Source organism: Rhizobium sp. P28RR-XV (genome assembly GCF_012641385.1).
GTDB lineage: Bacteria > Pseudomonadota > Alphaproteobacteria > Rhizobiales > Rhizobiaceae > Rhizobium.
Genome location: NZ_JABAIG010000008.1, coordinates 286240 through 341957 on the forward strand (window position 1 = coordinate 286240; position 55718 = coordinate 341957).

Consider the following 55718-nt stretch of genomic DNA (forward strand, 5'->3'; position numbering starts at 1 on the left):
ATTCCCGAACAGCGGGCAGTGCGTGTTCCGAGCGCCCTCAGGCGATGGAGTCGGACATAAAAACCGAATAAAGCTCGTCGGCGTTTTTGGCCTGCCGCATCGCCGTCAACACGCCTTCCGTCCGCAGCCGCCTGGCGACGGCGGCGAGTACGTTCAGATAGTCGCTCCGGCCACCCTCGCCGAAAAGCAGCACGAATGCCCATTCCGTTGGAACGTCGTCTATAGCCTCGAAATCGACGGCATGGGCAAAGCGCACCATCAATCCGCGCGGCCTGGTCATGCCGGCAACGGCGGCATGCGGGACGGCAACGCCATTGCCGATGCCGGTCGTGCCCAGCTTCTCGCGAGCCTCCAGTACCCGCAGAACCATTGCCTCATCCAGGCCAAAGCAACTGCCCGCCTTCGATGACAGCATCTGCAGCGCTCGCCATTTGGTCGGAGCCGGCAGGCCGACGAAGACGTGTTCGGGAAGAATGATCGTGGAAAGGTCCATGGTCGCACTCAGGATCGAGCAATCGGTCGTTATGAAATGATTTTCATTGCTGCGAGATCGAGATGAGAACATCTCGATACCGGATTCGGGATCCTGACAACATCAATCCGGCTCGCGCAGCCGATAGCCGACGCCCGTCTCGGTGGTGATATAGTGCGGCTGATCGGGAATCTCCTCGATCTTCTGCCGGAGCTGGCGAACATAGACGCGCAGATACTGCACATCGGCCGCCGGACCCCAGATCTGCTTCAACAGGAACTGATGTGTCAGCACCTTGCCGGCATGCTGGGCAAGGACGCGCAGGATGTCGTATTCCTTCGGCGAGAGCTTGATCTCCTTGCCATCGACCTTGACGATGCGCTTGACGAGATCAATGGAAAGGCCCCCGGTCTGAAAGATCGCCTTCTCACCCTGCTGCTGCAGGCGATGGCGCAGTGCTACGCGAATGCGGGCCGCAAGTTCGTTGACGCCGAAAGGCTTGGTCACGTAGTCGTCGGCCCCGCTTTCGAGCGCCTTGACGATGCCCGCCTCGTCCGTGCGGCTCGATAGAATGACGACGGGGATCTGCACCCCGTCCTCGCGCCATTCCAAGAGCAGATCCTGGCCCGATTTGTCGGGGAGACCGAGGTCGAGGACGATGAGGTCTGGCTGGTCCTCGTTCACCGATGCTTGGGCGGATGCGGCGTTCTGCGCCTCGTTGACGACGTAGCCCTGGGCACCGAGGCCGACGCGCAGCAATTTGCGGATCGGGGGCTCGTCGTCGACGACGAGAATCTTGACGGCAGTGGTGTTCATTTCAGTTCATCCAGCTTCGGGATATCTGTTGGTTTCGGCAGGCGGATGGTGAAGACAGTCCCTTGCCGATCCGTTCTATTGCCGGCGGCGATCGTGCCGCCCATCGCCTCGATGAAACCGCGGCAGATGGAAAGGCCAAGGCCGGTGCCGGCGCGCACCTGATCGCCCTTGCGCACGCGGTAGAACGTATCGAAAACGCGTTCGAGGTCGGCAGGCGGAATGCCCTGCCCTTCATCCATGACCCTGAAAACGATATTGTCGATATCGGCCCAGGCTTCGAGGCGGATGGCCGACCCCTCCGGTGCGTATTTGGCGGCGTTGTCGAGCAGGTTGAACAGTACCTGTTCGAACAGCACCGGATCGACCTTCACCATCGGCAGATCGACAGGTATCTGCACATCGACGCGGTGATGAGCCAGGATTTTTTCCGCCCGCCGCAATGCACTGCCGACGACATCGCCGGCATAATGCAGCGCATAGTTCGGCTCCATAGCGCCCGACTCGATCTTGGTCATGTCGAGCAGATTGGCGATGAAACGGTTGAGGCGTTCGGATTCGTCGATAACGGTCGAAAGGAGATCGACCCGGTCCTCGTTCGGCAACGTCTCCAGATAATCGCGCAAGGTTCCAGCCGCACCGAGGATGGCCGCAAGCGGCGTCTTCAGGTCATGGGAAATGGACGTCAGCAGCGCGGAGCGCAGCCGATCCGCCTCCACAGCCAACTTCGCGCGGTCGACATCGGCCACCAGTTGCACGCGCTCGATGGCAAGCGCTGCCTGATCGGCAAGGGCATCGAGCAACCGCTGCTGCTCCGGCGTCAGAAGCGGCCCGTGGCGACGGTCGCTGTCGAGGCCGATGACGCCGACAGCGGTTCTGCCTGTGCGCAGGGGAACATAGAGACGTTTGGCGCCGGGCAGGGTGTCGGCGCCGCGGCCGGCCGCATGATTATGCTCCCAAGCCCAGCGCGCCGCCGCAATATCGGCATCATCGAGCGTATCGTCGGGTGGATAGCCGGCCTTGACGGCGATCGTGCCATGCTCCGGTAAAAGCAGCACGACGCGCAGCTTCAGCATCGAGGCCAGCTGAAAGGCGGTAGCCCAAAGAACATCGTCGAGCGTGCCGGTGCCGGCGAGCTTTTTGGAAAAGAGATAGAGATCTTCGGTCGTCCGAGCGCGCTGCCGCGCCGCCGCCGCCTGCCGTTGCACCGTCGCCGTCAGGTTGCTGGCGATCACCGCGACGCCGAGGAAAAAGAAGAAGGCGAGCACGCTTTCCGGATCGCTGATCGTCAGCGTATAGCGCGGCGGCAGGAAGAAGAAGTTGAAGGCAAGCGCGCCGAGAATACAGGAATAAAGTGCCGGCCGGAGGCCCTGCGTGACCGCGCTGGCCAGGACCGCCATCAGGAAGACGAGCGCCAGATTTCGCACATCCAGCACCTGATCGAGGATGACGCAAAAGCCCAGCGCGATGGCGACATAAAGCGTTGCCAGAATATAGCCACGCAGCTGGAAGGGAGAAGGCGAAGGCGCGACCTTGACGCCGCGGCTCGCGGCCTGACCATCCACATCGCTGCCGGAAATGACATGGACGCTGATATCTCCGGCCTTGCGGATGAGATCATAGGAAACCGAACGACGGGACCAATCGCGCCAGGAGCCGATTTTCGGCGAACCGATGACGATATGGGTCACATTGTTGCTGGCCGAATGGCGAAGCAGCTCCTCCGCCACCTCGCGGCCCGGAAGGGTAATCGCCTCACCGCCGAGCTGTTCGGCAAGCCTGAGCGTTGCGGCGATCGTGTCGCGCTGCGCTTCCGTCAGGCCGATCGAGCGGTTGGTTTCAACATAAACGGCAGCCCAAGGCGCGCGCAGGCGCGATGCCATGCGCGCGGCGTAGCGCACCAAGGATGCCGAGCGCGGATGATGATCGATGGAAACGAGCACGCGCTCGCTGGCCGCCCAAGGCCCCGGGATTGCATGCGCCTGCATATGTGTCAGGAGCTGGTCGTCGACACGCTGCGCGGTCCGGCGCAGCGCCAGCTCGCGCAGCGCCGTTAGGTTGCCGGGCGTGAAATAGTTGGTCAGCGCGCGCTCGGCAGTCTTCGACACATAGACCTTGCCGTCATGCAGCCGCTTGATGAGATCGTCCGGCGTCAGGTCGATGATCTCGACATCGTCGGCGAGATCGATGATGGAATCCGGCACCGTCTCGCGCACGCGAATGCGGGTGATCTGCGAGACGACGTCGTTCAAGCTTTCGACATGCTGGATATTCAGCGTCGTGTAGACATCGATGCCGCGATCGAGAAGCTCCTTGACGTCGAGATAGCGTTTCGGATGCCGGCTGCCATGCGCATTGGTATGGGCGAGCTCATCGACGAGCACCAGTTCAGGACGGCGTTTCAGGATGGCATCGAGATCCATCTCTTCGAGCGCGCGTCCCTTGTAATCGACATTGACGCGCGGAACGATTTCGAACCCGTCAAGCAGGGCCTGCGTCTCGCGGCGGCCGTGGGTCTCGACGACGCCGACGACGACATCGACGCCGTCCGCGATCTTCGCCCTGCCGGACATCAGCATCTCATAGGTCTTGCCGACGCCTGGGGCCGCACCCAGGAAAACCTTCAATCGCCCGCGTGTCTCGGCCCGCGCCTTTTCGAGAAGCGCATCGGGGGAAGGCCTGCTCAACATGTCGCGGCGTTCATCTGCCATTCGCGGGTCGTCTTTCCTGATAAGGTTGAGACGGCGTTAACCGTCTCAACCTCTTCAACTTATTGAGTCATAGAAGCATCGAGCGCCTGGTTCAATGCCAGCACATTGACCACAGGCTCGCCGAAAACGCCGAGTTCTCGCGGCTCGATGGCTGCGTCGACGAACGACTTGACCTTGGCCTCATCCATGTTGCGGGCTTTGGCGACGCGCGGGATCTGGAAATAGGCATCTTCAGGCGAGATGTCCGGGTCAAGTCCGCTGCCCGATGTGGTGAGCAGATCGATTGGAACCGGCGCATTCGGGTTCTGCGCCTGCAAGGCCGCCGCATCCCCCTTGATGCGGGTGATCAGGGTCGCATTGGTCGGGCCGAGATTGGAGGCCCCGGAGTTGGCGGCATTATAGGGTGCGGAAACCGATTTGGTTGGATCGTTCGGGTCGGCGCCGGTCGTAGCCGATGGCCGGCCATGGAAGTACCGGTCGGTGGTGAAATTCTGGCCGATAAGGCTGGAGCCGATCACCTTGCCGTCCTTCTCCACCAGGCTGCCATTGGCCTGATGGGGAAAGAGCGCCTGGGCGACACCGGTCATGGCAAGCGGATAGGCAAGGCCGGTCAGGACGGTCGTGGCGACGATCATGACGATGGCGGGTCTGATTTGTTTCAACATGAGAGAAACTCCTTAGGCAAGGCCAATGGCGGTGATCGCCATATCGATGGCCTTGATGCCGATGAAGGGAACGATGATGCCGCCGAGGCCATAGATCAGCAGGTTGCGGCTGAGCAGCGCGCCGGCGCCGATCGGCCGGTAGCGGACACCCTTCAATGACAGCGGGATCAGCGCAACGATGATCAGCGCATTGAAGATGATCGCCGAGAGAATGGCGCTTTGCGGCGTGGCCAGCCCCATGATGTTCAGCATCTTCAGCTGCGGATAAAAGGCGATGAACATTGCCGGGATGATGGCGAAATACTTCGCGATATCGTTGGCGATGGAGAAGGTCGTCAGAGCGCCGCGTGTCATCAGCAGCTGCTTGCCGATCTCGACGATCTCGATGAGCTTCGTCGGGTCGCTGTCGAGGTCGACCATGTTGCCGGCTTCGCGGGCAGCGACCGTGCCGGTGTTCATGGCAACGCCGACATCGGCCTGGGCGAGCGCCGGCGCATCATTCGTGCCGTCGCCGCACATGGCGACGAGCTTGCCCTGCGCCTGCTCCTGACGCATCAGCGCCAGCTTCATCTCGGGTGTTGCCTGGGCGAGGAAGTCGTCGACGCCGGCTTCGGCGGCAATCGCGGCCGCCGTCAGCGGGTTGTCGCCCGTGATCATCACGGTGCGGATGCCCATGCGGCGCAGCTCCGCAAAGCGTTCGCGGATACCGCCCTTGACGATGTCCTTGAGATGGATAACGCCCAGCAGGCGGCCGTCGCGGGCAACGGCGAGCGGCGTGCCGCCGGCCTTGGCGATCTCGTCGGCAATCACCTGCAGCTCGCGCAGCGTTTCGCTCGTCGTGCGCGACATGACTGCGGTGCCTTCCGTCGCGCCGTTGGCCGCGCCTTCGACATAAGAAATCACGGCATCGACGGCACCCTTGCGGATCGAAGATCCCTCGAGGTCGACACCGCTCATGCGCGTCTGGGCGGTGAAGGGAACAAAGGTTGCCTTCAGGCTCGTCATGTCGCGGCCACGGATCGCATATTTCTCCTTGGCAAGCACGACGATCGAGCGCCCCTCCGGCGTCTCGTCGGCAAGGGAGGCAAGCTGTGCGGCATCGGCGAGATCCTGCTCGCTGATACCCCTGACCGGACGGAACGCAGTCGCCTGACGGTTACCGAGCGTGATCGTGCCCGTCTTGTCGAGAAGCAGCGTATCGACGTCGCCAGCGGCTTCGACGGCGCGGCCCGACATGGCGAGCACGTTGAAGCGCACCAGGCGGTCCATGCCGGCGATACCGATCGCCGAAAGCAGCGCGCCGATGGTGGTCGGGATCAAGGTTACGAACAGAGCAACAAGCACGACCGTCTGGATCGAACCGCCGGCATAGGCGGCAAAGCTCGGGATGGTGACGGTGGCGAGCACGAAGATCAGCGTCATGCCGGCCAGCAGGATGTTGAGCGCGATTTCGTTCGGCGTCTTCTGCCGTTCCGCACCTTCGACCAGCGCAATCATGCGATCGATGAAGGTCGAACCGGCAGCAGCGGTGATGCACACGCGGATCTCATCCGACAGGACCTGCGTGCCGCCGGTGACCGCCGAGCGGTCGCCGCCCGATTCACGAATGACTGGGGCGGATTCGCCGGTGATTGCGGCTTCGTTGACAGAGGCGACGCCTTCGATGACTTCGCCATCCGAGGGAATGATATCGCCGGCTTCGACCAGAACGACGTCACCGACCTTGAGGCTGGTGCCGGGCACCATCTTGTAGTCGGTGCGGCTATTGCCAGCCAGAAGCTTTGCCTGGGTTTCGGTGCGCGACTTGCGCAGCGAATCCGCCTGTGCCTTGCCGCGGCCTTCGGCAACGGCCTCGGCGAAATTGGCAAACAGCACCGTGAACCACAGCCAGATATTGATCTGCAGCGAGAAGGCGAGATTGCCGCCGCCGGTGAGGAGGTCGCGCAGGAAGAGGACGGTCGTCAGCATCGAAACGACGGCGACCACGAACATGACGGGGTTCTTGGCGAGCGTGCGCGGGTTCAACTTTTTGAACGAAGCGCCGATCGCCGGAACGAGAATGCGAGAATCCAGAATACTCGCTGATTTTAACTGGCTCATAAGAGGCTCCAGCGTGAAGGGGAAAACGTCAGATCGGAACGCTGCCGATCAGCCGATTAGAAATCCGAAGACGACAAGGCCGAGGAACAAGGCAACCATCGCCAGCAAAATGGCGTCGGAAGCGCAGGTTATTCCGGCCGGGCCACGCCCCCTGTCAAAGGGGCGTGGATCGATGACTTTTCTAAGCTTGCCTAGAAGCGGTTGGCTCATGGCCGTCATTCCTTAGAAGGTCTGGCCTGAGATCATCGCCAGATGTTCGACGATCGGTCCAAGCGCCAGCGCCGGGAAGAAGGTCAGGCCGCCAACGATGAGGATCGTGCCGACCAGCAGGCCGACGAAGAGCGGGCCATCGGTCGGGAAGGTGCCGGCCGAAGCGGGAACCGTCTTCTTGCTGATCAGGGAACCGGCAATCGCAAGGGCCGGAACGATGACCAGGAAGCGACCGATCAGCATGACGATACCGAGCGTGATATTGTACCAGGGCGTGTTGCCGGTCAGGCCGCCGAAGGCCGAGCCGTTGTTTGCCGCGGCCGAGCTGTAGGCATAGAGGATTTCCGAGAAGCCGTGCGGGCCGGCATTGGCGATCGACGCAACGGCAGAGGGCAATACCACGGAGATCGCCGTGAAGATCAGCATGCCGGCGGGCAGGCAAAGCACGGCAAGCATTGCCATCTTCACTTCCTTGGCCTCGATCTTCTTGCCAAGATATTCCGGCGTACGCCCGACCATCAGGCCGGCAACGAAGATGGCGATGACGACAAACATCAGGATGCCGTAGAAACCGGCGCCGACGCCGCCGACGATAACTTCGCCAAGCTGCAGATTGATGAGCGGGATCAGACCGCCGATCGCGGTGAAGCTGTCGAGCATGCCGTTGACTGCGCCGCAGGATGCGGCGGTGGTGATGACGGCGAAGAGCGAGGAGGCAACAATCCCAAAACGGACTTCCTTGCCTTCCATATTGCCGCCCTGGATGCCGAGCGCATGAACAAGCGGATTGCCGGCCGCTTCAGCCCAATAGGTGACGATCACGCCAGCGATGAACAGCGTACCCATCGCAGCCAGGATCGCCCAGCCCTGCCGCTGACTGCCGACCATGCGGCCGAAGACGTTGGTCAGCGCCGCGCCGATGGCGAAGATCGACAGCATCTGCAGAAGGTTGGAGATTGCATCGGGGTTTTCGAACGGATGCGCCGAGTTGGCATTGAAGAAGCCGCCGCCATTCGTGCCGAGCATCTTGATGGCAAGCTGCGAGGCGACGGGACCGACGGCGATCGTCTGCTGTGCGCCTTCGAGCGTCGTTGCGTTGACGTAAGGACCGAGCGTCTGCGGGACGCCGAGATAGACGAAGGCCAGTGTCAGAATAATGCAGATCGGCAGCAGCACATAGAGCGTCGCACGGATCATATCGACCCAGAAGTTACCGATTGCCTTGCCGGAAGCGCGCGCAAATGCGCGGATCAGCGCAATGGCGATGGCAATGCCGGTTGCCGCGGAAACGAAGTTCTGCACGGTGAGACCAGCCATCTGCACGAGATAGGACATCGTGCTTTCGCCGCCGTAGTTCTGCCAATTGGTATTGGTGACGAAGCTGGTTGCCGTGTTGAAGGACAATTCCGGCCCGACCGCGGTCATGCCGGCCGGATTGTACGGCAGGCCGCCCTGCAGTCGCTGCAGCGCATAGAGAACGATAAAGCCGGCAAGGCTGAACAGCAGCAAGGAGACCGAATAGGTCGCCCAGTGCTGCTCTTCGCGCTCGTCCGTGCCAGCCAAACGATAAAGCCCCCGTTCCACAGGACGGAGGACGAAGGAGAGGAAGGTGCGCTCGCCGGTAAAGACACGCGTCATGTAACCGCCGAGCGGTTTGACGAGCAGAAGAAGGATCCCGATATAAATGAGGATCTGAAGCCATCCGTTGAAGGTCATGGAGGTAACTTTCCCTATCCAGCGCTGTCAGAAGCGCTCGGGGCGAATAAGAGCATAGACCAGGTAGACGGTGAGAAAGATCGTCACGCTGCCACCGAGAATGTAATCGAGAAGCATTGTCGTCTCTCCGATTAGAGGCTGTCGCAGGCCTTGGTATAAGCGACGCAAAGGAGGAAGAATAAAACGCCGATCCCGACAAGAATAATGTCCATCATCGATCGCGAGTCCTTGATTGTTATTGTTGATGGCAGAAAGCGATGGAGAGCACTTCACACGAAAACGCCCTTTTCATTCTACCGGGGAGAAGAGCACTTCAGGTGTATCTTCGTCACGCAATATGCGACCGAACCGCATTAAGGTTCGAGACGGGCGGATAGAAGAAGATATAAAAATCTTATAAATGCCCTCGGGATTGCCGAGATGAGCGGAGACGCTTCTATGCCGCGCCTGGACCGCACGCCCGAGATAGCCGACAAGGATATAGCGAGATATAAAAGCAGGCCTGCATCACGCTTGATGCCATCTCCGACCAGTGATTTAGTCCGCGACCTAGCGACAGAGTTTTTGCAACCAGCCCCATGACTATTCGACCGCCAGACAAAGAAATGCGAGCCAGTGACCACCAGCATCAGACATATCGCCAAGCTCGCAGGAACATCGGTCTCGTCTGTCTCGCGCGTGCTGAACAACAGCGGCTATGCCTCTCCGGAACTCCGGGAGCGTGTGGAGGCTGCAATTCGCACGCTCAACTACACGCCGAGCAAGGGCGCGCGCATGCTGCGCGGTGCACGGAGCCGGATGATCGGGTTGATGCTGCCGTCGATCGACGTGCCCTTCTTCGGCATCCTCGCCCATGCCATCGAACAGGAGCTGTTCCGGCGCGGCTATCAGACACTGATCTGCAGCACGGCGGAAAGCATGGATCACGAGGCACGCTACATTTCCATGCTGCTGTCCCAGCGCGTCGACGGCGTCATCGTGGCAAGCGCCTTCGGCAACACCGAACATTTCGAAACGCTGCGCGACGCGCATGTCCCGATCGTCGCCATCGACCGTGAGCTCACTGGAATTGCCGATGATGCTGTCATGGCCGATCACGAGGAGGGCGGGCGCCTGATGGCCCGCCATCTGATCGGCCTCGGCCATCGGCTGATCGGCATTGTCGGCGCGCCTGCCCATAGCCAGCCGGTCCAGCTTCGCCTTCGCGGCATCACGGTGGAAATGGCCGAGAACGGCATAGCACCAGCGGTCGTGACCATGGCCGAGGAGCACAGCTTCGCGGCGACCTATCCTCTCGCAAGGGAATTGGTGGCCTCCCGGCCCGAGGTGACTGGTATCATCGGCACAACAGATATTTCGGCGATCGCCGCAATCCATGCCGTTCAGGATCACGGCTTTTCCGTACCACGCGACTATTCGGTCATCGGCTTCGACGATCTGCCGGAGGCGGCGTATGTCTTTCCACGCCTGACGACCGTCGCCCAGCCGATCCGCGATGTCGGCGAGCTGGCGGCCCGGCGATTGGAGGCCCTGATCGAAGAACAGCAAGCGGATGGCGAGCCCCGAAAAGACACGATCGTCAAAGTGCCTGTCACCTTGATCGAGCGCGACTCCACCGGCCCCGTCCGCAAATGAAAGCACATCGCCTTCAGGCGGCATTCACGGCCGGACGATGACCTTGATCTCGCCGGCCAATGGCGCACTGCCGACCGCTTCAGCAACATCTTCGAGCCCTATGGTCTTGGTCACCAGCGAATCCAGCTCCAGAATACCGCTCGCCACCATGGTCGCAGCCCGGGAATGGGTGAACGGATTGAGATAGGCCGGCCTGATCTCAACTTCGTTGACGAGCAGATCGAACGGCAGAACGGGCACTTCGAGGCCCGCCGGCGTCACCCCGAAGAGGACGAAGACACCGCCGCGCCGCGCCATCCGCACGCCGGTCTGCAGCGTTTCTGGGACTCCGGCGCATTCTATGACGACATCCACACCGCCATGGGTCGCGTCTTTGACAGCAGCAACCACATCGGTCGCCGTCGGGTCGAGGGCCAGCGTCGCTCCCAGCCGCAACGCCGCCTCGCGTCTCGACAGTTGTCTCGTGATCAGGATGATCTGGTCAGCACCGGCAAGACGAGCCAGCTGCACCATGAGCAGGCCGATCACACCGCCGCCCAATATGGCGACGCTATCGCCGGGACGGATCCGTGCCTTGTCAATGGCATGGATGCAACAGGCCAGCGGCTCGCAGAAGGCGCCGTGGACGGGATCAAGATCGGGAGGCAGCGTAAACGCCTGGCCGCAGGGAACCGCGACATATTCGGCAAAGCCGCCGTCCCGCGTCACCCCGATAGCCTTCAGATTGGCGCATAGGTTCGGTCGCCCGCGCCGGCAGGCAGGACAGGTGCCGCAGGCAATGTTCGGGTCGACCGTCACGAGCTCTCCACCCACGAAGGACGAAACGCCCTCGCCCACCTCCTCCACGAGGCCACAGAATTCATGGCCCAACGCTACCGGCATAGCCGTCGGATACTCGCCCTTGTACATATGCCGGTCGGATCCGCAGATGCCGGCGGCCAGAACCCGGACGATGATATCTCCCGGTCCGGCGTTCGGCTTTTCCACATTGCGCATGGCCATGGATCCGATCGATTCCAAACGGACTGCCCTCATTCTCCTCCTCCGAGCATAAGGTTCAATTTCCTGATCCTATCGCGCCGCTCCCATCGACACCATAGCATCCAATGATGGACGTTGCCGCTCCGCAGCCGACACATCAGCCGCATGCATGCTGCATCGCCTTCACATCCTCCAGAAGCGTTGCCATATCGGGGATACCGTCCGTCGCGGTTACGCCTCCAAGGCAACGGGCGGCGGCGGCGTGGGCAGCGGCGCAGATGCGTTCGACGGGCCAATCCTCATGCAGGCCGTAAAGTACCGCGGCGCAGAAGGCATCGCCGGCACCGACAGTACTGACGATTTCGGCTGGATCGACCGGGCGGGAGCGACAAACAATTGGCGGGCGGCCCGGCGCAAACCAGAAGCAGATTTCCGGAGCATGGATGATCGCACCCCTGGCGACGCCTGCCGCCAGCAGCCGCTCGCCGGCCGTCAGAAGTGCGGATTCGATCAACTCTCCCTTCCCGTCACGCAAGCTCAGGCCGGTTGCCCGTCCCGCCTCGATTTCATTAATGACAAGGAAATCGCAATAGGGCAGAGCCGCACCGACCTTCGCCGCAAACTCCGGATCTTCGCTGGAGACGAAATCGACGCAGGTGACAAGACCGGCGTTGCGCGCAGCCTCCAGCAGGCGCGATGCTCCGGATCGGCCATCCGCATCGATCGTGTCGAGTCCCGGCAACAGCATCAAATAGCCAAGATAGAAAAGGCGATAGCCGGCGTTCGCAAAGGCGGCGGGCGAGATGAGCGCATCCGTCACCGCATCATTGGCACCACCATGATAGAAGAAGGTGCGGTTTTGTCCCGGCACATTCATGACATGCGTGTGCGCCGTCGCGCGGTCGGGAAGCTCCCGCAGGCCGCTTGCATCGACGCCGGCGCTCTGAAGCCGCGTCTTGACGATCTCTCCGTCGGTATCCGCACCGATACATCCGGCCGCGGCGAGTTTTCCGGGAAAGCCGAGCGAGGCCAGGTCGGTGACGACATTGGCGGCCCCTCCCCCAACGCCCACATCCTGATTGATGATGTGAGCGAGATTACCCTGCTCGGGCCAGTAGGTCAGCGTGTGCACGCGGTCGACAATAAAATTGCCAGCGCAAACAATGCCTCCCTTGTCCTGCTTCTCGCTGCCGTGAACCTCCTCCCCGGTTCGCATCAGCCACCTGCCTCATTCCATAGGGGTCTGAGAGGCGGCTCATCCTCCTCGATCGCCGCGAAGCGGCCGATCGGCTCCAGAAAGTAATTATCGCTATTGTCGTCATTGACCTGGCTGACCTCGCCGACGAACACAGGCCCGCCGCCCTTTCGGCCATAGAAGCGATGATAGAGCCCGGTATGGATCGTCACGCTCTGGCCGGGAGAGAGAATAAGCGGCTCCCATGCGGCAAGCGTCCTCGGCAAGCCATCCACCGGAACGACCAAATCGTCCTTCAGCACATTGCCTTCGGCATCGGTCGCGGCGAATTCGATCACGAGATCGCCGCCGGCCCTGTTGATAATATCCTCCATCTTGGCTTGATGGCGATGGGTCGGCGTTACCTGCCCTTCCTCGACGAAAAGCAGCTTTTCGGCATAGGTGCGCTCGCCCTCGACACCGACGATGCCGTTGCGCAGGCAAAACAGCACGAGGCCGCATTCGGCAAACCGGCCGGAGCCGAAATCCGTGACGTCCCATCCCAATTGATGGGCATGCAGATAGCGCGCCGCTTCCGAATTGGCGGCGAAATCCGCCGCTGTCCAGTAGCCCCATTCCGGCAGGGACCATCGCCAATGGTCTAGGGTTTTACTTGCGCGCCGCAGCGCCTCGTTGATTTCGGAGCGCTTCATCGGGCGACCGCTCCCTCATAGTCGACCGACGCGACGATATTCTCGCGGCCGGATTTGAGTGCCGCCGTCAGCACCGCGTGGTGCGCCTGGGTTTCTTCCGGCGTGGCGCAGGTAAAGCCGTTGGCGTTTCCGCCTGCCAGTTCATCAACGAAGGCGGCCCACATCTGCTGGATGGCATCGGCAAAGCCGAACTCGAAGATCTTGCCGGTAATTGCCGGGAAGAGCGAGCCGTATCCCAGATCCTCGGTGCTCCAGGCCTGCGCGCCGCCATTGTAATCCATCCACTGCCATTGCCGTGGCGACTTTGTGCTGAAGAAAGCGCTCTTCTTCATGCCGAGTATGCGAATGTACCAGGTATTGGCTTCGCCCGGCGCGATACGCCAGGTCTTCAACACCATTGGAAAATCCTGGCCGCCCGCGCTGACGCGCGTGCTGATCGTCGCATTGTCCCAGGTCGTGCACGGCACCATGCCGCCCTTGCCGTCCGGGCGCTCGGTGATCGTCTTGACGAGCTGCGCATGCAGGGTTTGCGGGCGCCAGCCGAGCCGCAAGGGCACATGCAGCACATGCATGCCGAGATCGCCCATGCAGCCATATTCGCCGTTTATATCGGCCATGCGCTTCCAGTTGATCGGCTTCTGCCTGTCTATGTCGGAGGAGTGCAGGAAGCCAGCTTCGACCTCGAGAATATCGCCCATCTCGCCGCTCTCGGCGAGCGCGATGACCTTCTGCGCACCAGGAAAGAACGGCATTTCCGACGAGCAGCGAACGAGAAGTTCCGGGTTTTCGGCAAGAACCGCCATGATCTCGCGATTCTGGGCCGCATCCATGCCGAACGGCTTTTCGCCGAGCAGATGCTTTCCGGCTTTCAGAATATCGATGTAGAACTGCTGGTGAAGCACATGCGGCACGGCGCAATAGACCGCGTCGACATCCGGATTGGCGAGCAACTCCTTGTAGTCTCCGGTGAATTGCCGGACCGACGGCACGTTGTCCTTGAACCAATCGAGAAGCGCTGCATTTGTGTCGCAGACGGCAACGATTTCCGGCCGCGCCCTGGTATCGGCAAGGTGCAGCCAGCGTGCGGCGGCACTTGCGAATTCGCGTCCCATCAGGCCGCAACCGATGACGCCGAAGCGGAATACTCTTTTCATGTTTCCTCCTCCCCAGGATATATCAGGCGAGATGCCGCGAGGCGTCTTCGGCCGAAGCCCTCTCATGGACGATCGCCATCAGGGCGCGTGTCATGCCGGCGGGATTGTGGTGCTGGATGACATTGCGGCCATAGACGATGCCGCGGGCGCCCTGCTCCATCAGTTGCCTGGTGCGTGAAAGGATTTCCAGATCCGACACGCGGCCGCCGCCGCGCACAAGCACGGGCAAGCCTTGGGCGATCTCGATGACGCGATGATAGTCCTGAACATTGTCGCAAGGATCCGCTTTGATGATATCGGCGCCGAGTTCGGCGGCCTGGCGTACCAGCGGCAGGATCTTGTCGATTGCGCCATCGACCATATAGGCGCCTTTGGAATTGTCCTGCATGACCAGCGGCTCCACCATCAGCGGCATGCCATAGATCTCACATTCGCGCTTCAGGCTGTTCACGTTGCGCACGCAGGCGCGGTAAACCTCAGGCTGGTCCGGCAGCATCAGGAGATTGACGACCACGCAGGCGGCATCAAGCGCCACGGCCTGCTCCACGCCACGATCGATCATCTCGGAAAACAGCGCCGAGGGCAGCGGATTGCCGTAGATGTTGGCGATATCGGTCCGTAGCACCAGAGCCGGGCGATGTTTGCCGGGGATCGCCTGTAGAATGGGGGCAGTCCCCGGTGGAAGCTGAATGGCATCGGGCGCGGCATCGGCAATCACTTTGATCGCAGTTCTCATATCCTCGATGCCGGCCAGAAAGGTCCGTTCATTGAACATGCCATGATCGATAGCAACATCGAAGCAATTTCCGGACACGCCGAACAGGCGGTTGAGCCGCGCGGATTTCATCTATTTCCTCCCAATGTGGTAACGTTTCCACATCAGTACATTAGAGGACGCCTTCGGCGAGTCAAGGCGGATGCCGCATCGCTTTCGCACCCGCTCGACTTGTTCAGACCTTAGAGAATGAAGGCTATCAGTTTCTGGATATGACTAGCCGCCCCCGATCCCTCGCGAGGCGGCCTCTATTGAAGCAAGGTAGATTAGTGGGTTTTCGTGCCCTGGATCGCGGAAAGCGTCCAGTCCGCGCCCGGCTTGCGCACGAAGGTCCAGAGTTCGGTCGTCTCGGAGGGATTGTGATCGTCGCCGTCGACGAGCTTTCCTGTTGCGCGGTCGACCAGAGCGTCGATGCTCGAATAGTGCATCGCAAGCGTTGCATATTCGGCATTGTCCTCGCGCCAGGCCTCGGCAATATCGCCCTGCAGCAGACGAACGTCGGAAACGCTGTTGCGCACGCCATTCGTGGCGTTTTCCCCGAGCTCTTCGGCAAGATAGGACATCGCCTCCGGCGTGGTCAGCCGGCGTAGGGTGGCATAATCTTCCTTGCCGTAGGCCGACTGGATTTCGGTGAGGAGATGCTCGAAGCGATCGAGATCGGCCTGCTGCAGCCCGATCTCGTCGTTGGCTTGGCGTGTTTTCTGCGCGGCGGCCGCTCCACCGCCCATGGACGGGATGGAGAAGGAAGGACGCGGCGACGCGCTCGCATTGTTCATCGGATTCCCGTTGTAAGGCGCGCCCGATCCCGGCGCCGCATATTGCGTACGCTGGCGGTTTGCGAAGAACCGCATGGCAAAGCTGATCAGCAGCACAATCAGGCCGATCTGCAGCAGCATGCCGAGGAAGCCGATGCCGCCGCCGAAACCATGGCCGAGCAGCATGCCGAGAAGACCGCCTGCGATCAGGCCGCCGATCATCGATCCGCCAAAGCCACCGAAAAAGCCTGGACGCTGTGGCGCGCCAAGCGGCGGCTGGATCGTCGTCTGCTGCTGCGGCCGCTGCGTCATCGTCCGATCGATCGGCGCCGCCTGCGTGGGGGCTGTCCTCGTGATCGCCGGCGTATCGAAGGTACGCGTCCCGCGGCTTCCGAATCCGCTTGATCCAGCCCGACGCGCATCGGCAGCGTCAAAGGTCGCTACGGACGAAGCGGCGGCAAGGACGACGATGGCTGCGATCTTGGCAAACCGCGGTACTGCACTGAACATTGGCTCTCCTGTCATAGGGCAGAAAGACTAATTCGCCCCTATATGGGGATGCCGGTTTGCGATTTTAAGGCTGCGATTTTAAGTTGGTGCAACTTTCAAATTTCAATCCTGAACATGCCACCCGCGCGAGCATGCGGATGACCGGCCGCAACCTGCGGAGATGACCCTAGTCTTCATCGGCCCTTTCGATCAGACCGTCATAAACTTCCATCAGCGCATTGGTGATCGCTTGGCCAAGCGCATTGCCGGCTGCGCGCACATCATCGTCCGTCCCGTCCCGTCCCGCTCTTGCCAGTTCAAAGCCCTCATCGCTGATGATCTGCTTTGCGAGCTCGATGGCCCAGAGCCCGAAATCGCCGCGATTGCCTATCTTGATCTCATGTTCCATTGCTTGTCCCATTCAAACATCGTGAGCGAGGCTCTATAGACCCGTCCGGAGAAAGACCAGCCTCGATTGCGCCGCCATGGCCCGCATCCGATTGGCGAAAACGCGCTGGAGCCGCCGATTCCGGCATTTTCAGCAGATTCGCAAGGCGTCTGCGGATGCCCCCAACCGTCCTCCCGCAGGCTATCCGACTTGTGCTTGGACTGGGAAAACACCCACGTAAAGCGCCTAAAATGGCTTCAATACGTCGGAAATTGTGGAAATACCGGCTTTCTCGGCCTTTCCGTGCAGAACTCCAGGTGACAACTGTCACCGGCAATGGAAATGATTCCGGCGTCATCAATGCGGGGGAAGCCTCATGACCACTACCAATGAAATCGCAGATCAAATTGCAGCGGAGCATAAGCTCACCAAAGTTCAGAGCAAGGCAATCGTAGAAGCCGTCTTTGGAGCCATCACCGGAGCCGCGACCTCCGGCGCCGAAACCTCGATTCCTGGCTTTGGCAAGTTCAAGGTCAAGGACACGCCGGAACGTGAAGCACGCAATCCGGGAACGGGCGCCACCATCAAGGTTGCCGCCTCGAAGAAGCTTGCCTTCACGCCAGCCAAGGCGCTGAAGGATGCACTCAACAAGTAATCGCGACCCTGGCCGTAAAGGCTGGATGGGTTAAATGGCTGGCTCTATCCGCTAGGGCCGGCCATTTGCGTTTTCATATCAAGGCGAACGCTGCTGCGCGACCGTGAGCTATCGCAGCGCGATCAGTTCAGGATGATTACATCGAAAAGCTGACTAACGAGCCTTGAGGTAGGTCCTCAGCGCCTCAGCCTCATCCGTCTGGATGGCGGAGACGCCTGCATCGATCAGGCGGCCCCAAATTGCCGCGGGGTCCTGCAGCGCGGCGGTATCCGTAAAGCCTGCGCAGGAAACGGAATCGAGTGTATTGACCCACAGGCGCACGCCCGCGTCAGCAAAAAGCGCCTTGCGAGCAGAAAGCTGGTCCAAGCTGTCGAAGTAGATTTCGCACAGCAGCGGGTTGAGCTGAAATAGAAGATCGAGCTGGCTCTCCGCATCCTGGGAACCGAGGCGTGTTTTCGCCATGAAGAGAACCATCTCCGGCAATACCTTGTGCTGGATCCAGGCAAGATCGTCCGGGGTCCTCAGATCGCCCCAGAAATCGACTTGCCGATCGACGCCCATGGCACGAGCACAGGCGATCACACCGGGGATCATGTCTCTGCGCTTGACATCGAGATGCAGGAAAACACGGCCGCGCGTGAGATCGAAGACATCCTTCAGGCTCGGCAGCTTTTCTCCGGTCATCCGGTTCGTCTCGCCGCCATTGCGGTCACGCAGGTGCAGGCTCGACAGTTGCTGCAGCGTCAGCCCCTCTGCCTCCTGGATGAGGCCGGCCGTCCGCTCAAGCGTATCGTCATGCAGGAGAAAGAACTCGCCGTCGCTGCTGCATCGCACGTCGATCTCGACGGCATCATAGCCGGCAGACATGGCTCGCTCGATTGCCAGCAAGCTGTTTTCCGGCGCGGCGCGCCAGATGCCGCGATGAACGACGATCGCGCAGTCGCGCGAGGGATCGGCGATATAATCGGCATAGTCCATGATACGTCCTCGTCTCGCGGGATGCGCGCGATTCGCCCGAAACCGGACATCTCCGCCGGGGTATCATGGGATTTTGACAGATCTGCAAAGCGCAATGCCGGCCGTTGCGAGCGGCGTTTAAGAACGGTGATCGTTATTGCTCAAGGCAGGTCTCCTGGCTCGCGGGTCGACGCATTCGTTTCGCCTTCCCAAGGCACATGGCCTCAGTGACTTCGTCAAACGAATGCTCGCCGCTCACAGTTGCGGGTGCAGCTCCGGCTTGGCAATCATCATGTTTGCCGACCGGATTCCCATCTTAGCCTCCAATTCTTGCGAATCAGGGGAACCTCGAACACTATATATAGTAGCCTGAGTTAAAATTACGTCAACCGCTTCGAAGTCCCCCAATCGATTTCCATGCTGATATGGATGCTCATTTCGCTTGATGCGTGCATGCAAGGGCTGGACAAGCACAGCGTTATTTTATTACGCTGCATATGTAATGTTATTACATAAAGGATTTTCCATGCTACGCACAGGTTCCGGTATCTTCCTTGCAGCCTCGTCGCTCGCCTGCACATTGCTGTTTCCGTTTCCCTCTTTTGCCGACAGCGAAAACGAGACGGAAAGCTGGCGGCTGTTCGTTGCCGATCACAGCCTGCCGATCGTCCGCGCGATTGACGCGACAAGCGGTAAGGAGATCGGTCGGTTCGATCTTGACGGCTATGCCGCGCTGTCGCTCAGCCAGTCCGGCCGAACAGTCTTTGCCGTGCAGGGCGAAAAGAATGTCGTCCACGCCATCGCGACCGGCATCTCGCTCTCCGATCACGGAGAACATCGCGACATCGAGCTTTCCGAACCGAAACTGCTTCCAGCTGCGATCAGGGGTGAAAAGCCGAGGCACGTGGTAACGCACGGCAATGATATCGCGATCTTCTACGATCGCGACGACAAGTTCGACCTCCTGTCCGAGAGCGGTCTTGCAGAAGGTAAACCTGACATCCGTGCATTCGAGACGATGGCCGCCCACCACGGCGTTGCCGTTCCGATGGGCAATCATCTTCTCGTATCGGCGCCGAACATGGAGGCACCGGTCAAGGAGGGTGAGCTGCCACCACGTCTCGGCTTGCGCGTCCTCAACCGAAAGGGCGAGCAGGTCGGCGATATCAAGCCTTGCACTGGCCTTCACGGGGAGGCAACCTCCCCCGGCTGGTTGCCTTCGGTTGCGAGGAAGGCGTCCTCATCGCGCGCCCTGGCGGTGTCAACGGCCCGAAGCTCGATACGCTCGCCTATGACGCGCCTCTCCCGAAAGGCAAGGTATCGACATTGCTCGGCGGCACCTCCATGCAATTTTTCCTCGGCAATTACGGTGAGCAAAATGTCGTGCTGATCGACCCAGACAACGCAGTCGAGCCCTACAAGCTGATCGAACTGCCGACACGACGCGTCGACTTCGTGCTCGATCCGGCAAAGCCGCAGCATGCCTATATCCTCACCGAGGATGGTAGTCTGCATCTTCTCGATGTGGTGAAAGGCGCAATCGTGAAATCCGAGGCGGTCACCGAACCCTACAGCAAGGACGGCCATTGGCGCGATCCCCGGCCGCGCCTAGCCATTGCCGGCGACCTTCTCGCCATTATGGATCCACGTCACGGCCTTATTCGCTTGGTGGACGGCCAGTCGCTCAAGGAAATCCGCAGCATTGCTGTCGAGGGGCAGCCCTTTGCGATCGTTGCGGCTGGCGGATCGGGAGCGGTTCACTAAAAGCGGAAACGCAAAACCCTCTTCGTTCCTAATGAGCAAAGGGAGTCGGTCTTGTTGACCGGCTCCCTTACGCTGGGCGTTGAGAGACCAGGTCATGCCGAAACCGCCTCGTCGCTTCAACTGACCTTGCTTTCGCGGATGCGATCGGCAAGATCGAGAAAATTCTGACGCATGCGGCGCAAGGTGAAATCGAGACCAAACAGGCGGCCTGTTTCGCTAAAATCCATCGATTGAGCAGCTTCGGAACGTTGAAGAGCGCTAAACGCGGCCTCGAAAGCTTCATCGCCAGCCGAAAGCACCGCTGAATCGATCTCGCCGCCGGCACGCAGCGCCCGGCCACATGCTTCCGCGAAGCGGGCCTGTGCCTCGAGCACTCGTCCCGCCTGCGGCCCGATCACTTCGACGATCGCCGGCGGGAAAGGCGTTTCCACGATGTGGCTGACATAGGTCATGTCGTTGCGGATTCGCCAAAGCGAGCGAGGGATGGCCTCGGAAATTCCCTCTTTTGTCAGCCAGAAGGCGCGTTCGCGCTGAGCGTCGGTCAGGAGCGATTCCGTCGCCATCAGGGACTGGCGCAGCGCGATATTGGCTTCCGAGGCGGATACCGGCTCGCCCTTTTCGACCGCGGATGCAAGAGTACGCAAGATCTGTGCCACGACGTCGAGAGCCGATCCGAAGCGATCGAGCACTATAGTCCGCGAGCGCGTCGGCAGGATGAAGAGGCTGGCGAGTACACCCACGACACCGCCCAAGGTAATCTCGGCAATGCGGTCGATCACGAAGATTTCGACGGGAACGGCGGCGGAATGCGTCAGCATGACGATCGCTGCCGTCAGCCCGGCATTGCGCAGGCGAGGCACGCGCGCCGCCACGAAGCTCGAAAAGCCGACGACGCAGATCAGCGCGATCCCGATAGCAAGCGGCTCCTGCGGTGTCACGAACACCGCCACACCTCCAAGCACTGCCCCGGCGACCGTCGCCACCAAGCGATCGGCAGCCATACCGGCCGTCGCGCCAACCGACGCCTGCATGACGATCAGCACCGTGAACACGGCCCAATAACCCTGCTGAAGATGAAGAAGCTGGGAGACGGCATAGGTGATCGTGCATGCAATCATTACTCGCAGCGCCTGCACCGCCGCGCGCTGAGTCTGGTCCAGGGATGTTTTGGGTTTTGACGGAGGCTGGCTTTGGCGAGATATGGGCTCGGTCATCGCGCAACTTTTCGTCTGGAAACGTATGCTGACAATAGCCGTTCGGGTCTTGCCCCTCCCCTTGCTGCAATGCCGCCGATCACCGGATGAACCCGATGCTCAGAATGGCAGCATTCGGCATAATATGGAAGCCACGCGCATTTACGGCGAGCGTCTGGTTGCACCACCTTCTGCCGCGCTTCCTATCCGGAAGCACGGTCCTTAATCGATGGTCACAGATCAGGCTTTGAGCTCAAACCGTGGCGGAAGCCGCGGATGTCGGCGTCGTCTCGTCGACGAGAACCTGCCGCAGTCGCGTTTCCTGATCGGGCGAAAGCGAGGTGCGCAGCAACCTTGCATGCTCGCCCTTGAATTCGGCAAGCACTTTCTCCGGCTGGACCTTGCGGATCAGCAGGAAGAGCGCGGAACTGTTCGTGGGAATGGCTTCGGCGAGTTTCTTGATGAGATCGTCGTCAATGCCGTAATCGGCCATCGATCCTGCGAGAGCGCCGGAACCGGCACCGATTGCGCCGCCGACCACAAGTCCGGCAAGGGGATTGAGGAACAGCAGGCCCACGAGCGAACCCCACAGCGCGCCGGAAAGCCCGCCGCTTGCGGCACCTGCCGCCGTCAGATTGACGCTCTGCTTGAGACGGACCTTGCCGGCCTCGTCGCGAACGGCAATGACCGCATCTTCGAGGTCGATCAGATATTCCTTCTCGAGCTGGACGAGACGATTAAGAACGGCGTCCGCTTTGTCGGCATTATCGAAACCAAGCACGATGAGTTCTGACATCGAAATCCTCCGGGGTTTTTTGTCGAAGCAGGAACTAGGACCTCAAGCCGATCAGTGAACAGCTGTGCTGATCAACCGGTAAGGATGAGTAGCATTGAACTGCGAGATCATTGCGACAGCCTGCTGCAACAATTCTTCGGCCTGTTCTGGATCATCGCGGGCCAGTTCGTCGGCATTGACCCGGATTGCTTCCGCCATGTTGGTGGAAAGCGCCGCAAACTGCTTGTTGCCCTCGACAAAAGCTTCACGCGCCGTGCCTTCCAGCGTCCGGGCGACATCGATGAGAATTTCCTCGCGCTCTTCAACGCTGAGATCTTCGATAGTTTTGGTTTTATCTTCCATTTTAATTACTCACTCTTCATAGACGTGATGGCAACCGAGCTCATAAAGCCTCGGTTATTGCTCACGTAGGAAGACGCAAATGCGGGTTCAAGGTTCCCTTGTTCGACCCGGTATCGGCGAAATCGTGATCTCGTCGATAGGACGATCGACCTTCGCCACGCGCAAAGAAAGGTATCGCCCTCGCCAATGCGGAACATTGTGGCCGCCGTACGGTTCGATTGATGTGGCCGGACATCTCCTCATCCGGAAAGGTCTTCGGCCGCGCTGCATCCTAGATGAAGCGAGCTCTTGCAAACCAGACGAACTTGCAAACCAGACGAACGGGTAATCGACATGACGGATCCGCGACGAGAAAATAGCAAGACGGCGGCTGAGCGCGATACGGGTTCTCCCAGCCATCGGCCGACGGCAGCCAATCAGACCAAAGGTGAACTCGACGCCGCCTCGGAGCATCTCAAAGAGCGCGGTCCCGACGACCTGCCCAACATCGAGGCGGCAAAGGAAGCAGCGCGTCAGCCCGATGACGCCTTCATCGTGCAAAGCGACCTTGAAGACGCGGACGAGCGCGAGGCTTCACCGGGAACCCGCGAACAGCCGTGAGATTGCGTCGGGCCGACTGTCCCCACACCCACGCCAAAAGTAACTCAAGGAGATCACCATTATGGATACCGATGAGAACGCCCGCGTTTGGGAACTTGTCGAGAAGATCGGCATCTGTATGCTGACCACTCAAACGTCCGGCAGCCTGCGCGCCCGACCGATGGCCGCACATCCAGAACCGATAGAGAATGCAATCTATTTCCTGACCGATGTCGCCGGCCACAAGGATGAGGAGATCGCTCGCTGGCCGAATGTCTGCCTGGCCTTCGCTGACACGAAGGGCCAGAAATATGTCTCGATATCCGGCATGGCGGAAATCAGCAACGACCGCGAGCGCGTGGAAGACCTCTGGACGACGGCTGCCAAGGCCCGGTGGCACAGCGCCGACGATCCATCCATTCGCGTCTTGAAAGTGACGCCATCTTTCGCCGAATACTGGGACAGCCCCGGAACCATCATCAGCTACATCAAGATGGCCGCTGCCGCCGTTTCGAATTCGAGGCCTGACATGGGCGAGAACGTGAAAGTCGAGCTTTAGAAGCGATAGATCGCCCGCGAGCCATGCCGCACCCAGGGCCGGCATGGTTCGCGTAAAGCCCGAACCAGAGGGCATGAAATCCTATTCTTCCCATTCCTCTTCATCGGCCGAAAGCAGATCCACCAAGGCTGCCACGTTGCCGGCAGGCAGATGGCGGCCTTCGCCGATCAAAGCCTCATCGCTGTTGACCCAAGCCCAAGCCTCGGACAATTCCGTCGGCGTTGCGCCTATTGCAACAATTTCGGCGATAAGGGTCTCGTCCACAGGGCCGAGTACGGAGGTGACGTCTTGCGAGGTCAATGTCATGTCCTGCTCCTCTTCCTGTTTGCCAGACCATGAACATCCCTAAAATATAGAAACTCGAGGATAAACTTCCACCCATAGCTGGGCTATGCACGCACGAGATATTCTCGCCAACGACCTGAAATAGCTGAGTAAATACCCGTTCGTCGGCAACGGAAAATCTTATACGGCGTCGCGCAGCGTTTATTCCGCAATTAAGCGACGGCTTCTCAGACGATCAAGAAATCGGTCCAAGACCGCATAAATCGCGTGCTGATCAGAAAGTCGGGCCGGCCGCGCCGCCCTTCAGCGTGAAATAAGCAAAGGCTGCTACGAAAAATGCGATGACGGCCAGGATCGCCAGCAGACGCTTGAGCCAAGGAGGCGTTTGCCTCGGCGGTTTTGGCTTAGGACGACGTTCAAACTTGATGACATTATCGGACATGACAATCGATTAGCGAAGATCAAACAGTTTGCCAATCCGGTATCGACGTCAGGGGTGACGTTTCCAAAAGCGGCCGGACAAAGCGCTCAATTCATCCCAACATTCAATCTTGTCCGCAACGCTTTTGGGGCTGTGGCGGCGGATATCCGATTGAAATCCACTAACTCCGAAGGTGCCTTTTGAATATCCTCAATAAAATTCGTCCCTGGACGGCGCAGCAGCGTGCATTGATTGTCCCATTTCCGGCAGAACAAGATCTGGCCGACCGCAAATCCACGGCAACCACCGCCGACGGCCCGATCGTCGCCTTCTTCACCGAAGGCAGTTTTTACGAACACGAGAAGGACCGCATGGTTCGCTCCGCCAAGCGTATCGGGCTGAGCATTCAGGCGACGCCCGTGCCGAGCGCCGGCAGCTGGGTATTGAATGCCGGGCTGAAACCCGGCTTCCTGCAGCGGGAAAGGGCGAGGCAGCGCGGACCTATGCTTTACGTCGACGTCGACGCGGTCTTCCATCGCAATCCCTGGCCGGAACTTCGCAAGCTCGAGTGCGACCTTGCGGTCTATTACGAAGCCAATGAACGCCTCATCAGCGCGACGATTCTCATCAACGATACCCCTGGGGCGGCGCAACTCATCGAGCGCTGGCGAGAAGGCTGCCTTGCCAAGCCTGACATGTGGGACCAGATCGTTCTGGAGGAAATCATCGCCGAAGATGCCGCCACCGCGAAGCCACAATTCCAGGTGGTTAAATTGCCTGTGTCCTTCTGCTGGATATTCGATCGGCTCGAAAATGAGCCAGTCAGCGAAATCTTCATCGAGCAGCTCCAGGCAAGCCGGGAGGCGACCAAACGCCAACGCTGGTTCGGCCGCATCGGCAAACGCCTGAAGCGCCGCCGCGATCGGGTCGAGGAAATCGAGCGCATCCTTGGCGGTCACGATTGAGGCGCGCTGCCCAGTTTCCTGCTTTGACTTCGCCAATCGACCGCAAGCCGGCGGCGGCATGATCACAGCATGTCGCCGAGCGTCCAATGGTTGTTCCACCTGATATCAATCTCGTCCTCGACATTCTGATACCGAATGTCCGTGGAGAGACGCAGTCGTTGCCGCCTGTCCTGGTTGGTGGTCGAGGCGTGAATCATGAAGGGCGAATGGAGCATGACGTCCCCGGCCTCATAATCGGCGACCAGCCAGCGCGTATCGAAGCGCTCCGCCATATCGGGCAGATCCTTTGAAACCCAGCCCCCCTCCGTCATGTTGCGGTTATACGCACTCACACGCTCCTCGGGGCTGAGATCCTTGTTCTGCTCGCTGAACTCGCGCTCCATCCTGGCGCCGATGGCATGCGATCCCTCTAGATAGGTGAGGCCACCCATTTCGATCGGGATATCGCCGATCGGTATCCATGCCGTCACGATCCGGCTGGTTCCGCCGCGAAGATAGACCAGATCGTAATGAGCCGGCGTCGCCGTCGTGGTCCCCGGCCGGACATGGCGCATGATCTTGCGCTTGTGCAGATAGGAAATGCCCGACAGGAATTCGTCCATAAAGCGGGACATGCGGGGCTGCGCGCAGAAGCCCTCATAAGCGACCGAACGGACGAGCGACATCAGGCAGCGATCGACGTCCCTGCCTTCGGGTGCGGCGGCAGACGCGATCCCATCTTTCGGATCCGTTCCCTTCTCGATCAGTCCCGTAGTCGCCATATGGCCGAAGACCCAGCCGCGAAAGTCGATGACGTCTTTGCGCGGCAGGAAACGCTTGAGCCACACATAGCCATTCTCTTCGTAACTGCGGCGTATGGCTTCGATGCCGATCGCTGGATCGGTCGGCGTCAGATAGCCGAGCCGATCAGGCGCGACGGAAAGAACTTTTCCGTTGGCGACAAGATTGAGCTCGCGCCCGCCGGATTGCATGGCCTGCAGGGAAATCGACATTTCACTCGCCCATGGTTCGATGTAATTGCCCATTGAATCTAACCACTGGTGATGTTTCATTACATGGACGAAAATTATACTGGACTTTTCGCTCATCGTGAGACCGACAGAAGCCGTTTACCGATCACCCCTTGCGGCCGCTGGCGGATTAGCTATCACCGGCAGCGGAAGGCAGCATGCCATGCACGCCGTCAAGGCGCGGAAACTGCCGAGCTATGCGGTGGTTCTCGTCGAGAACGGCCAGGGCTTTCTCGATACCGACGCTTGCGGTCGCCGGAATGTGAAAGGCCCGGCCCTCTTCTGGCTCTTTCCAAACCGGCAGCACTCATACGGCCCGGATGTAGATGGCTGGAGCGAGCGGTGGGCGCTTTTCGAAGGCTCTCTGGTGCGGGACTTTCTGAGGCTGCACATCATCAGCGAGCAGGCTCCGCTCGTCAATCTGCGCAATCTCGATCGCATCCAGCGCCTTTTTGGCGGCATTCACGCCGATCTGCTCGAAGATTCGAACCTTGCGAGAGCCTCAGCGGCCGCTTTGCTCCACCAGATCGTCATCCTGGCGGCGCAACAGGCCAGCCAGACCACGCCTTCCCTTCAGGAAGGAGCGGATATGGGCGAAATCGTCGAGGCGCTTCGGCGCAGGGCGACGCAACCCCTCGATATCGCGGCCTTCGCCGCCGAATATGGAATGTCGCCCGCGACATTCCGCAGAAAGATCGCAAGGGAAGTCGGACTGCCGCCGAAAGGCTTTCAGCTCAGGGTGCGCATGGATCATGCCAAGGAACTCCTGGCAACGACGGACGACAAGATCGAGATCATCGCCGCCAAGGTCGGAATCGACGACGCGTTCTACTTTTCGCGGCTGTTCCACGAGCGGGAAAACTGCACGCCGCGCGAATTTCGCTCACGATTCAGGAGGAGCTGAACGGTCGAGACTCGGCCGCCTCGTCGCAACCATCCGTTCACCGCGCCGCCGCGCCGCCGGATGGAATTCCGTTTCAGGTTTGGCAGCCGGAGTATCCGCTCCCAAATCCTGGTGCGAACATGGTAGCCTGTTTACCGGTGCGGAAGTGGCGAAGCTTCAATAAAGGCACAGCCGATTATCGTTCCTTAAGCGTTACCCTTTGAGAGCGGACGAGGACGCCGCTTTTCATCAACGTTCGAAAGCGCGAGGAGGCAGTCATGAATTTGAAAGACGCAACATTGTTCCGACAGGCGGCATTGGTCGGCGGCGACTGGATCGAGGCCGATCCATCCAACGCGATCAAGGTCGACAATCCGGCGACGGGCGAAATCATCGGCTATGTTCCCAATCTCGGAGCTGCCGAGACCAAGAAGGCGATTGCCGCGGCCGAAGTCGCGCAGAAGGAATGGGCCGCCCGCACCGCCAAGGAACGCTCAGGCATTCTCAGGCACTGGTTCGAGCTGATGATGGAAAACCAGGACGATCTCGGACGCATCCTGACGGCCGAACAGGGCAAGCCGCTGCCCGAGGCCAAGGGCGAGATCGCCTATGGCGCGAGCTTCATCGAATGGTTTGCCGAAGAGGCCCGCCGCGTCTATGGCGACATCATCCCCGGCCACCAGAAGGACAAGCGCATTCTGGTGATGAAGCAGCCGATCGGCGTTGTCGCGGCGATCACCCCCTGGAATTTCCCCAACGCCATGATCACCCGCAAGGCCGGTCCTGCCTTTGCCGCCGGCTGCGCCATGGTGCTGAAGCCGGCCTCGCAGACACCGTTCTCGGCGATCGCCATTGCGATCCTGGCTGAACGCGCCGGCCTGCCCAAGGGGTTGTTCAGCGTGCTGACCGGCTCTGCCCGCGCCATCGGCGCCGAGATGACCGCAAGCCCGATCGTGCACAAGCTTACCTTCACCGGCTCGACCGAAGTCGGCGCCGAGCTCTACAGGCAGAGTGCGCCGACCATCAAGAAACTCGGGCTGGAGCTCGGCGGCAACGCACCTTTCATCGTGTTTGACGATGCCGATCTCGATGCCGCCGTCGAAGGCGCGCTGATCGCCAAGTTCCGCAACAACGGCCAGACCTGCGTCTGCGCCAATCGTCTCTATGTGCAGGACGGCGTCTATGATGCCTTTGCCGACAAGCTCGCAAAAGCCGTCGGCGGGCTTAAGACCGGCAACGGCTTCGATGAAGGCATCAATCTCGGCCCGCTGATCGACGAGGCAGCCCTTGCCAAGGTCGAGGAGCATGTCGCCGATGCGCTCTCCAAAGGCGGCCGCATCGTTGCCGGCGGTCATCGCCACCAGCTCGGCGGACGTTTCTATGAGGCGACCGTACTTGCCAATGTCACACCGGCGATGGCCGTCGCGAGAGAAGAGACCTTCGGACCGGTCGCTCCCCTCTTCCGCTTCAAGGACGAGGCCGATGTCATCGCCCAGGCCAACGACACCGAATTCGGTCTCGCCTCCTATTTCTATGCCAAGGATCTCGCCCGCGTCTTCCGCGTCGCCGAAGCGCTGGAATACGGCATGGTCGGGGTCAATACCGGCCTGATCTCGACGGCCGAAGCGCCGTTTGGCGGCGTCAAGCTCTCCGGCCTCGGCCGCGAGGGATCGCGCTACGGCATCGAGGAATTCACCGAAATCAAATATGTCTGCCTCGGCGGCGTCGTCTGAGACCAGGAAAAGGCCGCCAGGAGCAGGTTTATGGCACCTGCACGAGGCGGCCGCTGCCCCTGATCTCGGAGCGCCGCAGGACCGGATGCCCGTACAGCTCGATATTGCCGCTTCCGCTGATCGATATGTCCGCATCGGCGGCAGCGGCAACCTGGGCGTCGCCGCTGCCCCGAACCCTGATCTTTACCGATTGGGCGGCAAGATCTTTCAACCGTGCGGCACCTGAGCCGGAAATCTCCAGATCGACGGTGCGTGCGCTACCCGTGGCGGCGACGCTGCCACTTCCGGATATGCTTAAACGCAGATCGGATTGATCGAGCTGCGACAGGCAAGATCGCCGCTGCCGCGCACCTTCCAGTCTGTGACGAGCGGACCCGACAGGCTGACTTCGAATTTGGAGCTGGACCAGCCCGGGTTGCAGTCCAGGCTCAGCCTCCCACCTTCCAGCCTCACATGGCTAAGAAGAGCGGGATCGCCGCTGATGACGGCCTCCGCCTTTCCGCCCGGCTGATATTGCACGGAGGCGGGAATATCGATCGCCAGGCTGCCATTGGAGCTGAAAGGCAGGATAACCTGCCGGCTGCCGGATGCTGCAGATCCGCAACTGGACTGTATGCCACTCCACCAATGCCCTGCGTTTGCCCAATCCGGCCCGGAAAGCCCGATACCAAGCGCTAGAAAAACGAATGCACAAATCAATCCGGTCGTCGCGACAGTCGCCAATTTCCCGTTCATTGTCCATTTCCTCCAACGATGTGCAGTCCGGCGATCAAGCTCGACCTTCGTCTACTTGCGCCAAGCGGAAATGCAGTCGGGCATATTGCCCAAGCATGCGTATGCCCAAACTCAATCCCATCAGTAGCAATGCGCCACCGCCCACGAAGCAGCTCACCAGCCCGGCACCGATAAGCAGGTGGGCCAGCATACCGACGGAGGGCAAGCCGATATGAAACAGTACGGTCATAACGATGATCTTCAGGCCGACGGCGCCGACGGCTACCAGTGCGATCGCAAGGCCAAGCGTGACGAAGATCGCGGCAAGGAGCAGAGGTAGCAGGAAGAAGATATCGACGATGGCGAGGCCGGCCAGCGCCATCATCGCGGCCAGAAGGTTCGGCACGCTCCAATGGGCCTCGAAGCGGCGCAGCCCCGCATCCGCACGCAGCTCCCGCGCAATTCTGCCCGGATCGCCAAGCGCGGCTGCAACCTCCTCCTCGCTTCGGCCGGAGGCCTCGGATTCAGCAAAATGGGCTGCGTAATCGGCCACGATATCGTCGATCTCGTCTGGAGGAAGGCCCGCAAGTCCCAGCCTCAGCGTGCGCAAGAATGCGTCCCTGGTCATGGCAAATCCTCAAGTAGCTTGTCGACGGAGCTTGCTAGCGAGCGCCAGTCACGGCGATGGGCTTCAAAAATCGAACGGCCGAGCGGCGTGAGCCGATAATATTTGCGCGGGGGACCATTGCTCGACTCGACGATACGGGTGGCGACGAGGCCGTCATTCTGCATTCGGCGCATCAACGGGTAGATCGTTCCCTCCCCCATTCCGACGGCTGCGACCAGCGTGCTGGCGATCTCATAGCCGTAGCTTTCGCCCCGCGACAGCACGGCCAGGACGCATAGATCGAGAACACCCTTCCGCAATTGAACTTGAATCGAGTCAGTCATGAACGCCTCTGTTTACAAGATGAATATAACAAGCTATCTGTTTATGCAAGGTAGCTAGATGGCGTTCGCGGTCAGCATATGCCGCCTTCGCGTCGTCATGTGGTTTACAGGCCTGCGTACCTTGCTATCGCAGCCCATCGCGCAGCGTATATCTCTGGTTAAATGGAGCAGCTGTAATGATCCGCTTCAGCCTTGTCCTCGCGGCCGCACTCTCTCTTGTCGCGCCATCGGGATATGCGGCAGGTTTGAAGTTCATTCACATTTCAGGTGACGCGGATAACCCGGCGATCGACGCCGCCATGTGGTTTCCTTGCGCAACCCCTCCAACAGAGGTGAGGATCGGAACTCTGGTAGTACCAGCAACGCCGGATTGCCCGATTGCGGGCGAGGCGTTACCGCTCATCATCGTCTCGCATGGCTATGGCGGCTGGTATCTGGGCCATCACGATACGGCAGAAGCACTTGCCGACGCCGGCTTCATTGTCGTTGCCATCAATCATCCGCATGCCAATCATGCCGACATGAGCAAGGCAAGCGGTCTTGGCGTATTGATCGAGCGCCCTGCCGATATCAAACGCACTATCGATTTCATGCTTGACGTTTCCCCCGATGCCGCGAAGATCGACCCTTAGCGGATCGGCTTCTACGGATTTTCCCAGGGTGGATATACGGGTCTCGTCGTTGCGGGAGCTAATCCGGATTTCACCAAGCTGCCACCGCGCTGTGCAGATCCGAAAGCAGCTGGCTGCCCGTCGGCGGGCCAAACTCAGCCTCCCCGGCGGCCATTGCCGCCGCAGTCATTGACCCACGACCCCCGCACTAAGGCGGTCATTGTCGCCGCCCCATTGAGCATCGTATTCCCGACCACCGACAGCGTGAAAGATGTCAAAGTTCCGCTTCAGCTTTGGGGCTCAGAACTTGGAGGAGGCGGTGGAGCATCGCCCGAAAACGTCGCAACGCTTGCACGGCTATTGCCAGAAAGGCCTGACTTTCGGGTCGTCCCCAATGCCGTACATCTGTCGTTTCTGACGCCTTGTCCGGAAATACGGCCATCGTCCGATGCCTGCACCGACGCGCCGGGGTTCGATCGCATCGCGTTTCATAGGCAATTCAACGCCGCAGTCGCGGAATTTTTCCGCCAGCATCTGATGAAGCCGTAGCAGCGAACATGCCCGCGCGCGAAGCGTCCATATGACATCGAACTATGCACGGACATTATGAGCGTTGAAACTCGCCCGCGAATCCGATCAGATCATGGCATGACGAAAACGATACGCATAGCGGCGGCCCTGGTGCTGCGCCCGGATGGCGATACGCTGCTCGTGCGCAAGCGCGGTACCGCCGCCTTTATGCAGCCCGGCGGCAAGGTGGAACCGCAGGAAACGGCGGAAAAGGCGCTCGTCAGAGAACTCTTCGAAGAGCTGGGCCTTGCAGCAGAGACGAAGGACCTGATTTTCATCGGCCGTTTCCAGGCGCCTGCTGCCAACGAACCGGATCATACCGTCATTGCGGATATATTCCGGCTGCATGTGGGCGATGCGGCAATTGCGGCAGCGGCGGAGATCGAAGAGATCCGCTGGGTATCGCCCCACAATCCCGGACATATAGCTATGGCTCCCCTGACCGAGCATCATATCCTTCCCCATTATCGGCAGCAGACTATGTCCGCGGGCAGATGACGTCGAATTGCACCTGGCTCGCAACGGACGGAGGGCGACTTCGCCGATTTCTCGGAAATTCCTGGCCTGGAATATGGCGTAGAACACAACTTCGCCCACCTGTTCACCGATGCGCGGCAGACGCTTTGCCCACGGGCAGGCCAGCCACCAATTGTGCGCCGCTGTACCTGGACCGAGAGTGAAATTTAAATATTGTAACAAAATGAAAATTTAATGGATTTCAACTTTAGCGGTGAGCATATTTACTACGAATATGATAACATACGCAGAATACATAAGGCCTTCGTTATTTTAATTGAAAGTAAAAACAACTTTAGATACATGAGTAAAAAAACACGACGTGAGGCCGGAAATGAAAAGAGAAAATACTGCCAGCCATGAGAGGTTTATTGAGCTGACAAGCAAGATCGTCTCGGCCTACGTTCTCCACAACGCGACCGCACCGGAGGATTTGCCGCGACTCATCTTAGATACATATGCCGCGCTTACGGGTTCCCCGCAAGCTGAGCCGTCGACATTAGAAAAGTCGCTGAAGCCGGCGGTACCGATCAAGAAATCAATTACCGATGAATATCTGATCTGCCTGGAAGACGGCGGGAAGTACAAATCGCTGAAGCGGCATCTCAACACCAAGTACGGCCTGACGCCCGAAGAATATCGAAGGAAATGGGGCTTGCCCGCGGACTATCCGATGGTCTCGGCGACCTATGCAGCCACGCGATCGACGCTGGCGAAGAAAGCGCTCCTAGGCCATGCCAAGAACGCGACCGAAACTACGCCGGCTGCTGAACCGGTTCGACGGCAGCGGAAAGCCGGCTGACTTGAAGCAGTTCCGCTTTCTTCGAATCGCGGAAACGCCCTTTTCCAGCGCCTTCGGGACGGGAAATTGCTGCGTGCGCTCCTGAAAATGCTCTGACGACGTTTCGATCCGCCTTCGCGTGGCCCGTCCCGCCAGCACCTTGGCGATATTGCGCTGCGCGATCAGGACGCTGCGGGATCAGGGCGTTTCAATCGTCTTGGCATTGACGGTGATCGCGCGGCCGGCAAACCAGCCGTTGATTGTGGCACCGAGACCGAGCAGCACGAACAATACGGAGCTCCAGGCGAAGCTTCCCGTCCAGCCGTGGATCATGCCGACGACCAGCGGACCGATCGCGGCGAGCAGGTAGCCGACGAATTGCGCCATCCCTGAGAGATGGGCCGCCACATGCGCGTCGGGCGACCGCAACACGATCACCGTCAGCGCCACGGCAATCAATCCGCCCTGCCCGATGCCTTGCAGCACGGCCCAGAACCAGACCGTCCAAAGTGGTGCGAAGAGCAGGCCCAGCAGTGCTGCAACCGCTATCAGGCAGAGGATGACATTGATAGCGCGCTGGTCCCTGCCCTTGACGGCGATATGAGGTGCGACGAGGCACGCTGCCGCCTGCACCATGACCGAGGCGGAGACAATCGCGCCGGCGGTCACGCCGTCGAGACCGCGTTCGCGCAGGATAGGCACGAGCCAGCCGAAGATGCAGTAAGCCAATGCCGATTGCAGCCCCATGAAAAGCGTCACTTGCCAGGCGATGCGATCCGACCAGAGGCCGGTGACGCGAAATCCATTCCGACGCACTTGGCTGCGCGTTTTGATCACCTGCGGCAACCAGAGGAATCCAACCACGAGGGCGGGCAAGGCCCACGCGGCAAGCGCGCCGCCGAGCGATCCACCGAGAGCATGCTCGATCGGAAGCGTGAGCCCGGCGGCACTTGCCGCGCCGGCGCATAGTGCCATCGTATAGCAGCCCGTCATCAGGGCGGCCTTGTCCGGGAAATCGCGCTTGACGAGCCCAGGCAGCAGCACATTGCCAATGGCGATGCATGCACCGGTCAATGCCGTTCCGAGAAACAGCAGGGAAATGGAGGAAAATCCGCGTAGCATCGTGCCAAGCGCAAGCAGGAAGATGACACCGAGCAAGACACGCTCGGTTCCCATGCGCTGCGCAAGCCTTGGCGCGAACGGCGAAAACAGCCCCATGCAGACCACGGGCAAGGTCGTGAGGATGCTGGTGCCGAGGGCCGAAATGCCAAGTCCGGTCCTGATTTCCGGCAGAAGCGCCGATGCGCTCGAAAAGACCGGCCTGAGATTGAACGCGATGAGCACGAGGCTTGCACCCAGCAGAAACCTGCCGATCGGCGATTTGGCCCGGTGTGGCCGCGGCGCCGGAATCTCATCGGCTTCAGCATCGATCAATTCGACGGAAGCAGCATTTTGCGAAGACATGGTCATGACGTCAGCAACCGATCAAGAGTGGCAACGATGGGAGCCATGAAGCGGCGTACGACGGCATCGGCCGCTTCGGGATTGCCGGCTTCGATGGCATCGACGATCGCGATATGTGCCTGCATATCCGGTTCTGGAATATCCTCGCCAAGCGTCGCCTCGATCGTCTCGGCAATGGAGAGGGAGAAGAATTCGTAGAGTTCGATCATCGCCCTGTTCCGTGAAGCTGCGACGACTGCCTTGTGGAAGGCAAGGTCACGCTCGATGAACGCGGCCTTGTCACCGCCGGCATAGTTTCCGCGCCTCACCAGCAAGGCGCGCAACTGCGGAACAACTTCCGGCGAATGGCGCAAGGCAGCGAGCCGCGCGGCCTCGACCTCAAGCGCAAGCCGGGCCTCGAACTGATCGCGCAATCCGGCGCGGCGGGCCATGTCCAGGGGGCGGCTGACATCCGTCGCCGAACGCACATAGGTGCCGGACCCTTGCCGCGTCTCCAAATAGCCTTGCGAGACCAGCACCCTCACCGCCTCGCGGATCGTGCCGCGGCTGACCGACAGCATGGACGAGAGCGAGGCTTCGTTCGGCAGCCTTTCACCGACGACCCAACGCCGGGCGGTGATTTCACCGCGAATTGCTTCGACGGCATTGTCCGCAAGTGTGGTTTTGGTCAGGGCGCGCATGATCAGTTATCATCAAGTCATCAGATGACTTGATGATTTAGTCGACGGAGGGTTCCTCGTCAATACCGATTGTCGGAGATGATCAGCAGGCTAGTTATGCCGCCTGGCCTTTTCGAAGAAAAGCAGCAAGGCAAGGCCCAACAAGCCGGCGGCAGCACCGATAAGGGCCGTCCCGGAATAGCTGCTGATCGCCGTGCCGATGGCAAAGAGAAAAGCGCTCAAGCCCGCGCTCAGGAAGATATTGACCGATATGAGAGCGCTGCCCAAACCCGGGCGCTCGGCAATCAGCTCCTGCAGGTAGGTGATGGGAATGCTGATAAGCGCCGCAGCGCCGATGCCGCTGACGAGGGTCAGCGCATAGACGTGCCAGGGCGCCGAAGCCAATCCGAGCAGCAGCAGATAGACGACATAGATGACCGTGCCGATCGCAAGCGCCATGACATGGGTCATGATCCGCTGCGCGCGTCCCCACACGATGATGAAGACGACTTCGAGAAGGGCTACGATCCCAACGAGGATACCGATGTCGGCCACGGTTCCGTGCGCCGCGCCGGTGACGATGAGCGGCAGGATGGCGCCATTGACATGCAGCGTGCTGCTGATCAGTGCCACCGCGATCAGGCGCACGAAGACCGGTGGCGAAATAACCTCGCCCAGTGCCGCAAGATAGGAAAGATGGTGTGCGGCCGCCTTGTCGGTGCCGTCCTGGCGCGGAAGAAAAACGGCGATCAATCCGAAGCAGACAACGCAGGCAAGTCCGGCAAACAGATAGGCCGGCAGCATGCTCGCCGAATTTGCAAGCAGGGCGCCGGTTATGCCGGGCACCAACACCCAGGAGAGCGAGATCATCGCCCGCACGCCGGAATTGACCGTGGCGACATCGTTGCGCTCCATTCCGCTTGTCGCAATGCGGACATTGGCAAAGAGCAGCGAGTTGAGCGAGCCATAGACCGGCAGGAAGAACAAGGCGCTGAGAACGAAGGTTGCCTGCGCCGGCACGACATAGACAGCGCCATAACCCAGCACGCCGAAAACGGCGACCGTCAGCATCATCACGCGGTATTGGCCCAGCCGATCCGCCAGATTTCCAAGCAGAATGCTGACGACGACATTCACCGCCGCCGCGCAGAAGATCAGCGTCGAATAGAGCCCATTGCTGAGGCCAAGTTCGCGGATGCCGACGATCGACTGATAGGGTGATGTGGCCGCGCCGGCAAAACCAAAGGCAAAAATGGCAAGCATGCTCACCCGAATGGTCGGGTCGCGGAAAACATCAGGAAGAATGCGGATCATTGGCGGGGTCGAGGATCTGGCAAATCACCCGAAATCCGGGCGAAGCGCTTGTAGCAGGTTTGGCGCCGGCCGGAACCTGACGAAATGAAATAATACCGGTCTTGTGGCATGAAGTCCCTATCTGATGGCACCCGATCGCGCCATGGCCGCCAGGCCGATGGCCGCGGCCAGGGAGAACAGTGCCGGAAGATAGAAAACGTTCGGAAGCCCGAGATAGGCGACACCTGCACCTCCAACGCCGCCGCCAAGCGCGCTGGCAAGCGCAGAGGAGCTCATGAAGATCGCCGAAGCCGTCGCGACCGCATTCGGGAGAAGCCTTTGGGCAACGATCAGCCCGAGCACCATATAGAGCCCCCATACCCCGCCCATCAGAATCTGGCCGGCAAACATGCCCGCGGCCGTCGGCCAGGCCGCAAAGCACAGATTGGCCATCACGCCGCAGATCGCGGCGATGCACATCATCCAGAGAATGCCTATCCGTCGCGCCAAAAGGACGCTGAACGGCATCAGGATGAGTTCGATAAACGGCTGCGTTCCGATCACTGATCCTTGAATGGAGGGGTCGAGCTTGAGCTGGTCCTGCATGTAGAGCAGCAGGAAACCGTATTTGATCGGCTCGCCGGCATAGACGAGAACGTAGAGGCCGGTGAATGCCAGAAGCGGCAGCATTTCGGACCAGCCGACGCGACTGGCGGCATCGGTCTTCTTATCCGCTCGCTGCCGGGGGGCGGCCAGGGTGTATTGGGTTCCGAGCGGAATGATCTGCGCGAAGAAGCAAATCGCCGTTCCCCACAGCATGGGGCGAAGGCCGATTTCAACAGCGCACCAGGCGCCCAGAAACGGCCCGATGACCCAGCCGGCCGTCAGGGCTATTCGGATGATCGCCACCACGCTGTCGTTGGCGGCGGTTCCCCTTGCTTTGAGATCGTCATGAATGCCGGTGAAAAGCTGCGACGTCGCAGATCCGGAGAAACCCAGAACGATGGTGCCGATCGTGAACGGCATCCACGACTTGGTCGAAAGGGCAATCCCCGCCCAACCGACAGCGCCGGCGATGGCGCAAAGCCGGAAGAGACTAAGACGTCGTCCGGTCCTGTCGGAGTAGCTGCCGACGAGGTAGCCGGCGATCGGCGCGGTGAGGCCGGTCAGATAATAGAGCCCCGCCACCGGCAAGGAGGCTCCGAGTTCCTTGACGAGAAAGAGAACGATTTGCGGCAGCGAAGCGGATGTCGCGAGCCCGGACAGAAACAGCGCAAGCGTGGCGCCGCGATAAAGCGGCGACGCCCATACCTGCTGGATCGCCGTGGCCATGCTCGAGGTCGTCAAGGATTGCGCGTCCATAACCTCATCATCCGTCTTGACCCGTTGCAAAATTGATTTTCCGATTGATCGGCGCAGAGCCGCCCTGATCGATTGCAGCAAAAGCCGGCTTTGCTGCCCGATGGACATCACGCCTACATCCGGGGTGCTGCATATCCTTCCGTCAAAGCGGATCCAGACGCAAATGCTTGCATCGAGCCTGGACCCATCCGGCGGGGATTGTCCACATCATTCATCATATCAATGACAGAAACTGGTGTCAGCCGGGCATCGCCCTCGAATAGGCAGCCAGGATGAAGCGCTCGGCCTGGAACAGATATTTCTCCAGCGCGTCGGCGGCACTCGCGGGTGCCCCCTCCTCCAGATGCGCAAGAATGGTCGCGTTCTGGCCGACATAGGGAGCATGCAGATATTCGGGATCGCGGATCAGGCCGAAGACGAGACGCAGCTCCAGTGAGATTTGCGCATAGAAGGCGGAAAGTCTGGGACTGTCGGTAAGCTCGACGATGGCGGCATGAAAGGCGATATCGGCGCTGCCGACCTCCAGCCATTCGCCACGATCGCGATGCTGGACGGCGGCATCGATGGCGGCGCGCATCTTGTCGACGCTCGGGTGACGGTGGTGTGCATTGGCGAGCGCCGAGCATTCGATCAGGCGGCGAATATGGAAGATATCCATGATCGTCGAGATGCTCGGCGTGGAGACGAAGACGCCGCGATTGGCTTCGTGGCGCAGTACGCCCTCTTTCGTCAGCAGCCGGAAAACTTCGCGCAATGTGTTGCGCGAGACCTGCAGCTCCTCGCAAAGAGCGGCCTCTGACAGATGGCTGCCGGGTGAAAGCGTGCCGCTGATCACGCGCTCGCGGATGCGAGCGGCGGTCAGCTCCGCAACCGTCTGCCCGGTCTCCGCCACGGCCGTCGGCTCGATGCTTGCAAGATGTGTCTGCTTCATTTGCTCTCCCGGCGCCTGCGCAAAATCTTTTCCGATGCTTGCCTATATCAAGCATTTGCTGGAAAGCGAGTGGCGATCCCATGCTTGCCTTCAGCTGGCGAATTACCCCAACAGCAAAGTCCGTTGGACGATTTTGTGCAGGTTGTCCCCTTTTTCGATTGCGCGTACAGAAATTGTTGAACAATATAGACCCGATTGTTGTTTGATGCTATCTCATGCCCCAACAAATATAATGGGAACGCGGATACAGATGTTCATGGAACGCCCGTTTTGTAGAAAAACATCACCCCGCCTTGCCAGGCTTGAATTGATATGAGCGCGTACATGCTAGTATCCGATCTCAAAGGCGACCTCGGCGAGGTTTTCAGCGTGTTTGATGAAAAGGGCGACGGCGCTGCCAATTCGTGCGCCATGAATAACCTTCCCAAGGCCGAGGTAAGAGCATGACGAATGCGACGGGCGACAACAAACCGCTTTTGTCTGTGGCGGATCTGACCGTGCGGTTCGGCGAAAACCGCGTGGTCGAGGGGCTTTCCTTTTCAGTCAAACCGGGCCGGACGCTCGCGGTTGTTGGAGAATCCGGTTCCGGCAAATCGGTGACCTCGCTTTCGATCATGCGCCTTGCCGATATGATGGGCGCGCGCTTCGAGACCGGCAGCATCCTCTTCAACGGGAAAGACCTGCTCAAGCTCTCGCAGAAGGACATGCGCTCCGTTCGCGGCAAGGAGATCGCCATGATCTTCCAGGAGCCGATGACCTCGCTCAATCCCGTCTTCACCATCGGAGACCAGATCTGCGAAGTCCTTCTTCTTCATGAAAACATTGGCAAATCCTCCGCCATGGCGGAAGCGCGTCGCCTTCTGGAGATGGTACGCCTGCCGGATGCGGCGGCCCTTTTGAACCGCTATCCGCATCAGCTCTCCGGCGGCATGCGCCAGCGCGTCATGATCGCCATGGCGCTTGCCTGCCGTCCGAAGCTGTTGATCGCAGACGAGCCGACGACGGCGCTCGACGTGACGATCCAGGCGCAGATTCTCAACATCATGCGGGATCTGCAGAAGGAACTCGGCATGGGTATGATCTTCATCACCCATGACATGGGCGTGGTTGCCGAGATGGCTGATGATGTCGTGGTCATGTGGAAGGGCAAGAAGGTCGAGGAAGGCCCGGTTCGCGAGATATTCGCCGATCCGAAGCATCCATATACGAAGGCACTCCTGGCCGCAGTGCCGAAGCTTGGCAGCTTGACCGGTCAGGATTTTCCGAAACGCATGCCGCTGACCGTCCTCGACGGCGGCACGCCGAAAGTCGTCGGCGAGGAGCGGGTGCAGAATACCGCCCGCTACGACCAGCCGCCGCTCCTGAAGGTGCGCGATCTCTTTGTGCGCTTCGATATCAAGAAGAACATATTCGGCCAGGTCACGCATCGCTGCAGTGCCGTCCAGAAGGTCGCTTTCGACATACATCCCGGCGAGACGCTGGCCCTCGTCGGCGAATCCGGCTCCGGCAAGTCGACCATCGGCCGCACCATCCAGCAATTGCAGAAGGCACGCTCCGGCGAAATCACCTTCAGCGGCAAGAGCTTTGCCGCCATGTCGCAACTCGAACGCTTCCGGCTTCGCCGCGACGTGCAGTATATCTTCCAGGATCCCTTCGCCTCGCTCGATCCGCGCAAGACTGTGGGATTCTCGATCGCAGAACCGATCAACACGCACGGCATCATCACTGGATCGAAGGCGGTTCGCCGCCGGGTGGACGAGCTGCTGGAACGCGTCGGGCTGACGTCAGCCCATGTCGATCGCTATCCGCATGAGTTTTCCGGCGGCCAGCGCCAGCGCGTCTGCATCGCCCGCGCTCTCGCCTCCGACCCGAAGCTTATCATCGCCGACGAGGCGCTCTCCGCCCTCGATGTTTCGATCCAGGCCCAGATCATCAATCTCTTAATGGATCTACAGGCGGAACGCGGCCTTGCCTATCTATTCATCAGCCACGACATGGCCGTGGTGGAGAAGATCAGCCACCGCGTTGCCGTGCTCTATCTCGGCCAGATCATGGAGATCGGCAGCCGCCGGCAGGTCTTCGAAACGCCGATGCACGACTACACCCGTCGTTTGCTCTCCGCAGTGCCGGTCGCCGATCCGACAATCGAGCGCAAGACTGCGCCGATCGAGGGCGAAATTCCTAATCCAGTCCGTCGCGTCGGCGACGAGCCAGCTATTCTCGCACGCGAGGAAATTAATTCGGGCCATTTCATCGCGAAAAGCGCCTGAGCAATTCTGAGCTATTGCAACAATCTGAAGAGGAACAGGTTCAATGAAAAGAATGAAATGGGGATTGAAGACCGCTCTGACAGCGCTCGTCCTGTCGAGCGCCGCCATCAACGCCGAGCCCGCTTTTGCGGCAGGTAAGCTCACCGTGTCGTCGTCGCAGGATCCCGGTAGCTGGGACCCGATCGATACGTTCCTTGTGGCATGGGCTGCTGTCTCGACCAATATTTTCGATGGCCTCACCTATCGCGGCCCCGACCTCAAGCTGGTGCCGGGCCTTGCCGAATCCTGGGAAGAACTGGATCAGGGCAAGCGCATCCGTTTCAAGCTCCGCCACGACGTCAAGTTTCATGATGGCGAGCCCTTCAATGCCGCAGCGGTGAAGTTCACCTTCGATCGCCTGCTTGGCGAACAGGGCGCCAAGGGACCGCAGCGTTCGAACTACACCGCGATCGAAAGCGTTGATATCATCGACGACTACACGGTCGACATGAAGCTGAAAACGCCCGATCCGGTGCTGCTGACCAAGCTTGCCGGCTATGGCGCTATGATCGTTCCGCCGAAATACATCAAGGAAAAGGGCGAGGATTATTTCAACCTCAATCCGGTCGGAACCGGCGCATTCAAATTCGTTTCCTATACGCCGAAGGTGAACATCAAGCTCGAAGCCAATCCGGACTATTGGGGCGGCGCGCCGAAGCTTTCCGAGCTCGAATATCGCTTCATCAGCGAGCCGGCGACCGCTGTTGCCGAGCTTCAGGCCGGCCGCGTCGATCTCGTCATCCCGCCGACCATCCCCATCGGCATGCTCCCGGTCGTCCAGGGCGATTCCAAGCTGGAAATCGCCAGCGTTCCCGGCCCGACGGTCGATGCGCTGCGCTTCAACACCCGCGACGGCATCACCGCCGATCCGCGCGTGCGCAAGGCGATCGTCATGGCCGTTGATCGCGACACGATCGTCAAGTCGATCCTCGCAGGCCAGGGGACCGAAATCGTCAGCTTCCAGAACTCCCTGTCCTTCGGCTACGATGCCGACCTGAAGCCACTTCCCTATGATCCGGCAGGCGCCAAGAAGCTGCTCGCCGAAGCCGGCGTGAAGCCCGGCGCTACACTGCAGATCGACATTCGAGGCAACGACGCGACGATGAACGAGGTGGCGCAGGTCGTGGCAAGCTACCTGCAGATGGTCGGCCTGACGGCGACCATCAAGCCATACGAAACCAACGTTCTGCTGAACGACATCATCCCGCAGGGCAAGACCGGCGCGATGTTCCAGCAGAAATGGGGTGGCTGGACCTTCGACTACGACAACACCGCCTATTCGATGTACCACTCCGGCGAAAAGTGGAATCCCTACGAAAAGGATGCCGCTCTCGACAAACTGCTGGAATCGCAGCGTCCTCTCACCGATCGCGCCGAGCGCGAGAAAGTGCTCAAGGACATCGGCAAGTATGTCGCCGACAAGGCGCTCGAACTGCCGCTCTACAACAGCAATGCGATCTATGGCGTCAGCAAGCGGGTCAAGGGCTTCGTGCCCGCACCCGATACCCGCATCAAGTTGAACAAAGTCACCGTCGACTAATCATCAAGCAAGACGCCGCCGGTTCGGACGGCGGCGTCTTGCGAAAGCTCTCGGGGTAAGAACGTGGCCGGTTTTCTCATCAAGCGATTGCTGCAGGCGATTTTCGTCGTGATCGCGATCACCCTTCTCGTCTCATTCGCCATCCGCCTCACCGGCGATCCTGCCGTGATGATGTTCCAGGGCGGCGGCAGCATGACGGAAGAGGATCTTGCGCGCATTCGCGCAGCCCTTGGCACGGATCAACCCTTCCTTGCCCAGTATTTCACCTTCCTGAAGGGGCTGCTGACGCTTGATTTCGGCCGCAGCTTCACCGGCGGCACGCCTGTTTCGCAACTGATCGCCAACGCCCTGCCTGCGACGCTGTTGCTTGCTTTCATCTCCATGGTCGTGTCGATCGCGCTGTCCATTCCGCTCGGGATCAAGGCAGCGACGGCGCGCGGCAGGACGGCAGACCAGATCATCCGTGTTCTCTCGCTGCTTGGCCTTTCCTTCCCGAACTTCTGGCTGGCCCTCATGCTTGTTCTCTTGTTTTCCATCACGCTCGGCTGGTTGCCGCCGAGCGGCATGGTCGGGATTTCGAGCTATGTCATGCCGGCCGTGACCATGGGCGTGATCCTGACGGCGACGAATGTACGCCTGGTGCGCACCGCCATGTTGGAAACACTGCAATCGCAATATATTATGGTTGCGCGCGCCAAGGGTCTTAGCGAAAACAAGGTGCTTTACAAGCATGCACTGCGCAATTGCGCGATACCACTCATCACCTATTTCGGCATCCAGTTCGGCGGACTGCTCGGCGGTATCGTCGTCATCGAGCGCGTTTTCAACTGGCCCGGTCTCGGAACTCTGGCCTTCGATGCGGTAGGTGCCCGCGACTACCCCGTATTGCAGGGCGTGATCACCGTGCTGGCGCTGTTCATCGTCGGCGTCAACCTTCTCGTCGACATCGCCTATGGGCTCGTCGATCCCCGTATCCGCACGGAGTAATGCCGATGGCCGCCACGATCTCACGGCGTTCGCGCTTCCTCAGCTTCGAATTCATATTCGGCGCTTTGTTCACCGTCGTCATTTGCCTCGCCGTTCTTCTCTCCGACGTCCTCTTTCCCGGTTCCGCTGAAAAGATCGACCTGATGGCCAGGCTTGCCAGGCCCTTCGCCAGCCTCGCCCATCCCTTCGGCACCGATCCGCTTGGGCGCGATGTGCTGGCCCGCGTCGTCGCGGGCGGCAAGATATCTCTGCTGGTCGGCCTTACCTCCGTGCTCGGTGGCGTGGTCCTCGGCGTACTGGTGGGGCTTGCAGCGGGTTACTATCGCGGCATCTGGGACATGCTGTTGATGCGCTTCGCCGACATCCAGCTCGCCATGCCCTTCATTCTTCTGGCAATCACCTTCATCGCCATCGTCGGCGGCAGCCTCACCAACACCATCATCCTACTGATCGTCTCACAATGGGTGCAGTATGCGCGCCTCGTGCGCGGCTCGGTGCTAAGCCTGCGCGAGCGCGAGTTCATCCTCTCGGCGCGCGCGATCGGCGTTAAAGACTGGCGCATCATCTTCCAGCATCTGCTGCCGAACCTCATCGGCCCCGTGATCGTGCTGATGACGCTGAACATTGCCACCAACATTCTCCTGGAAAGCAGCTTAACCTTCCTTGGCATGGGTGTCGACCCGACAATTCCGAGCTGGGGCGGCATGCTGGCCGATGGCCGCACTTATCTGCAGACAGCCTGGTGGGTGAGCCTTTTCCCGGGCGTCGCAATCCTTTTGACCGTACTCGGCCTCAATCTCCTCGGCGATTGGCTGCGCGACAGCCTCGATCCGACCGGCAGAACGACAAGGTAAGACATCATGACTCTGATTTTCGAAAGACGCTTCGAGCGGACGCTCTTGCGGCTCGTCGCGGATGCGAAGGCCGGCCGTAATTTCGAGGCGTGGACCTTCGATGACAGGCAGAGCCGTCAACAGGCGGAGCGCGAGCTTGAGGAAAAGGGCGTGAAGGCCCGCATTCGCAGCGCCTACAAGCCACTGGTGAATGCCTTCATCGAAGACATCGATCTGCAGGGTGTGGATACGATCGAAATCCAATACCCTGTGCATCCCAATGCGCCTGACAATCGCTTTCGGCTGGAAGCCTATCCGCTTGCGGCGATGGTCGGAAATCGCAAGATCGCCTTCGTCGCAAGAACCGACAGCGAATTTCATTACGACGTTCTGCTGAAGAGCGATGCCGGCCAAGAGCGCCAATTGAAGGTGCTGGTGCCCAACCACGTCCATATCGATGCGGCGGGTGAAACGAGCGTTTCTCCGACCGGCTGGCTGGCGCACGAGGGCAATGTTACGGGCGAGCGGCTGCTTACGGACTACGAAGAGCTCTTCGAGGAGACCATCGCCGTGATCACTCATTTCGACTGGGGCGTAAGCGAACCCTATTTCGAAGAACTGAATATCCGCGTCACCCTGCCGGCGACCGATGAGGCCTTGCCCGTCGGCGACGAAGTCATGAGCCTGCGGGAAGCGCTGCACGAGGACTTCTATTTCTCGCTGCTCGAATTCTTCCAGAAGAAATCCGGCCGGCCGCTCGGCGACCGCGGCTTGAAGCCCGGGCAGATCGTTCCGCAGATCCTGCCATCATCAGGCGAAGTCTCAGTGAAGGTGGAAACGCAGCCGCTGACTTCCAGCTACTGGGACGGGGTCGAACAGCGGATCGAGACGGCAACGGAACCTTTGGCCGTACAGCAGATCGAAGCCGTGCTCACCGAGATCGGCGGCGAGGCGTTCGAGGCCGTAACCCGCTCCGGCCGGGCCGTCAGGGCACGCTATATCAAGGGCCGCGACGCGGCCGTGATGATCAGCGGTGGACAGCACGCCAATGAGACGACCGGTGGCGCGGGCGCGCTGCGTGCCGCACAACAGCTCGCAGGGATCGAAGGCGCACATTTTACCATCTCGCCACTGGAAAATCCGGACGGTTACGCGCTGCATCAGCGCCTGCGCAAGGATAGCCCGCGCCACATGTATCATGCCGCCCGCTATACGGCGCTCGGCGACGATCTCGAATACCGCACCGAGGAAAACGCCGGCCCCTATCTCTATGAGAAGAAAATCCGCTTCAAGGCGGAGAGGCTGAGCGGCGCGCAGCTGCACGTCAACCTGCATGGCTACCCCGCACATGAATGGACACGTCCGCTTTCAGGCTATGTCCCGCGCAATTTCGCCATGTGGACGCTGCCGAAGGGCTTTTTCCTGATTGCCCGCTATCATGCCGGTTGGGCAGCTCAGGCGGAGCGGCTTCTGGACAAGGTCACCAAGCACCTCGGCTCCATACCGGGATTGCTGGACTACAATAACAGTCAGATCGCACTTTACGAAACGCATGCCGGTGAAACGAGCTTCCGCATCATCAACGGCTTCCCCTGCCTCGCCAACATCGACGATCGCCACACGGTGCCGATGACGCTGATCACGGAATATCCGGATGAGACCATCTACGGCGAGGCATTTATCGCCGGCCATACCGCGCAGATGGAAACCGTGCTTTCGGCCTACAGCGCCTGGCAGGAGATCATGGCTTCGAGCTAAGCGGAATAAATTGAGCGCACCATGTCCAGAAACGCGGTCATGGCACTGGATGTATAGGCATCCGAGCGGCGCACGAAGAGCGTATCCACCAGCGATCGCTCCGGCGAAAGCTCGTTGATCGCAACCCGGCCCTCCCGGGCGGCTACACGCAGCTGATGATCGTGTCGAGGGAGCAGAATTCCAGCGGCTTCGACGTGACGATGCCGATATCGGTAAGAAGGGACGCCAGCCGCTGCCGATAGGAACATCCGATCTGGAAGACGATGGTCTTCAGATCGGCGATACCGGCCAAATCTTGCATCGCACGAATTGCAGGTGAGGTGACGAGAACGAGCTCTTCGCGAAAAACCAGCTCGGGATCGAGATCGGGATGGCTGACAGGCCCCGCCACGAATGCCCCCTCGACCCTGCACGTGGCGCCTGGCGGCAGCTTCCTCATCACGGGGCTCCATCGAGGAGCCCGCGCTGCTTGCTGCCTGTCAGCAGATCATCTTCGGCGCACCGCTGGATCGGCCGGCATAGATTTCGTCGCAAGATTTTAATCGCGCGCGCGGTACCATGCCCACATGGCGCCCAAGTTTCGGGCGAGTTGAGGTTCATGAGGCATTTTCTGCTGTTGCTCGCCAGCCTATCCGTCGTCTGCCTGGGCTCACTTGCGCCACCGGCGCATGCGGAGGGATTCGTCCGCGCCGATCATCGCCAAATCGTCGATGGCAAGGGTCAACCGCTGCTTCTGCGCGGTCTCGGCCTTGGCGGCTGGATGGTGCAGGAAGGCTATATGATGGGCCTTTCCAATCTGAAGGCGCAGCACATCATTCGCGACCGCATTTTCAAGATCATCGGCCAAAAACGGACCGAGCAGTTCTACCAATCCTGGCGCGACAATGGCGTAACGGAAGCCGATATCGACGCAATGGCCGGATGGGGCTTCAACAGCGTGCGCCTGCCGATGCACTGGAAATTGTTCATCAAGGACAGACGCGGCAAGGATGGTTCAAGACATATCGTTTGGAACGAAGAAGGCTTTCGGCGTGTCGATGCGCTGATCGGCTGGCTGAAGGCCAACCACATGTATCTGATCCTCGATTTGCATGCGGCGCCCGGTGGCCAAGGGCATGATATCGCTATCTCGGACCGTGATCCCAACAAGCCATCGCTTTGGGACAGCAGCGAAAACCAGGCGACGATGATCGCCCTCTGGAGCGAAATCGCGCGTCGTTACAAGGACGAACCAACGATCGCGGGTTACGATCTGCTCAACGAACCGAATTGGAACTTTGAGGACAAGAGCAACAAGGGCGGCTGCCGCGAAACCGAGAACCGGCCACTGCGCGACATCTATCAGCGCACCATCCGCGCAATCCGCGCGATCGATAGCAACCACATGCTGATCATCGAAGGCAATTGCTGGGGCAACAATTATGCCGGCGTGCTGCCGATTGAGGATCGCAACACGGCGCTCAGCTTTCACAAATACTGGACGCCGACGACGCAGGAATCGATCGAACCGTTCCTGAAGCTGCGCGCGCAATACGACATGCCGCTGTGGAACGGCGAATCCGGCGAGAATAATAACGACTGGTACGCGCGCGCCGTGGCGCTGCAGGAGAAAAACGGCATCGGCTGGTCGTGGTGGCCCTTGAAGAAAATCGGCGCTGGCAACCCACTCGAAATCAAGACGAATGCAAACTACCGCCGACTGGCCGCCTATCTTCACGGCGAAGGCAAAAGACCTTCGGCCAAGCATGCCTTTGCGGGATTGATGCAGCTGGCAACCGACAGCCGTTTCGACCGGAATATCCAGCACCAAGGCGTGGTCGACGCATTGATGGGGGCTTCACGCAAAGGCGCACCCAATTAGGGCAGTCGCGCAAAAGTGTGCGGCGGTTTTGCGATAACGACATGCACAGGATCAAGAACGTGAAGTGCAAGAAGTGACCTTCAAAGGTCGCAATGCGCTTCAGAACCGCTTGATCAATTCGCGTAGCTGAATTCGTCCTAACCCACCGCGTGCCGGATGGTCTTCGACAGGCGCAAGAGAAACCGAGGCCTCGACGAGGCAACGAGCTTCCATGAGAGAATCGCTTTTGCCATGCGGCGGGGAAGAACGCCGATGGAAAGAAACCAGGCGGCCAGCATCGCACGGCGCCTTCTGGACGCATTCATTTTCAGGCTGGCGACCGCGCCGGCGGCGGCGAGAGAAAGCCGGGAATCGTCGGCAACGGGGTGTCGCTCGCTGTCGATGCAGAGCGATGCCAGGCGCTCCTCCAAATGTACCGGATCACGCAGGCCGGCATCCTGAGGTATTTTCAGGCCGATTTCCGTTGCCTGATCCGACAGGGCCTGCAGCCGGCGAAAATCATGCCGTATGCGCCAGCGCGCGCGCTGGCCGAGCCTTTCTGCAAAGACGGAATGATTGGCGCCATGAATGCGATAGGCGCCGAGGCAATCATCGATGGATGTCACCTCCCCATGCAGAGGCGCAACCGTCGCCAGATAGCCATCAGCTCCCTGGCGAAAATCCCGCTCCGGAACGGGCATCACCCTGTCGAGAACCGCGCGGTTGAATGCCAGGCCACTCGTAACGGTCGTCTGATAGCGCCCCTTTCGCAACAGCTCCGGAGTGACGTCGCCGGAATCGAAGGGTAGCTCCGCAGGTGGAAACACATCCTTCACCTGCATGTATTCATCGACGATATGCAGCCTGAACTGCACCTGAGCCGTCTTCTCTTTCCAGGCTTCGACAACCTCAGACACTGCATTCGGATAGAGATAATCATCCGCATCGAGAAACAGCACGATCTCGCCGCGACTGGATGCGAAGCCTGTGTTGAATGCTGCGGCATGTCCGCCATTCACTTCTCTGATGCATGTCTTAATTCGTGTGTCATAGGAGGCAATGACATCGGCTGTCGCATCCGTCGATGCATCATCGACGACGATGACTTCGGCATTGTCGTAGTCCTGCCCCAATGCGCTGTCGATGCTGCGCCTCAAAAAATGGGCGTAGTTGTAGTTTGCAATAATGATGGAAACGGGAATGCGGTCTTCGATGGAATACATCGCATTGAACCTCGCAGATCTGCTTTGGTCGCGGCGAACCTTCTCATCAGGTTCTGTGATTGAACCCGCTGCCGGCGGGATGGGGATGACGCACGAATGGCGCCGACGAATATATAAAGCGGCGGCTGTCCGGATCATGTCGATCCGTCCTTCATTCCCGAGCCTCTTCAGTTTTATGGCTTTTGAATGACCGTCACTCCCGCTTTGAATGCCGCGCGTTCCATCCGCTACGCTGTCGCTTCAATTTGCCTGGTAACATTGAGCGGCGGAAGAGCGCGACAAATGGGACAACAGGGCTTGCCGCGCATCCTCATAAGTCTTTTGCAATTCGCCATTTTCCCGCGCCGGGATCGACACCGACCCACCTGGGTCAAACCTCGCCAGGGATTCATCGATCATCTCTTCTGCGGACATTACCATCGCGGCAGGCAAATGTTCCCGGATGCGCCGTGACCGCCAGAATTTCGTGGCCGTCGCCGCAGGCAGAACGGCCTGAACGCGAATGTTCCTCTTGGCGAGTGCATGCCTGAGCGATTGGCCGAAAGCTCGACGTTGTCCACCTTGCCGATGGATCGCTATCCATTCCCTTTGAACAGGGACCGATGGGAGCGTTCGGCGATAGCGCAAGTCTCAACGCTTTGGAGACTTCCTGCTTGATCCCGGATCGAACAAGAAGTCTCAAAGCCAATCGATAACTGCAAGATTAAACCCGCTCGCAGCGGGCTTCATCATCTTACTCGGCGGCGCTTGCAGCCTTCGCCTTACGAGCGCGCTTCGGCTTTGCCGCTTCTGCGGCGACCGGTGCGGCAGCTACAGGAGCAGCTTTCGTTCGAGTGGCCTTCGGTGCGGACTTGGCTGCGGCAGGCTTGGCCACCGGCTTTGCCGCTGCAGGCTTGGCCTTTGCCTTGCCCTTCGAAGCAGCTGCCTTGCCACCAGTCTTTGCCGCATTCAGAAGTGCAACGCGACGCTGGCGGTTGTTCTCAAGTGCTTGCTGGAAGCCGACATCATTTTCCGCATGATAAGCAAGATCGTCGAGAAACTCCGAGACGTCCTTGACTGTTTCGACGACAACATAGCTCAGTCCATGACCGGCATTGATGGAATCACGACCGACCGTTACGCCAAAACCGCCGGGCACACGCTGGAACCAAGTGGAGCGCCACTTCTTGAAGCCGGTACCATCGCGCTCGTACTCCTCCAGATATGCCTTCTGTTCCGCTACTCGTGCACGAAACGTATCAACGACATTCCGTGCGCCAGCCTTCGGCTTATCAGCCTTCTTCGAAGACCATTTATCGAGAAAGTTTGCCATTAGTCTGCTCTCTTCAGGTTAGCGTTCCTTGCCAAGCCGCCATTGCTTATGAAGCTATGACGGGAGCTTCTCCACATGGATGCCCGCGCAAATGTAAAGGATAGATGTATAATGGCAACATCATCCGTTATTATTATCGGCAATTGGACCTCGCGACTGCATTATTTGTCGCTTTTTGAACCTCGGGAAGCGCGAATTTTGTGGCGCTCCCCTATTGTGAGAGCAGCCGCATCATCGATGGAGCGGCACGATCCAGCCATTCGAGATCAGGATTTGAGCTTCGGCACGTAAGTGCTGCAGCTGCATGCCCACTGGAAATACTCCGTGACGCTGCCAAAATCCGCGGGAATATCTACGGGTCAAGTGATACCGCCTTTGGTTTTTATCGCTGCTTTGTTGTCCGGCAAACTGATATTGGTTCGTCAAAACGGCACGCGAGAGCGGCGCATGCACTCTCGCTCCCCATCCATATTCATCCCGATCCCAGCCTATCATACTGCGGGCGTCTATTCTTGCTTGTACCTCCTCCGGCATCTGATCGGTGGGATCGAGGGCGAGCGTCGTAGCGCCATCGCGATTGAAGTTTTCACGGCCTTGTACCCACATCTTCGAGCAAGGTGCTCTTGCCTGGCCGGCGCGATCCGCGCCGGCCGAGGCAATGGATTATCAAGCCGCCCGCTTCAGCGCATCGCCGAGCACGGAGACGATCGTCTCGATCTCAGCGCGTTCGATGATGAGCGGCGGAGAGAGGGCGATGATATCGCCCGTGACACGGATCAGCAGGCCCTTCTGGAAGCAATCGACGAAGATGTCATAGGCGCGCGTGCCGGGAGCGCCATCGCGCGGCGCGAGCTCGATGGCGCCAACGAGGCCGAGATTGCGGATATCGACGACATGAGGCAGGCCCTTCAGCGAATGCAGCGCGTTCTGCCAGTCCTCGGCAAGCTCGCTTGCGCGTGTCAGCAGGCCTTCTTCCTTGTAGATTTCCATGGTGGCAAGACCGGCGGCACAAGCGACCGGATGCCCGGAATAAGTATAGCCGTGGAAGAGCTCGATCTGGTTTTCCGGGCCGGTCATGAGGCCATCGTAGACCTTGCGGCTGGCAAAGACCGCGCCCATCGGAATCGTGCCGTTGGTGATGCCTTTCGCCGTCGTGACGAGATCGGGAACGACACCGAAATACTCCGTGGCAAACGGCGTACCCAGACGGCCGAAGCCGGTGATCACTTCATCGAAAATCAGCAGAATGCCATGTTTGTCGGCGATTGCGCGCAACCGGTCCAGATAGCCCTTCGGGGGCAGGATGACGCCGGCAGAGCCGGACATCGGTTCGACGATGACGGCGGCAATCGTTTCAGCGCCATGCAGCGCGACCAGCCGCTCCAGATCTTCGGCAAGCTCGATGCCATGGGCCGGAAGCCCCTTGCTGAAGGCGTTGCGCTCGATGTCGAGCGTGTGGCGCATGTGATCGGCGGGGATCTGCGGGAAGACGCGGCGGTTGTTGACCAGACCGCCGACGGAAATGCCGCCGAAGCCGACACCGTGATAACCCTTTTCCCGGCCGATGATGCGGGTGCGCGTGCCCTGCCCGATCGCGCGCTGATAGGCGATGGCGATCTTGAGCGCGGTGTCGACGGATTCGGAACCCGAACCGGTGAAGAACACACGGTCGAGCCCGGCTTCCGGGCCGCCCGGCGCATGCGCGGCGAGCTTTGCGGCAAAATCGAAGGCGATCGGATGACCCATCTGGAAAGTCGGGGCAAAATCCATGGTGGAAAGCTGGCGTTCGACCGCCTGTGCGATTTTCTTGCGGCCATGGCCGGCATTGACGCACCAGAGGCCGGCCGTCCCATCAAGCACCTTGTTGCCGTCGACATCGGTGTAATACATGCCATCAGCGGCTGCGAGCAGCCGGGGTGCTGCCTTGAACTGCCGGTTCGCCGTGAACGGCATCCAGAAATTGTCGAGAACCGGGGTATTGGGATGGGTGATCTTATCCATTGTCGCCTCCATTGCACTGTTGCTGACATCAGCGATTTTCCTGTTCCGAACAAGTCCTTTTCTCTTCGGCTTTAAACTATTGATTTTGCTTCATCGGCATGAAATATTTTCGATATTTCGAACATCTGAAACCCGAGGCCATGATGTCCGTCGATATCGGCAATCGCCTGCGTCATCTGCGCCTGGCGCGCAACCTTTCCCAGCGCGAGCTTGCCAAGCGCGCCGGCGTGACCAATTCGACAATCTCCTTGATCGAATCCAATTCGGCCAATCCCTCGGTCGGCGCGCTGAAGCGCATTCTCGACGGCCTACCGATCGGGCTTGCCGAATTCTTCGCCTTCGAGCCGGAAACGCCGAAAAAGGCCTTCTATGCGGCCGAGGAATTGGTGGAAATCGGCAAAGGCCCGATTTCCTATCGCCAGATCGGCGAAAACCTCTTCGGCCGCAGCCTGCAGATCCTGAAGGAGTGCTACCAGCCGGGTGCCGATACCGGCAAGGTACCGCTGGTGCATGAAGGAGAGGAAGGCGGCATCATCCTATCCGGCCGCCTGGAAGTTACCGTTGACGACGAGCGGCGCATTCTGGGTCCGGGCGACGCCTATTACTTCGAAAGCCGCCGGCCGCATCGCTTCCGCTGTGTCGGTCCGGTTCCTTGCGAGGTCATCAGTGCCTGTACGCCTCCGAGTTTTTAGATGCGGGAGGCGTCGATTGACGGGACGATATGACGGCGGAAAAGGACCGGACCGCAAAAGGGGGTTCGCCCCTCGTAAACGGAACGCTTTCGCGGCCGGTCCCACATATCCCGCAGGCGATGCCCGCAGGAGGCGGCGCTTTTGCGCACCCAATGCGGCAATATATTGGCCGCCTGCCACGGACGGCTCCCAGCCAGCAAGGCGTGTACGATGATCGCAAGATCGATCCCCCGCTCGCCCATCCAGACCGCCCGTCTCCTGCTTCGTCCCACATCGGCGGCCGACGCCGGACGTGCGCTCGAAATCCAGAGCGATTGGAATGTGACGCGCATGCTGAGCAACGCCACCTATCCCCCAGACCTGCAAGATATCGAAAGCTGGTTTTCCAGCCACGGCCAAGAATGGGTCGACGGTACGGCCTACCGCTTTGCCATCGAGCAGACCGGAAGAATGATTGGTATCGTCGATGTCGACGGCATTGCCGGCGTCGAGGGCAGCCTGGGTTACTGGCTGGAGAGATCCGCCTGGGGCAAGGCCTATGCCTTCGAGGCAGCACAGGCGCTGATCGGGTTCGTCTTCCGCGAAGTCGGCCTGACGAGGCTCGAATCCGGCCATGCATCCGACAACCCCGCGTCGGGACGGGTGCTGACGAAACTTGGCTTCACACCGATCGACGCCAGAGAGCTTTTCTCGCGCTCGCGACGCGAAACCATCATTCAATGCCGCTATATGCTTGAAAAGGAAAGCTTGCATCCCGGACCTTGAAGCTGATTGCCCTGGGACCAACGAAGCCTTGCCTGCCGGCTTCCGAGACATGAGGGAAAGGATCAGGTGACTACGAAGAGTGTCCCTCGGCCGACGTTCCTTCAGGCGATTGTTTGGGCGGAACGTTGCTGTTCTGCTCGGCACGGTCGCGATGCAGCGCCGCGCGGGCAAGCAGCATGAAAGTGACCGGCGTCGTTACCGTTACGAAGACGCCGATCAGCAGCTCATGGATGACTAGCGACCGTGTCGAGATCGAAAAGAAGATCGTCGAGGCGGTCATGATCGCGCCGATGCCGCCGCTCGTTCCCAGTGTCGGCGCATGGACGCGCTCGTAGAACGTTCCAAGCTTCAGGAAGCCGATCGCGCCGACCAGGGTAAGGAAGGCACCGATGAGGAGCAGCCCGCCAACTGGGATTGCAGCCCATAGGGGCAAGTTTTCAAACGGCGGGCTCATTCGATCACCTCCCCGCGCATCAGGAATTTCGCAAGAGCAACGGTTGCGACAAAGCCGAGCACGCCGATGACGAGCGCTGCCTCGAAATAGACGACACGCCCGGTGCCGATGCCGAAGGTCAGAAGCAGCAGCATGGCGTTCACATAAAGTGTATCGAGCGCGATGATGCGATCCTGCGCGCGCGGGCCGCGGAACATGCGAATGGAAGCGATCGCCATCGCCGCCACGATCATCAGCTGCGCGGCCGCGACGGATATCTGGATGATCATTGCGCTCATGCGAATATCTCCATCAGCAGGTTTTCGTATCGATTGGCGACCACGTCGCGCCATTGCGCCTCATTTTCGAGATCGAGGACATGCAGCAGCACGGTATTGTCATTGGAATCATATTCGAGCCATGCGGAGCCCGGCGTGCTGGTCAGGATAACCGCCAGCAGCGCAAGCGAGATCTGATCGCGAACTCTAAGTTCCAGGACAACGAAACCCGGATTTGCCTTGCGCGAACGACCTCTCAAAATGATCCAGGTCACCTGCACATTCGATTTTGCGACGTCGAAGACAACGCGGAAAAACAGCTTGGGCAGCAGATACCACTTCCGCAACTGTGGCTTTTCGGGCCGCAACGAGGCCATGCCCCAGGAAGCGAAAATGGCAACGATGATGCCGAGAACAAGCTGGCCGAGCGTGAAACCGTTCAGCAATAGCCACATCAGGAGCAAGCTCAGCGCCAGCAGCGGATAAGGAAGCATTATAAACCTCCCGCTTTGCTGGCATCAACGGCAGCAGTTGCCGGCGCAACCACCGCGTTGCGAACAGCATCGACATAGACGCTGGGATCGCTGAGCGTGCGGATGGTCGCATCCATATACCGCATGACGGCGCCGGCCCAGATCGTCAAAGCCAGCGTCAAGGCAAGCAGGCCCATGACAGGGACTATCTCGATGACAAGCACGCGCGGAACCGTGCCCTCGAGCGAGCTCCAGAATGTGCGTATACCGGCGCGCGTCATCGCGATCAGGGCAGCAATGCCCGAGAGGATCACGAGCAGGATCAAGGCCCAGACGGCGGTGCTCGGCGGAATGCCGATCGCGCCGGTTCCCATCATGGCGGAGAGCATGGCGAACTTGGCGACGAAGCCGGAAAGCGGCGGCAGGCCGGCAAGCAGGATGCCGCAGGCGGCAAAGCAGATGCCGAGCATCGCCATGGTGCCGGGCATCGTCACGCCATCGCCTTCCGCCGGCTCCTTCTCTTCGGCAT

Annotated in this window: 56 protein-coding genes, 2 pseudogenes and 1 riboswitch (1 of these 59 running past the window's edge); of the genes and pseudogenes, 20 read left to right on the forward strand and 38 right to left on the reverse strand. The window is 59.9% G+C overall.

Features of this window, described 5'->3' with window-relative positions:
• Positions 1–37: 37 nt before the first annotated feature.
• From HGP12_RS18920 to kdpF, 8 genes are all read right to left on the reverse strand, one after another.
• Complete coding sequence (locus HGP12_RS18920) at positions 38–493, reverse strand: PTS sugar transporter subunit IIA (protein WP_168840345.1); 456 nt, start codon at positions 491–493, stop codon at positions 38–40.
• 102 nt (positions 494–595) lie between these two features.
• Positions 596–1288, reverse strand: a complete 693-nt coding sequence (locus HGP12_RS18925; RefSeq protein ID WP_168840346.1) for a response regulator — start codon at positions 1286–1288, stop codon at positions 596–598.
• Positions 1285–3996, reverse strand: a complete 2712-nt coding sequence (locus HGP12_RS18930) for a sensor histidine kinase (protein ID WP_168840347.1) — start codon at positions 3994–3996, stop codon at positions 1285–1287. Before HGP12_RS18930 ends, HGP12_RS18925 begins: the two co-directional genes overlap by 4 nt.
• Positions 3997–4055: 59 nt before the next feature.
• A complete protein-coding gene (locus HGP12_RS18935) occupies positions 4056–4661 on the reverse strand; it encodes a K(+)-transporting ATPase subunit C (RefSeq protein ID WP_168840348.1) in 606 nt (201 codons plus the stop codon).
• A gap of 12 nt (positions 4662–4673) precedes the next feature.
• Positions 4674–6761 carry a potassium-transporting ATPase subunit KdpB gene (kdpB, locus tag HGP12_RS18940; RefSeq protein WP_168840349.1) on the reverse strand — a complete coding sequence of 696 codons (2088 nt, stop codon included), beginning with the start codon at positions 6759–6761 and terminating at the stop codon, positions 4674–4676.
• Positions 6762–6809: 48 nt separating this feature from the next.
• Positions 6810–6971: a hypothetical protein gene (locus HGP12_RS18945; RefSeq protein WP_159444778.1), complete on the reverse strand. Its 162-nt coding sequence runs from the start codon at positions 6969–6971 to the stop codon at positions 6810–6812.
• Positions 6972–6983: 12 nt separating this feature from the next.
• Positions 6984–8687 carry a potassium-transporting ATPase subunit KdpA gene (gene kdpA, locus HGP12_RS18950; RefSeq protein WP_168840350.1) on the reverse strand — a complete coding sequence of 568 codons (1704 nt, stop codon included), beginning with the start codon at positions 8685–8687 and terminating at the stop codon, positions 6984–6986.
• A gap of 27 nt (positions 8688–8714) precedes the next feature.
• Positions 8715–8804 carry a K(+)-transporting ATPase subunit F gene (gene kdpF / locus HGP12_RS18955; RefSeq protein WP_168840351.1) on the reverse strand — a complete coding sequence of 30 codons (90 nt, stop codon included), beginning with the start codon at positions 8802–8804 and terminating at the stop codon, positions 8715–8717.
• A gap of 498 nt (positions 8805–9302) precedes the next feature.
• Between kdpF and HGP12_RS18960 the strand changes: the two genes are divergently transcribed.
• Positions 9303–10322, forward strand: coding sequence for a LacI family DNA-binding transcriptional regulator (locus HGP12_RS18960; protein ID WP_168840352.1), 1020 nt, complete (start codon positions 9303–9305; stop codon positions 10320–10322).
• Positions 10323–10346: 24 nt separating this feature from the next.
• On the opposite strand, the gene HGP12_RS18965 is transcribed toward HGP12_RS18960, so the two are convergent.
• From HGP12_RS18965 to HGP12_RS18995, 7 genes are all read right to left on the reverse strand, one after another.
• Complete coding sequence (locus HGP12_RS18965; RefSeq protein WP_168840353.1) at positions 10347–11357, reverse strand: zinc-dependent alcohol dehydrogenase family protein; 1011 nt, start codon at positions 11355–11357, stop codon at positions 10347–10349.
• Between the two features lie 103 nt (positions 11358–11460).
• On the reverse strand, positions 11461–12519 hold the full coding sequence (locus tag HGP12_RS18970) for a carbohydrate kinase family protein (protein WP_168840354.1): 1059 nt from the start codon (positions 12517–12519) through the stop codon (positions 11461–11463).
• On the reverse strand, positions 12519–13190 hold the full coding sequence (locus HGP12_RS18975; RefSeq protein ID WP_168840355.1) for a D-lyxose/D-mannose family sugar isomerase: 672 nt from the start codon (positions 13188–13190) through the stop codon (positions 12519–12521). Before HGP12_RS18975 ends, HGP12_RS18970 begins: the two co-directional genes overlap by 1 nt.
• Complete coding sequence (locus tag HGP12_RS18980) at positions 13187–14344, reverse strand: Gfo/Idh/MocA family protein (RefSeq protein WP_168840356.1); 1158 nt, start codon at positions 14342–14344, stop codon at positions 13187–13189. Before HGP12_RS18980 ends, HGP12_RS18975 begins: the two co-directional genes overlap by 4 nt.
• A 22-nt stretch (positions 14345–14366) precedes the next feature.
• Complete coding sequence (locus tag HGP12_RS18985; protein ID WP_168840357.1) at positions 14367–15191, reverse strand: class I fructose-bisphosphate aldolase; 825 nt, start codon at positions 15189–15191, stop codon at positions 14367–14369.
• A gap of 194 nt (positions 15192–15385) precedes the next feature.
• On the reverse strand, positions 15386–16384 hold the full coding sequence (locus HGP12_RS18990) for a Tim44 domain-containing protein (protein ID WP_168840358.1): 999 nt from the start codon (positions 16382–16384) through the stop codon (positions 15386–15388).
• A gap of 166 nt (positions 16385–16550) precedes the next feature.
• Positions 16551–16772 carry a hypothetical protein gene (locus tag HGP12_RS18995; RefSeq protein ID WP_168840437.1) on the reverse strand — a complete coding sequence of 74 codons (222 nt, stop codon included), beginning with the start codon at positions 16770–16772 and terminating at the stop codon, positions 16551–16553.
• Between the two features lie 355 nt (positions 16773–17127).
• Here HGP12_RS18995 and HGP12_RS19000 point away from each other — a divergent pair, with 355 nt between their 5' ends.
• The gene (locus HGP12_RS19000; RefSeq protein ID WP_168840359.1) at positions 17128–17406 is read left to right on the forward strand and encodes an HU family DNA-binding protein; all 279 of its coding nucleotides are present in this window, start codon (positions 17128–17130) and stop codon (positions 17404–17406) included.
• A 153-nt stretch (positions 17407–17559) separates the two neighbouring features.
• Here HGP12_RS19000 and HGP12_RS19005 read toward each other — a convergent pair whose 3' ends face one another.
• On the reverse strand, positions 17560–18384 hold the full coding sequence (locus tag HGP12_RS19005; RefSeq protein ID WP_168879607.1) for a glycerophosphodiester phosphodiesterase family protein: 825 nt from the start codon (positions 18382–18384) through the stop codon (positions 17560–17562).
• 126 nt (positions 18385–18510) lie between these two features.
• Positions 18511–18729, reverse strand: a riboswitch (cobalamin riboswitch).
• A gap of 160 nt (positions 18730–18889) precedes the next feature.
• On the opposite strand from HGP12_RS19005, the pseudogene HGP12_RS19010 reads away from it, so the two are divergent.
• Positions 18890–20127 (forward strand): annotated as a pseudogene (locus HGP12_RS19010) (hypothetical protein).
• A 116-nt stretch (positions 20128–20243) separates the two neighbouring features.
• On the opposite strand, the gene HGP12_RS19015 reads toward HGP12_RS19010, so the two are convergent.
• From HGP12_RS19015 to HGP12_RS19025, 3 genes are all read right to left on the reverse strand, one after another.
• The gene (locus HGP12_RS19015; RefSeq protein ID WP_281408224.1) at positions 20244–21341 is read right to left on the reverse strand and encodes an FUSC family protein; all 1098 of its coding nucleotides are present in this window, start codon (positions 21339–21341) and stop codon (positions 20244–20246) included.
• 232 nt (positions 21342–21573) lie between these two features.
• Positions 21574–22116, reverse strand: a complete 543-nt coding sequence (locus HGP12_RS19020) for a DUF1269 domain-containing protein (RefSeq protein WP_168840361.1) — start codon at positions 22114–22116, stop codon at positions 21574–21576.
• A gap of 51 nt (positions 22117–22167) precedes the next feature.
• Positions 22168–22458 (reverse strand): hypothetical protein, encoded by a 291-nt coding sequence (locus tag HGP12_RS19025; protein WP_168840362.1) that lies wholly within the window; start codon positions 22456–22458, stop codon positions 22168–22170.
• A gap of 333 nt (positions 22459–22791) precedes the next feature.
• Here HGP12_RS19025 and HGP12_RS19030 point away from each other — a divergent pair, with 333 nt between their 5' ends.
• Positions 22792–23058 carry a hypothetical protein gene (locus tag HGP12_RS19030; protein WP_168840089.1) on the forward strand — a complete coding sequence of 89 codons (267 nt, stop codon included), beginning with the start codon at positions 22792–22794 and terminating at the stop codon, positions 23056–23058.
• Between the two features lie 61 nt (positions 23059–23119).
• Complete coding sequence (locus tag HGP12_RS19035) at positions 23120–23596, forward strand: pyridoxamine 5'-phosphate oxidase family protein (RefSeq protein ID WP_205926534.1); 477 nt, start codon at positions 23120–23122, stop codon at positions 23594–23596.
• Between the two features lie 81 nt (positions 23597–23677).
• On the opposite strand, the gene HGP12_RS19040 is transcribed toward HGP12_RS19035, so the two are convergent.
• Together HGP12_RS19040 and HGP12_RS19045 are read right to left on the reverse strand one after the other, a co-directional pair.
• Positions 23678–23902 carry a hypothetical protein gene (locus HGP12_RS19040; protein WP_168840363.1) on the reverse strand — a complete coding sequence of 75 codons (225 nt, stop codon included), beginning with the start codon at positions 23900–23902 and terminating at the stop codon, positions 23678–23680.
• A 253-nt stretch (positions 23903–24155) separates the two neighbouring features.
• Positions 24156–24323, reverse strand: a complete 168-nt coding sequence (locus tag HGP12_RS19045; RefSeq protein WP_168840364.1) for a hypothetical protein — start codon at positions 24321–24323, stop codon at positions 24156–24158.
• Positions 24324–24502: 179 nt separating this feature from the next.
• On the opposite strand from HGP12_RS19045, the gene HGP12_RS19050 reads away from it, so the two are divergent.
• Entirely contained in the window at positions 24503–25267 is a 765-nt protein-coding gene (locus tag HGP12_RS19050) for a putative nucleotide-diphospho-sugar transferase (RefSeq protein ID WP_246703474.1), read from the forward strand.
• Between the two features lie 62 nt (positions 25268–25329).
• On the opposite strand, the gene HGP12_RS19055 is transcribed toward HGP12_RS19050, so the two are convergent.
• Positions 25330–26259, reverse strand: a complete 930-nt coding sequence (locus tag HGP12_RS19055) for a phytanoyl-CoA dioxygenase family protein (RefSeq protein ID WP_168840365.1) — start codon at positions 26257–26259, stop codon at positions 25330–25332.
• Positions 26260–26356: 97 nt separating this feature from the next.
• Here HGP12_RS19055 and HGP12_RS19060 point away from each other — a divergent pair, with 97 nt between their 5' ends.
• The gene (locus tag HGP12_RS19060; protein ID WP_168840366.1) at positions 26357–27181 is read left to right on the forward strand and encodes an AraC family transcriptional regulator; all 825 of its coding nucleotides are present in this window, start codon (positions 26357–26359) and stop codon (positions 27179–27181) included.
• Positions 27182–27438: 257 nt separating this feature from the next.
• On the forward strand, positions 27439–28893 hold the full coding sequence (gene gabD / locus HGP12_RS19065) for an NADP-dependent succinate-semialdehyde dehydrogenase (protein WP_168840367.1): 1455 nt from the start codon (positions 27439–27441) through the stop codon (positions 28891–28893).
• A 28-nt stretch (positions 28894–28921) separates the two neighbouring features.
• Here gabD and HGP12_RS19070 read toward each other — a convergent pair.
• From HGP12_RS19070 to HGP12_RS19080, 3 genes and pseudogenes are all read right to left on the reverse strand, one after another.
• Positions 28922–29628: pseudogene (locus HGP12_RS19070) on the reverse strand (GIN domain-containing protein).
• Between the two features lie 34 nt (positions 29629–29662).
• The gene (locus HGP12_RS19075) at positions 29663–30235 is read right to left on the reverse strand and encodes a DUF1700 domain-containing protein (protein ID WP_168840368.1); all 573 of its coding nucleotides are present in this window, start codon (positions 30233–30235) and stop codon (positions 29663–29665) included.
• The gene (locus tag HGP12_RS19080; RefSeq protein ID WP_168840369.1) at positions 30232–30558 is read right to left on the reverse strand and encodes a PadR family transcriptional regulator; all 327 of its coding nucleotides are present in this window, start codon (positions 30556–30558) and stop codon (positions 30232–30234) included. Before HGP12_RS19080 ends, HGP12_RS19075 begins: the two co-directional genes overlap by 4 nt.
• A gap of 176 nt (positions 30559–30734) precedes the next feature.
• Here HGP12_RS19080 and HGP12_RS34675 point away from each other — a divergent pair, with 176 nt between their 5' ends.
• The 3 genes from HGP12_RS34675 to HGP12_RS19095 all read left to right on the forward strand — a co-directional run bounded on the left by HGP12_RS34675 (position 30735) and on the right by HGP12_RS19095 (position 33057).
• The gene (locus HGP12_RS34675; RefSeq protein WP_312862918.1) at positions 30735–31190 is read left to right on the forward strand and encodes a hypothetical protein; all 456 of its coding nucleotides are present in this window, start codon (positions 30735–30737) and stop codon (positions 31188–31190) included.
• Between the two features lie 627 nt (positions 31191–31817).
• Complete coding sequence (locus HGP12_RS19090) at positions 31818–32237, forward strand: NUDIX domain-containing protein (protein WP_168840370.1); 420 nt, start codon at positions 31818–31820, stop codon at positions 32235–32237.
• Positions 32238–32589: 352 nt separating this feature from the next.
• On the forward strand, positions 32590–33057 hold the full coding sequence (locus HGP12_RS19095) for a MucR family transcriptional regulator (protein ID WP_168840371.1): 468 nt from the start codon (positions 32590–32592) through the stop codon (positions 33055–33057).
• A gap of 177 nt (positions 33058–33234) precedes the next feature.
• On the opposite strand, the gene HGP12_RS19100 is transcribed toward HGP12_RS19095, so the two are convergent.
• The 5 genes from HGP12_RS19100 to HGP12_RS19120 all read right to left on the reverse strand — a co-directional run bounded on the left by HGP12_RS19100 (position 33235) and on the right by HGP12_RS19120 (position 38745).
• Positions 33235–34506: a CynX/NimT family MFS transporter gene (locus tag HGP12_RS19100; protein ID WP_168840372.1), complete on the reverse strand. Its 1272-nt coding sequence runs from the start codon at positions 34504–34506 to the stop codon at positions 33235–33237.
• A complete protein-coding gene (locus HGP12_RS19105) occupies positions 34503–35180 on the reverse strand; it encodes a FadR/GntR family transcriptional regulator (RefSeq protein ID WP_168840373.1) in 678 nt (225 codons plus the stop codon). Before HGP12_RS19105 ends, HGP12_RS19100 begins: the two co-directional genes overlap by 4 nt.
• A gap of 90 nt (positions 35181–35270) precedes the next feature.
• On the reverse strand, positions 35271–36473 hold the full coding sequence (locus HGP12_RS19110) for an MFS transporter (protein WP_168840374.1): 1203 nt from the start codon (positions 36471–36473) through the stop codon (positions 35271–35273).
• 117 nt (positions 36474–36590) lie between these two features.
• Positions 36591–37814: an MFS transporter gene (locus HGP12_RS19115; RefSeq protein ID WP_168840375.1), complete on the reverse strand. Its 1224-nt coding sequence runs from the start codon at positions 37812–37814 to the stop codon at positions 36591–36593.
• Positions 37815–38052: 238 nt separating this feature from the next.
• Positions 38053–38745 (reverse strand): GntR family transcriptional regulator, encoded by a 693-nt coding sequence (locus tag HGP12_RS19120; RefSeq protein ID WP_205926535.1) that lies wholly within the window; start codon positions 38743–38745, stop codon positions 38053–38055.
• A gap of 443 nt (positions 38746–39188) precedes the next feature.
• On the opposite strand from HGP12_RS19120, the gene HGP12_RS19125 reads away from it, so the two are divergent.
• The 5 genes from HGP12_RS19125 to HGP12_RS19145 all read left to right on the forward strand — a co-directional run bounded on the left by HGP12_RS19125 (position 39189) and on the right by HGP12_RS19145 (position 46172).
• Positions 39189–41015, forward strand: coding sequence for an ABC transporter ATP-binding protein (locus HGP12_RS19125; RefSeq protein WP_168840376.1), 1827 nt, complete (start codon positions 39189–39191; stop codon positions 41013–41015).
• 43 nt (positions 41016–41058) lie between these two features.
• Positions 41059–42594, forward strand: a complete 1536-nt coding sequence (locus tag HGP12_RS19130) for an ABC transporter substrate-binding protein (protein ID WP_168840377.1) — start codon at positions 41059–41061, stop codon at positions 42592–42594.
• Between the two features lie 63 nt (positions 42595–42657).
• A complete protein-coding gene (locus HGP12_RS19135) occupies positions 42658–43581 on the forward strand; it encodes an ABC transporter permease (protein WP_168840378.1) in 924 nt (307 codons plus the stop codon).
• Positions 43582–43586: 5 nt separating this feature from the next.
• On the forward strand, positions 43587–44435 hold the full coding sequence (locus tag HGP12_RS19140) for an ABC transporter permease (protein ID WP_168840379.1): 849 nt from the start codon (positions 43587–43589) through the stop codon (positions 44433–44435).
• A gap of 6 nt (positions 44436–44441) precedes the next feature.
• Positions 44442–46172, forward strand: a complete 1731-nt coding sequence (locus tag HGP12_RS19145; protein WP_168840380.1) for a M14 family metallopeptidase — start codon at positions 44442–44444, stop codon at positions 46170–46172.
• A gap of 142 nt (positions 46173–46314) precedes the next feature.
• Here HGP12_RS19145 and HGP12_RS19150 read toward each other — a convergent pair whose 3' ends face one another.
• Positions 46315–46611: a LysR substrate-binding domain-containing protein gene (locus HGP12_RS19150; protein ID WP_246703476.1), complete on the reverse strand. Its 297-nt coding sequence runs from the start codon at positions 46609–46611 to the stop codon at positions 46315–46317.
• A 159-nt stretch (positions 46612–46770) separates the two neighbouring features.
• On the opposite strand from HGP12_RS19150, the gene HGP12_RS19155 reads away from it, so the two are divergent.
• Positions 46771–48033, forward strand: a complete 1263-nt coding sequence (locus HGP12_RS19155; RefSeq protein WP_168840381.1) for a glycoside hydrolase family 5 protein — start codon at positions 46771–46773, stop codon at positions 48031–48033.
• Between the two features lie 137 nt (positions 48034–48170).
• Here HGP12_RS19155 and HGP12_RS19160 read toward each other — a convergent pair whose 3' ends face one another.
• Positions 48171–49235, reverse strand: coding sequence for a glycosyltransferase (locus HGP12_RS19160; protein WP_168879608.1), 1065 nt, complete (start codon positions 49233–49235; stop codon positions 48171–48173).
• Here HGP12_RS19160 and HGP12_RS19165 point away from each other — a divergent pair.
• A complete protein-coding gene (locus tag HGP12_RS19165) occupies positions 49225–49425 on the forward strand; it encodes a hypothetical protein (RefSeq protein ID WP_168840383.1) in 201 nt (66 codons plus the stop codon). The two genes, HGP12_RS19160 and HGP12_RS19165, sit on opposite strands and share 11 nt — an antisense overlap.
• A 543-nt stretch (positions 49426–49968) precedes the next feature.
• On the opposite strand, the gene HGP12_RS19170 is transcribed toward HGP12_RS19165, so the two are convergent.
• Together HGP12_RS19170 and HGP12_RS19175 are read right to left on the reverse strand one after the other, a co-directional pair.
• A complete protein-coding gene (locus HGP12_RS19170) occupies positions 49969–50547 on the reverse strand; it encodes a hypothetical protein (RefSeq protein ID WP_168840384.1) in 579 nt (192 codons plus the stop codon).
• Positions 50548–51213: 666 nt separating this feature from the next.
• Complete coding sequence (locus HGP12_RS19175; RefSeq protein ID WP_168840385.1) at positions 51214–52548, reverse strand: aspartate aminotransferase family protein; 1335 nt, start codon at positions 52546–52548, stop codon at positions 51214–51216.
• Between the two features lie 143 nt (positions 52549–52691).
• Between HGP12_RS19175 and HGP12_RS19180 the strand changes: the two genes are divergently transcribed.
• Both HGP12_RS19180 and HGP12_RS19185 read left to right on the forward strand, forming a co-directional pair.
• Positions 52692–53240, forward strand: coding sequence for a cupin domain-containing protein (locus HGP12_RS19180; RefSeq protein WP_168840441.1), 549 nt, complete (start codon positions 52692–52694; stop codon positions 53238–53240).
• A gap of 210 nt (positions 53241–53450) precedes the next feature.
• A complete protein-coding gene (locus HGP12_RS19185; protein WP_168840386.1) occupies positions 53451–54005 on the forward strand; it encodes a GNAT family N-acetyltransferase in 555 nt (184 codons plus the stop codon).
• Positions 54006–54075: 70 nt separating this feature from the next.
• Here HGP12_RS19185 and mnhG read toward each other — a convergent pair whose 3' ends face one another.
• The 4 genes in view from mnhG to HGP12_RS19205 are tightly spaced (each overlapping or abutting the next) and all read right to left on the reverse strand, a layout consistent with a single transcriptional unit that may run on beyond the window.
• Positions 54076–54459: a monovalent cation/H(+) antiporter subunit G gene (gene mnhG, locus HGP12_RS19190; RefSeq protein WP_168840387.1), complete on the reverse strand. Its 384-nt coding sequence runs from the start codon at positions 54457–54459 to the stop codon at positions 54076–54078.
• Positions 54456–54737, reverse strand: coding sequence for a K+/H+ antiporter subunit F (locus HGP12_RS19195; RefSeq protein ID WP_168840388.1), 282 nt, complete (start codon positions 54735–54737; stop codon positions 54456–54458). The genes mnhG and HGP12_RS19195 overlap by 4 nt, the downstream gene beginning before the upstream one ends.
• A complete protein-coding gene (locus HGP12_RS19200; RefSeq protein ID WP_168840389.1) occupies positions 54734–55210 on the reverse strand; it encodes a Na+/H+ antiporter subunit E in 477 nt (158 codons plus the stop codon). The genes HGP12_RS19195 and HGP12_RS19200 overlap by 4 nt, the downstream gene beginning before the upstream one ends.
• Positions 55210–55718, reverse strand: the end of a protein-coding gene (locus HGP12_RS19205) for a monovalent cation/H+ antiporter subunit D (protein WP_168840390.1). 1123 nt of this gene lie beyond the right edge of the window; 509 of the gene's 1632 nt are visible here — the last part of the coding sequence; its start codon lies off the right edge, out of view — the gene reads right to left on this strand; its stop codon occupies positions 55210–55212. Before HGP12_RS19205 ends, HGP12_RS19200 begins: the two co-directional genes overlap by 1 nt.

Excerpts from the sequence above, each read along its gene's own strand:
- HGP12_RS18920 (WP_168840345.1), bottom strand. The coding sequence starts at position 493 with ATGGACCTTTCCACGATCATTCTTCCCGAACACGTCTTCGTCGGCCTG.
- HGP12_RS18925 (WP_168840346.1), bottom strand. The coding sequence starts at position 1,288 with ATGAACACCACTGCCGTCAAGATTCTCGTCGTCGACGACGAGCCCCCG.
- HGP12_RS18930 (WP_168840347.1), bottom strand. The coding sequence starts at position 3,996 with ATGGCAGATGAACGCCGCGACATGTTGAGCAGGCCTTCCCCCGATGCG.
- HGP12_RS18935 (WP_168840348.1), bottom strand. The coding sequence starts at position 4,661 with ATGTTGAAACAAATCAGACCCGCCATCGTCATGATCGTCGCCACGACC.
- kdpB (WP_168840349.1), bottom strand. The coding sequence starts at position 6,761 with ATGAGCCAGTTAAAATCAGCGAGTATTCTGGATTCTCGCATTCTCGTT.
- HGP12_RS18945 (WP_159444778.1), bottom strand. The coding sequence starts at position 6,971 with ATGAGCCAACCGCTTCTAGGCAAGCTTAGAAAAGTCATCGATCCACGC.
- kdpA (WP_168840350.1), bottom strand. The coding sequence starts at position 8,687 with ATGACCTTCAACGGATGGCTTCAGATCCTCATTTATATCGGGATCCTT.
- kdpF (WP_168840351.1), bottom strand. The coding sequence starts at position 8,804 with ATGCTTCTCGATTACATTCTCGGTGGCAGCGTGACGATCTTTCTCACC.
- HGP12_RS18965 (WP_168840353.1), bottom strand. The coding sequence starts at position 11,357 with ATGAGGGCAGTCCGTTTGGAATCGATCGGATCCATGGCCATGCGCAAT.
- HGP12_RS18970 (WP_168840354.1), bottom strand. The coding sequence starts at position 12,519 with ATGCGAACCGGGGAGGAGGTTCACGGCAGCGAGAAGCAGGACAAGGGA.
- HGP12_RS18975 (WP_168840355.1), bottom strand. The coding sequence starts at position 13,190 with ATGAAGCGCTCCGAAATCAACGAGGCGCTGCGGCGCGCAAGTAAAACC.
- HGP12_RS18980 (WP_168840356.1), bottom strand. The coding sequence starts at position 14,344 with ATGAAAAGAGTATTCCGCTTCGGCGTCATCGGTTGCGGCCTGATGGGA.
- HGP12_RS18985 (WP_168840357.1), bottom strand. The coding sequence starts at position 15,191 with ATGAAATCCGCGCGGCTCAACCGCCTGTTCGGCGTGTCCGGAAATTGC.
- HGP12_RS18990 (WP_168840358.1), bottom strand. The coding sequence starts at position 16,384 with ATGTTCAGTGCAGTACCGCGGTTTGCCAAGATCGCAGCCATCGTCGTC.
- HGP12_RS18995 (WP_168840437.1), bottom strand. The coding sequence starts at position 16,772 with ATGGAACATGAGATCAAGATAGGCAATCGCGGCGATTTCGGGCTCTGG.
- HGP12_RS19000 (WP_168840359.1), top strand. The coding sequence starts at position 17,128 with ATGACCACTACCAATGAAATCGCAGATCAAATTGCAGCGGAGCATAAG.
- HGP12_RS19005 (WP_168879607.1), bottom strand. The coding sequence starts at position 18,384 with ATGGACTATGCCGATTATATCGCCGATCCCTCGCGCGACTGCGCGATC.
- HGP12_RS19015 (WP_281408224.1), bottom strand. The coding sequence starts at position 21,341 with ATGACCGAGCCCATATCTCGCCAAAGCCAGCCTCCGTCAAAACCCAAA.
- HGP12_RS19020 (WP_168840361.1), bottom strand. The coding sequence starts at position 22,116 with ATGTCAGAACTCATCGTGCTTGGTTTCGATAATGCCGACAAAGCGGAC.
- HGP12_RS19025 (WP_168840362.1), bottom strand. The coding sequence starts at position 22,458 with ATGGAAGATAAAACCAAAACTATCGAAGATCTCAGCGTTGAAGAGCGC.
- HGP12_RS19030 (WP_168840089.1), top strand. The coding sequence starts at position 22,792 with ATGACGGATCCGCGACGAGAAAATAGCAAGACGGCGGCTGAGCGCGAT.
- HGP12_RS19035 (WP_205926534.1), top strand. The coding sequence starts at position 23,120 with ATGGATACCGATGAGAACGCCCGCGTTTGGGAACTTGTCGAGAAGATC.
- HGP12_RS19040 (WP_168840363.1), bottom strand. The coding sequence starts at position 23,902 with ATGACATTGACCTCGCAAGACGTCACCTCCGTACTCGGCCCTGTGGAC.
- HGP12_RS19045 (WP_168840364.1), bottom strand. The coding sequence starts at position 24,323 with ATGTCCGATAATGTCATCAAGTTTGAACGTCGTCCTAAGCCAAAACCG.
- HGP12_RS19055 (WP_168840365.1), bottom strand. The coding sequence starts at position 26,259 with ATGTCGATTTCCCTGCAGGCCATGCAATCCGGCGGGCGCGAGCTCAAT.
- gabD (WP_168840367.1), top strand. The coding sequence starts at position 27,439 with ATGAATTTGAAAGACGCAACATTGTTCCGACAGGCGGCATTGGTCGGC.
- HGP12_RS19075 (WP_168840368.1), bottom strand. The coding sequence starts at position 30,235 with ATGACCAGGGACGCATTCTTGCGCACGCTGAGGCTGGGACTTGCGGGC.
- HGP12_RS19080 (WP_168840369.1), bottom strand. The coding sequence starts at position 30,558 with ATGACTGACTCGATTCAAGTTCAATTGCGGAAGGGTGTTCTCGATCTA.
- HGP12_RS34675 (WP_312862918.1), top strand. The coding sequence starts at position 30,735 with ATGATCCGCTTCAGCCTTGTCCTCGCGGCCGCACTCTCTCTTGTCGCG.
- HGP12_RS19090 (WP_168840370.1), top strand. The coding sequence starts at position 31,818 with ATGACGAAAACGATACGCATAGCGGCGGCCCTGGTGCTGCGCCCGGAT.
- HGP12_RS19095 (WP_168840371.1), top strand. The coding sequence starts at position 32,590 with ATGAAAAGAGAAAATACTGCCAGCCATGAGAGGTTTATTGAGCTGACA.
- HGP12_RS19100 (WP_168840372.1), bottom strand. The coding sequence starts at position 34,506 with ATGACCATGTCTTCGCAAAATGCTGCTTCCGTCGAATTGATCGATGCT.
- HGP12_RS19105 (WP_168840373.1), bottom strand. The coding sequence starts at position 35,180 with ATGCGCGCCCTGACCAAAACCACACTTGCGGACAATGCCGTCGAAGCA.
- HGP12_RS19110 (WP_168840374.1), bottom strand. The coding sequence starts at position 36,473 with ATGATCCGCATTCTTCCTGATGTTTTCCGCGACCCGACCATTCGGGTG.
- HGP12_RS19115 (WP_168840375.1), bottom strand. The coding sequence starts at position 37,814 with ATGGACGCGCAATCCTTGACGACCTCGAGCATGGCCACGGCGATCCAG.
- HGP12_RS19120 (WP_205926535.1), bottom strand. The coding sequence starts at position 38,745 with ATGAAGCAGACACATCTTGCAAGCATCGAGCCGACGGCCGTGGCGGAG.
- HGP12_RS19125 (WP_168840376.1), top strand. The coding sequence starts at position 39,189 with ATGACGAATGCGACGGGCGACAACAAACCGCTTTTGTCTGTGGCGGAT.
- HGP12_RS19130 (WP_168840377.1), top strand. The coding sequence starts at position 41,059 with ATGAAAAGAATGAAATGGGGATTGAAGACCGCTCTGACAGCGCTCGTC.
- HGP12_RS19140 (WP_168840379.1), top strand. The coding sequence starts at position 43,587 with ATGGCCGCCACGATCTCACGGCGTTCGCGCTTCCTCAGCTTCGAATTC.
- HGP12_RS19145 (WP_168840380.1), top strand. The coding sequence starts at position 44,442 with ATGACTCTGATTTTCGAAAGACGCTTCGAGCGGACGCTCTTGCGGCTC.
- HGP12_RS19150 (WP_246703476.1), bottom strand. The coding sequence starts at position 46,611 with ATGAGGAAGCTGCCGCCAGGCGCCACGTGCAGGGTCGAGGGGGCATTC.
- HGP12_RS19155 (WP_168840381.1), top strand. The coding sequence starts at position 46,771 with ATGAGGCATTTTCTGCTGTTGCTCGCCAGCCTATCCGTCGTCTGCCTG.
- HGP12_RS19165 (WP_168840383.1), top strand. The coding sequence starts at position 49,225 with ATGGAATACATCGCATTGAACCTCGCAGATCTGCTTTGGTCGCGGCGA.
- HGP12_RS19160 (WP_168879608.1), bottom strand. The coding sequence starts at position 49,235 with ATGTATTCCATCGAAGACCGCATTCCCGTTTCCATCATTATTGCAAAC.
- HGP12_RS19170 (WP_168840384.1), bottom strand. The coding sequence starts at position 50,547 with ATGGCAAACTTTCTCGATAAATGGTCTTCGAAGAAGGCTGATAAGCCG.
- HGP12_RS19175 (WP_168840385.1), bottom strand. The coding sequence starts at position 52,548 with ATGGATAAGATCACCCATCCCAATACCCCGGTTCTCGACAATTTCTGG.
- HGP12_RS19180 (WP_168840441.1), top strand. The coding sequence starts at position 52,692 with ATGTCCGTCGATATCGGCAATCGCCTGCGTCATCTGCGCCTGGCGCGC.
- HGP12_RS19185 (WP_168840386.1), top strand. The coding sequence starts at position 53,451 with ATGATCGCAAGATCGATCCCCCGCTCGCCCATCCAGACCGCCCGTCTC.
- mnhG (WP_168840387.1), bottom strand. The coding sequence starts at position 54,459 with ATGAGCCCGCCGTTTGAAAACTTGCCCCTATGGGCTGCAATCCCAGTT.
- HGP12_RS19195 (WP_168840388.1), bottom strand. The coding sequence starts at position 54,737 with ATGAGCGCAATGATCATCCAGATATCCGTCGCGGCCGCGCAGCTGATG.
- HGP12_RS19200 (WP_168840389.1), bottom strand. The coding sequence starts at position 55,210 with ATGCTTCCTTATCCGCTGCTGGCGCTGAGCTTGCTCCTGATGTGGCTA.